Raw genomic sequence first — 56945 nt, forward strand, 5'->3', positions numbered from 1 at the left:
ACGCACCGGCCTGCTGGAGCAGATTGCCGCGACCTCGCGGGTGATTGAGGCTGCCCCGGCCAACCTGCGCCCGCAACTGGCCACAGCGGCGAGCAGCGCCATGCTGCAAGTGTCGTGGAAAGCACTGCGCGCCGACTTCGATCTGCCCAATGACGGCCTTCGCTTGCCAGCGAACAGAGTGCCGGTGATGCAGCAACTGCTGGGGAGTGATCGAAAAATCGAGGTGTTCAGCCCTGGCGACTGGCCCAACGGCAGTCCCCAGGCGCATTACGCCGCCGTCGTGCAATTGGTCGATGGCAGCTGGTTGTCATTTATCCCGCCGGAGCGCAGTTGGGGCCTGGAATTTGGCGTGCGTATCGTGATCGTCATCGCGTTGGGACTGATTGCGACATTGCTCGTCGCTTGGGTCGCCACCCGGCAACTGGCCAACCCCTTGCAGCGTTTCACCCGGGCCGCCAAACGTTTCGGCACCGATCTGCGCGCACCGCCGATCAAACTCGAAGGCCCCGACGAAATTCGCCAGGCGATCATCGCCTTCAACACCATGCAGGCGCAGATCCAGCACTTCATCGCCGAGCGCACGCACATGCTCGCGTCAATTTCCCACGACCTGCGTGCACCGCTGACCCGCATGCGCCTGCGCAGCGAATTCATGGAAGACCTCGATCATCAGGGCAAGTTGATTCGTGACGTCGAGGAGATGCAGTCGATGATCAACGCCGCACTGGCGTTCTTCCGTGAGGACACGCACCGTGAGGAGACCACTGCGTTCGATCTGTCGGAACTGCTGCAAACCATTGTCGACGATTACCGTGACCAGCAGATCAATGTCGATTTCGAAGGCCCGGCGCATCTGGTGTACGAGGGCCGGCCGCTGGGGATCAAACGGGTGATCGTCAATTTGCTGGAAAATGCACTGAAGTATGCGCAGCGTCCGGTCATTGCGTTGAAGCGTGACGATCATTCGATCTACATCGAAGTCAGCGACGAAGGCCCCGGTATTCCCGAAGCGGCGCTGGAACAGGTGTTCGATCCGTTCTTTCGCCTGGAGGCTTCGCGCAACCGCGACACCGGCGGCGTGGGTCTGGGGCTGTCGGCGGCGCGGGCGATTGCGCGCGAGCAGGGTGGCGAGTTGACGCTGAGCAACCGCCACGGTGGAGGGTTGACCGCTAGGGTGGAGTTGCCGTTGTCGTGAAGTACTCAATCGGAGGGCGTGGCATCTGCTGCGTCAACGTTGTCAGACGCGGCTTGCTCACGTCCATTTTGATTTTTCTGGTCTTTAGCGCCGAACGCGTAAACGCATTCAAAAAATTCGAAGTGATCAGGAATCAATGTCGGTGCAAGAAGGGAGTGTGTCAGCAGCGTTGTCGGATGTTGCTCTTTGATTTTGTGCGCGATCAGGATTTTCTCGCGCGAGTTGTCCAGGTAGAGCACGGCGTCTTTTGCGCTGTCTACGTTCACGCATGGGGATGCGTAATTGAAATCACCCATATGAGCGATGTGGTACAGAATCTGGTTTCGACGCCGTTCAGGTTCAATGACGTTGTAGATCAATGAAAGAATCAAGACAAACCCCAACGCATTGGCAATCAGAGAGATACCGGAGCGCGGAATCTCTTTCCTCAATCGCGCTGCCATGTAGGTGAAAAGTCCTAGAAAAAGCAACACTGCGATTACGGCAGCGCACAGAAACTGGAAACGCATCAGGACATGCATGAAAGTCGCGGCAGCCACTGTGACCGGTAGCAAAGAAGCATCGACCCCGAAGAGTTCATTGACATCTGATACCGCATCGATGTGCGCGAACCAAATCACCAGCCCCGCTACAGAAAGCCACAACAGCGCGTTTGATTTCAAATTGATAACGCTGGCGGCAAGCCTTAGCTCAACAATACCGATGAAAACATAAACACTGGTAATCATGCAGCCGGTCAACGCGACCACCATGTAATTGGCCAGCGGCAGGCCGGACAGGTCAATCCCCAGTGCCAGAACAAGTACCGCCAAGGCGATCCATGAAAGTGTCTGGAGCGCCTTTTCTTGGGGAGGCACTGCACTTTTTTTCAAGCTTGCGCTGTCATCTGGATTGGAGCAAATAGGTTGCGAGCTCATTGCTGTGAAGCCTGCCTGTCGATTGGAAGTGAGGTTATCGGCCGGTCAAAGCATCGCTATATACCGCCGGCCAGGTTGCTGATATGAAAATAACGCTGTAGATTTTCATGAAATTATAAGAAATAAATTTCATGAGGTCGCGAATGTTCCTGCAATCCAGCCAGCACGTCGACAGCTATTACGCCCACAGTTGCGCCGATATTCTGAGCCATCGACCGGCTCTGGAAGGCGAACATGACACTGACGTGGTGATCATTGGCGCCGGCTTCAGTGGCTTGCACACGGCATTGCGTCTGGCATTGGCTGGTAAACGCGTGATGCTGCTGGAAGCCAGTCGCGTGGCGTGGGCGGCGTCGGGGCGTAATGGCGGGCAGGCGATTCTCGGCTGGTCGTGCGACATGCCGCCGCTGGAAGCCGCGCTGGGTCATGAACGGGCGAAACGGCTGTGGGACGGCATGCGTTGGGCGGCTTATGAGTTGCGTGAATTGCCCGGGCGGCATGGTTTCGATTGCGACTATCGTCCCGGGCATTTGTGGACATCGGTGATGCCGCGCCGAGTCAGTCTGCTGACTGAATGGCAACACGAGGCCAGCCACAAGTGGGGCCATGATGCCTTGCAGTTCATTCCTCGTGAACAATTGTCCGACTGGGTCACCAGTGAACGCTATCAGGCCGGGCTGTACGACCCGCAAGGCGCGCACCTCAACCCATTGAAACTGGCACTGGGCCTTGCCGCCGCCATCGAGCGTGCCGGCGGACGTATCCATGAACAAAGCAAAGCGTTGAGTTATCGGGAGGAGGGCGACGGTTTCCGGGTCGACACCGAGCGCGGTTCGGTGCGCGCCGATGTGCTGGTGCTGGCCTGCAACGCCTACCTCGATGAACTCGATCCGCAACTGTCGCGCTGCATTTTGCCGGTGGGCACTTATCAGGTCGCCACCGCGCCGCTGACGCCCGAGCAGGCCACCGCGCTGTTGCCACGCAATGTCTGCGTGACCGACAACCAGTTCGTCCTCGATTACTTCCGTCGTACCCCGGATAACCGTTTGTTGTTCGGCGGCGGCTGCACCTATCTGGGCGGCATGCCCAAGGACATCGCGGCGGCGACCCGACCGTTTCTCGAGCGGGTGTTTCCGCAGCTCAAAGGCGTCGGCATCGAGTTTGCCTGGGGCGGCCATATCGATCTGACGATGAACCGCACGCCTGATGTCGGCGGCGCGGGCAATCGATATTGGCTGCAAGGCTATTCGGGCCACGGCGTGTTGCCGACACTGGCCGCCGCACGCGCGGTGTCTGACGCCATTCTCGGCGATACGGATGAACTGGCGCTGTATCAGGGCTTGAGCAATGGCAGCTTCCCCGGTGGCAAGCATTTCGCGGCGCCGCTGGAAGCCATCGGCAAGGCCTGGTATCGGCTGCGCGACAGCATTTGATGAGACATCTTTCGGAATTCCGGCCATGAACAAGCAAGAAGAAATAGCCGCGCTGGCGATCCTCATCCACGACCTGCGCAAGCACAAGAAGTGGACCCTGAAGGAACTGGCCGACAAGATCGGCCGGTCGGTGGGGTTTCTCTCGCAAGTCGAACGCGGCATGTCGCGGCCGACCGTGGCGGATCTGACCGCGATCAGCGAAACCTTCGGCGTGCCGACCACCTATTTCTACAGCTTGCCCAAGCCTAAAGAGCTGCCGTGGGTGACCCGGCCGGACGAGCGCCGCACGCTGTATTACGCCAATGGCATCACCGACATTCTGGTGTCGCCGCAGATGCGTGCTTCGTTCTCCATGCTCGAAAGTCATCTGGAAGCCGGCGCGAGCAGCGGCGACCGCCATCTGACCGACAGCTCGGAGCAGGGCGGTTACGTCCTCGAAGGCGAACTGACGTTGTGGCTGGGCGACGATGAAGAGCCGACTACGTTGAAGGCCGGCGACAGCTTTCAGTTCGACAGTCACACCCGCTGCCGCTACGGCAACCTTACCGAGCAGCTCACCCGCGTGCTCTGGGTCTACACCTGATAACCAAAAAGGATGAACACGATGGACGCTGTCTGCGCTGACCTGCTAGCCGAAGTACGGGCGTTTCGCCAACGCTACCCCGAGGTGCGTTATGTCGACCTGATTTCCCTGGACATTCCGGGGCACTTTTATGGCAAACGCTATCCGGTCGACATGCTCGAAAAAGTCGCCGCCGGCAGTGTGCTGAAACTGCCGCAGAACTGCGTATTGCTGGGCGTGCAGGGTGGCTTGTTCCCGATCGGCGATTACTGCTTCAACGACGGCGACCCGGATGCCGTGCGCCGTCTCGTGCCGGGCACGTTGAAACCGGTTACCTGGGAGGCGCAGCCGCTGGGGCAGATGCTGATCACTTCCGACGGCACCGAAAAACCGATCGAGTTCGAACCCCGCGAAGTGCTCGCGCAGGTACTCAAGCGTCTGGCCCGCAAAGGCATTCACCCGGTGGTGGCGTTCGAGCTGGAGTTCTATCTGTTCGATAAAAAGCTGCGCGATGGCCTGCCGCAATTCCCCCGCGACGACCTGACTGACGACGCCGATGACCAACCGAACCTGCACATCGAACGGCTTTCACGCTTTGCGCCGGTGCTGGATGACATGGTCGAAGCCACGCGGGCGCAAGGTATCGACGCCACGGTGATCACGGCTGAACTCGGCCCCGGTCAATTCGAAATCAACTTCGGCCACCTCGACGATGGCTTGCGTGCGGCCGACTGGGCAGCGTTGTTCTGCCGCAGCACGCGCGGCGTCGCGCTCAAGCATGGCTACCGCGCCAGTTTCATGGCCAAGCCGTACTTGCAGCATCCCGGCAGTGGCATGCATGTGCATGTCAGCCTCTACGATTCAGCGGGCAATAATTTGCTCGCGGCGAATGACCAGCAGCCGTTGCGCCATGCAGTCGCCGGTTGCCTGGAATTGCTGCCGCACAGCATGCCGATCTTCGCGCCGAACCAGAACTCGATGCGTCGTTTGGGCGGCACGGTGAATACCGCGACCAAGGCCAGTTGGGGTTTTGAGGATCGTGATGCCTGCCTGCGCATTCCGGAGTCGGACGCGAAAAACCTGCGGGTTGAATATCGCTTGGCGGGTGCGGATGCCAATCCGTATCTGGTGTTGGCGGCGATTCTGGTGGGGCTGGAGCATGGGCTGGAATCGGGCAAGGAACCCATTGCCCCGCTGAATGAAGATCGCAGCAGCGGGATCGATTTCCCCAAGGAGATGTTCGAGGCCGTGCGTGCGATGCAGCATCAGGCGCAGTTGCGCGACGGGCTGGGTGCGGAGTTTGTCGATGTGTATTGCGAGAATAAACGGCAGGATCATTTGGCGTTTATGCAGGAGATTGGGGCGCGGGAGTATCGGTGGTATATGTGAGGGCGAGGACAATTCACGAATGTAATGAATTCACGCATTGCTTGCGCCCGACATTGGCGTCTTTGGCCGACCTTAAGGCGGACACAACGGCCTCCACGGATGGCGACCTGCTGGACGACTCGGCAATCAGCGAGCAGATGAACAGGCTAATTGTTCTTTTGGACGAAGGTGATACGGCGGCTTTGGACGTGCTGGCGGCACTGCGCAACAGGCCACTCGATCGAGCGTTGGCAGACCGTCTGACACTCGTCGCGGCGCAGGTGGAACTGTTCGACTTTGACCGCGCCTTGCAGCTTGTGAAAGGCTGCGATGGGCAGTAGACCGCTATTCACGAACGTCGAATGCCGGCCAACAGCAGGCATTCGATTTCTACGCAAACAGGGGCGATATAAGGCGGCCGTCAGCTTATGGCGGTGTCACTACGCCGGTAACCTGATCGAGAGCTACGCTAATGCTTAGTGAGACCCGGACCATCCCAATCAGCAGTGGCGCACGAACATGGTTTTCTCTTTATTGATGGCGTTGGTATTAGCATTCCTGATTGGCTGGGTTTCGCAACGCATGGGTATGTGTCTTGTCAAAGCGAGCGAACAATTGCTGGCTGGTCGCCCGACGTTATTTGTGGCGCTGACATCGTGTGGGTTGTTCGGGTTGATGCTGGCCCCGGTCTATCGTTTCTCTGAGGTCAGCCTGCCACTGTATTCGCCTGGTATTTCCTATCCATTAATGGTTGCGGGAGGCTTGTTGTTCGGAGTGGCATCGGTGCTGAACAACGGTTGCAGCGTAGGCACGCTGACCAGGTTTGCCTGTGGCAATATCAATAAACTGTTCACGATTATCGGCTGGGTACTGGGGATCGTGCTCTGGTATTACATGCGCATGATGCCCGAACAGAAGACCATTCTGATGCCGGAAATTTCTAGCCGCCATTACTGGTTGTTGATCGGTGTGGTGGCGTTAGTGCTGATATTTTTGGTTGGCATACATGGTAATAAACACCTGGTGCTCTCCAGTATGCTGCTCGGTGCGTTGACGAGTGCGCTCTATACGTTTGAGCCGTTATGGACACCTAGTGTGTTCTTTTACAACGTTTCGCAGATGTTCTGGCAAGCCGATATGGCGATCAGCGCCCGGCGTATTGCGGTGTTTGTTATGTTGCTGGCTGGCATGCTGAGTTTTACCCTGTACAGGAAAACGTTCCGTTTCGAGGCCTTTACGCCATCAAAGGCTGCGGTTCATTTGTTGGCGGGTATTTTGATGGGGATTGGGGCTTCGATGATTCTCGGCGGCAACGATTCGCAAATACTGTTGGTGTTTCCAGCACTGGGCGTTGCCTCAAGCATTCCACTGGTGTCGATTGCCACGGGCATTCTGGTTTCATTGTGGTGGAAAAAGCGGGGTACGAGCTGAACTCGTCAAAACCAACCGCTTGATGCGATCCACTGGAATTTTGGCATTTCACAGGGTATTCAAGTCCGTCTCTTTGGAGAACCTGAAGGTTGACGCATTAAAAATCGACAAGATTTTTGTTGATACTGCATCGTCCCTGAATTCCTAGACACAACGAAGAGCTATATAGGGCCCCGTCCTCATTGCAAGCCTCTTTGAATTGGCACAGTGGAATTAACAACTTTGGCCCGAAGCGAACTTTCGCTCCTGCCCAGGACACTTACTCTGCACCTCTGATACGGCGATTTGTGACTTCTCTAATGAGCTCGAGAGTTATCACGAATAATTTAACTTTACGTGAGGATTTGGCGATCTATCGACGCCCACACTAGGCTCCAATGATCAACCGCAGGGAGCCGGACATGTCGCAGCTATCTGCCTCACCCGCTGACAGTAGCCATCCTCGCTGGTTACGACTGACCCATTGGCTGAACGCCCTGGCCGTACTCATCATGGTCACCAGCGGTTGGCGTATCTATAACGCCTCGCCGATTTATGACTTCAGCTTTCCCAAATCGATCACGCTGGGCGGCTGGCTCGGCGGCGCACTGCAATGGCATTTCGCGGCCATGTGGTTCCTGGCGATCAACGGTCTGATCTACCTAGCCATCAACCTGTTCAGCGGCCGTCTCAAGCGCCGTTTCTTTCCGGTGTCGCCCAAAGGGGTTTTGCATGACCTGTGGTCAGCCCTGCGGGGAAAACTGGGGCATGCCGACTTGAGCCATTACAACCAGGTGCAACGGGTGGCGTACCTGTTCGTGATGGTCGACATCACGCTGCTGGTGCTCTCAGGGCTGGTGCTGTGGAAGTCTGTGCAGTTTCCGCTGCTGCGGGAATTGTTGTTCGGCTACGAGGGCGCGCGGCGTGTGCACTTCTTCTCAATGGTACTGCTGATGGCGTTTGTGGCGGTGCACCTGGTGATGGTCGCGCTGGTGCCTAAAACGCTGCTGGCGATGATCGCCAGTCGCAAGGAGCGGGTATGAAAAAGCGCATCGTAAGCTCCAGGCTGGACGAGTCATCAATCCTGACTGACGCCCGGAAACTCCTCGCCCCACAGATCATCGACCGCTCGCGTCGCGCGTTCCTGTTGCACAGCCTGACCCTCGGCGGTGTGGCGATGCTGTCTGGCTGCAACCTGACCGACAACGAAAGCGTCGAGACTGCGTTGTCGTCCATGTCGCGCTTCAACGATAGAGTCCAAGGCTGGTTGTTCAATCCCAACGCCATGGCGCCGACCTATCCGGAATCCATGATCACCCGGCCATTTCCTTTCAATGCCTTCTACGGCATAGACGAAGCACCGACGGTGGATGAGGAGAGCTATCGTCTGGAAGTGACCGGCATGGTTGCGGATAAACGCAGTTGGCGGCTCGAAGAACTGCGCGCCATGGCGCAAACCGAACAGATCACCCGGCACATTTGCGTTGAAGGCTGGAGCGCCATCGGACGGTGGGGAGGCGTCCGGTTCAGCGATTTTCTCAAGCGCGTCGGCGCAGACACCGATGCAAGGTACGTCGGTTTCAAATGCGCGGACGATTACTACACCAGCATCGACATGGCTACCGCGCTGCATGCGCAAACTTTGCTGACGCTGAGCTATGACGGCGCAGTGCTGCCTCGCCAGTACGGGTTCCCGATGAAGCTGCGCATGCCTACAAAACTCGGCTACAAGAACCCCAAACATATTCAGGCGATTTTTGTCAGCAATACCTATAGCGGAGGTTACTGGGAAGACCAGGGATACAACTGGTTTGGCGGCAGTTGACCGGTTTCCTCGCTGCATCAACGCGCAGTCCAACTGCGTTCATTCGCAATCAAGCATCAGGAGTTACATCATGAAAAAGATGACCACTGCTGTACTGACAATGTGCCTGGCATTCGGGGCAGCGAGCGTATTTGCAGCCGATACCATGAGCAATGACGGCATGAGCAAGGACACGATGTCCAAGGACACTATGAAAAAGGACACGATGAAGAAAGATGCCATGTCCAAAGACTCGATGAAAACGGATAAAGGATCGAAAGACGCCATGAAGAAAGACAGCATGTCGAAAGACACCATGAAAAAGGATGCCATGTCCAAAGACACGATGAAGAAAGATGATATGAGTCAGTGAGTTTTTTCGGAGTGGTGGCTGCTGAGTTAAAGCGGTTGTAGTGAGTGTGTGAGCCGTCCCTGTGGCGGCTTTCATTTTTGGGCTACCGCTCTTTTTGTCGATTTCTGCATGTCATGATAGGTAGAGGTCGAAAAGGCTGCATTTAATCAGTACTCGTTATTCATGAAGAATGAATCGATGCCAGATCCGTAGTCACCTTGGAGTGACCGCTTCTGCGCCGACAGCGGCCTTTCGTGTGGGGCGGCGTTCGGCCAAAAGCAGACCTTCATCCTGGAACGAGTAGAAGCAAGAAGATTCGGAGTAGGAAAATGCAATGTACCTGCAACGCTAAGGGCGACCTGGTAGAGATTGGTCAGAAGTACACGGCGTTTGTCGCAGGAATGCGCTGTCTTGCAACGGCGGACTGGGTCAAACTATTGCAATGCCCCGGGTGTGGGCAGCTTTGGCGAACCGATGAGTGGGATAAATATCAAGCGCTGTACGCGCGCAAACTGGACTCGCCCGAGGGCTGGGAATCAGCTGATATGGAATCCTTGATCAAGCTACGCATTGTCGAGAATCATGGCGGTCTGGATACGTCTGCTTGTCTGGCGAAGGACTGCAAGCAACATGTACTCAAGGGACGAGCCTATTGCGTTGACCATTTTTATGAAACCGGAGCGAGAGGTTGAACCGTTGAAACTGGTCAGAAAAGCGGGATTAAAGGACAGATCACGTTTTTCTGAATGGGGTCTGTCCCTGACATCTCCCCCAGCCACTCACCCCTTCAACGACATCGGCCTGTCCCCACCCGGAGGCAAGCCAAACAACCTGCGCACGCCATTAAGAAACGCCCCATAAGGCCGCCCCAGCACCAACATCATCACCGCCGCACCCAGAGTGCCGCGCACCAGACCTTCTCCCGATGCACCACTGAAAGCAATGATCGCTGCATAGATCGGCACCTGAAAACTGACCAGGGCAATACTGTCCCATACCAACCTCGACACCCGACCCTGACCGGCGTGTGTCATCACCCAATCGCGCCAGACACCGTAAGGTCGCGCGACCGGAATCATCAGCACTGCGCCCAGCAGGCGCGCGTGCAGAACCTGATCCCAGGTCATGCCGGCAATCAAACGTTCATTGATGATGCCGGTGGTAGTGAAAAACAGGATCAGCGCCGTGGTGTCTGCGATAAATGCAGTCCGACGCGTTGGCTGTTGCGCGCGTAGCGACACCTCACTTCTCCTTTCATGGCTTCAGGACCGATCTTTCCTCAGCTGTACGCCGGCGCCTCATCGTGCTGTGACAGCGGTTGCACCGCGAGGTGCGGAGATTCGCCGAAGTACTCGATCAGCAGATCCGTGAGCACGCGGATCTTGCGCGCGGGATGCGGGCCGGGCGCGCGGAGGAGGTAGGCGCCGGCGGGGGGCGGTGGATGGTTGGTCATGATCGGCACGAGTGCACCCGAGGCGATGTGTTCGTGGGTGAGGCAATCGGGCAAGTAGGCGACGCCGAGGCCGGCAGCCGCGGCCGAGGCGAGCGCCGTGCCGTTGTCAGCCTTGAAGCGTCCTTGCGGGCGAACCGTGATGACCTTGTCAGCCTCCATGAATTGCCAGGCTTCGGTGCCTTGCATGAGCGCCTGATGGGCGTGCAGTTCGTCCGGGGTTTCCGGGGCGCCATGCGCTTTGATGTAGTCGGGGCTTGCGACGAGCTTGGTGTAGACCGGGCCGATACGCCTTGCGATCAAGTTGGAGTCCTGCAGATATCCCACGCGAATGGCGCAATCGTAACCCTCGGTAATCAGGTCAACGAAGCGATCGCTGTAGCAGGTTTGCATGTGCAATTGAGGGTGACGGCGCGCCATTTCCGCCAGCACCGGGGCGAAGTGCGTCGGCCCGAACGACAACGGCACTGCCACGCGCAAGCGACCGCGCAGGGCGCCGGCGGGCAGGATGGTTTCTTTGGCGATGTCGATTTCGCTGCAGACTCGGGCGGCGTAATCGCGAAACGTCGCGCCGGCCTCGGTGAGTGATGCCCCGCGCGTCGAGCGTGCCAGCAGTTGCACGCCCAGTTCCGCTTCAAGCCGGGCCAGCCGGCGGCTGACGATTGATTTCGAGACCCCGAGCCGCAGCGCTGCTTGTGAAATGCCCCCGGCATCCGCCACTTCGACGAAGGTTTGCAGTTCTTCAATATCCATTCTCGCGTTCCCCTTGGCGCGACACAGTTCGCCTCGGGATGCTACTACTGCAGCGAATAGGGGAACAGCACAATGGCTTTTCCAGGCGCGGCGTCACACGTCTGTGCCTGGAATCCATTAGCCGCACGGGCTCCGGCCTTTTCACCCACGTGCGTTACCCATACAAAAGGACCTGCAAATGGCAAGCGAAACAATCCGCAACCCCCACACTGATCAACTGCTGACGCCCGAGAATTCGGTGTTGATCGTGATCGACTATCAACCGGTTCAAGTGTCCTCGATCCGCTCGATGCCGCGTGATGAACTGGTGTTCAACATCACCAGCGTCGCGAAGGCGGCGGTCAACTACAACCTGCCGATCATCCATTCGACCGTCAATGTCGCGACGGGCCGCAACAAGCCGCCGATTCAAGAGTTGCAAGCGGTGCTCGGCCATCTGCCGACCTATGACCGCACGTCGATCAACAGTTGGGAGGACACCGAGTTCAAGCAGGCGGTCAAGGCGCTCGGGCGCAAAAAACTGATCATGACTGCGCTGTGGACCGAAGCCTGCCTGGCCTTCCCGGTGCTCGATGCTATTCAGGAAGGCTATGAGGTTTATGTGCCGGTCGATGCGGTGGGTGGCACATCGCTTGCCGCACACGAGGCGGCGTTGCGCAGAATGGAACAGGCGGGTGCGAAGCTCATCAGCCGCGTACAAATGTACTGCGAACTGCAACGCGACTGGGCGCGCGAGGTAACCGTGCCAGGTTTCATGGGTGTGTTTGAAAACTTCGACGGCTTCAACGCTGAAAAGGCGCTTCAGGAGGCTGGCAACAAGGCCTGAGTATCGGGCCGTTGTTAAAGGTGGCGCCGGCAATAGCCGGCGCTGCTTTTCATTTGGCTTTTTTGAACGCCTGAAAATAATCTGAACCGCTGTAGGACCTGCTCGCCTAATGATTAGCTTGTGGTCAATCGCACAGGCGCTGTGTCAATCACGGCACACTCCGAGAGGTGGTCAACGTGGCTAAAGACGAAAAGAAAAGCAAAGACAAAGGTGACGCTTCGAAAGCCAGCAAGGATTTGAAAGACAAAAAGTCATCACCTGAGAAAAAATCAGCGGCAGCTTCGGCGCTGTCCAAGTCCTCCGACAAGGACAAGAAAGACAAGAAAAAAGATGCCGAGCCGAAGAAGTCCGCCAAAAAAGCCGACAGCAAGCCTGAGAAGGCCAAGGATTCGAAGAAAGCTGACAAGCCGGCTAAAAAGAAAAAGTGATCTTGAAGACAATAAAAAACCCGGCATTCAAATCGGGTTTTTTATTGCCTGCTATTTGGAGATCAGAGCGCCGCTTTCACCTGCAAACCAAACACCAACGCATTGTCGATGTCCTGTCCGGAAAACGCGCCCGGCTCGATGATGTACTGCACATTCGGCCGCAGCGTCAGCCAAGGCGTGGCCTGATAGCCATAACCGAGTTCGATCAATTGCTCGGCGCTGTCCAGGTTCGGAAATGCCGTGCCGTTGTTCAATGCGGCGTCCTGCTGCACGTCACGGCTGCGCGGGTTCGGCACGGCGCGGCCGTAACCGAGAGCAACGGTGTCTCGCGGGCGACCTTCGAACGGTTTGTACAGCACCACGCCGGTGCCGTACCACTTGCTGAACGGCGAGGCTGCTTCGCTGGCCGCCGAGTACTGACCGAAAGCGTGCAGGCTGCGGCCTTCGGAGGTCGGCGAGCTCCAGACGGCTTGATCAATCAGCAAGTAATGGCCGCCGCGACCGGACACGTCTTTGTCGCTGCCGATGCGTTTCACATCAGAGCTGTCGTAGTAGTAACCGAGCTTGTACTCGCCGGGCAGGGCGCCCGCGTGTTTGTACACCAACTCGATGGGCACCACGGTGCCGGTGGTGTGTTTCGGATCAAGATGCCAGGCGCGGCTGGAGTTGCCGTTGCTTTCCGGGTCGACGTTGAACGCCGCCACACGCAATTGCCACGAGGACGACAGATCGTATTTGACCCGCACACCGAGGCGCGCGTTGGGGTAGTTGGTCCAGCCGCTGCCACCGGACATGTTCAGCGGATGGCCGCAGAAACCGGCGTTCATGAAGTTGCACAGGATGCCGCTGTCGAGACCGCCGAGGTCGTTGCCCATGGCCATGTAACCGAGTTTCACATTGAGCGCCGGAGTAAACAGGCTGCGCTCGTAACTCAGTTCGGTCAGGCGCGTGTACAGGCCGCCGTAGTTTTCCTGGATCGGCAGGCGGTTGCCGACCAGATCTTCCGAGGCGCTGTTGCCGCGACGGTCGTTGATGGTCAACTGAACCTTGCCGGCGTTATCCACGCCGTACAGTTTGCTCAGGTCGAACTGCACGCCGAGCTTGATGTTCTGCGAGTAACGCGCCGAGCGATGCAAGCCGCCGTCGGCGTTGTAAGCCATTTCGCCGCTGTAGTCGCCGGTGAACTTGATGCCTTGTTCATCCATCTGGTGACGCAGTCCGCCCCAGTCACCCGTAAGGGTGCTGCGGGTCAACAGATCGGCATCGTTGTCGGCCAGCGCGGGGAGGGTGGTGGTGCATGTGAGGCCCAGCACCAGGCCTTTGAACAGGTTGGAACGGGAAAAACCAACAGCCGATAGCATGTAAATCTTCCTGCAGAAAGCTTGAGCAATAGGGGGAAAGCAGCGCGGCACCCGAAGGTGCCGCGCTTTACGTGAACACCTTGGTTTACGGCAGGGCGTAAGCCATCACGTAGTCGCCGCGATCGGTCGACTGACGCGCACCACCAGCGGTGATGACGATGTATTGCTTGCCGGTTTTCGGCGACACATAAGTCATCGGGCCGCCCTGGCTGCCAACCGGCAGACGCGCTTTCCAGACTTCTTCACCGTTGCCGCTGTTGAAGGCGCGCAGGTAGAAATCCTGGGTGCCGGCGATGAAGATCAGGCCACCTTGCGTCGACAGGGTGCCGCCGAGGGTTGGCAGGCCGATCTTGATCGGCAGGTGCATGCGGATGCCCAGCGGACCGGTGTCTTCAACAGTACCGACCGGAACCTGCCAGGCGATTTTCTGAGTCTTCATGTCGATCGCGGTCAGCGTGCCGAACGGTGGTGCCTGGCACGGAATGCCGGCTACCGACAGGAAGCGGTTTTTGTTCACGGCGTACGGCGTACCTTTCAGCGGCACGGCGCCCATGCCGGTGTTCAGCGCTTCGCCACCGCCAGCGGCCTTGCCCTGGTTCTGCGACGGGATCATCTGGATCCACAGGCCCAGGCGCATGTCGTTGACGAAGATGAAACCGTGCACCGGGTCAGTGGAGATGCTGCCCCAGTTCATGCCACCCAGCGAACCCGGGAAGCTCAGCGACTTGTCAGTGCCCGGCGCGGTGTACAAGCCGTCGTAACGCATGCCTTTGAAGTCAATGCGGCAGAGCAACTGGTCGTACGGGGTTGCGCCCCACATGTCCGATTCAGTCAGGTGCTGCGCGCCGATCTGCGGCATGCCCAGCGATTTCGGTTGGGTAGGGGAGTACGGTTCGTTCGGGATGTTCGCCGCTTTGACCGGCACTTCTTTCACGTCGGTCAGCGGTTTGCCGGTGGCACGATCAAGCACGTAGATCTGCCCGGCCTTGGTGCCGATGACCAGCGCCGGAACGGTTTTGCCGTCCTTGGTGAAGTCGATCAAGCTCGGCTGCATCGGCAGGTCGAAGTCCCAGAGATCGTTGTGCACGGTCTGGAACACCCAGCGCTCGTCACCGCTGGTGGCGTCCAGCGCCAGAATCGAAGCACCGTAGGTGTGATCGAGTTTGCTGCGCTCGACACCGTAGATGTCGGTAGACGAGCTGCCCATCGGCAGGAACACGGTGTTGGTCGCCGGGTCGTAGGACATCGGTGCCCAGCTGTTCGGCGTGCTGCGCACGTAAGTGCTGCCGTCGGCCGGTGCGTTTTTATCCTGTGGGTTGCCCGGGTCGAAGGCCCAGCGCATGGCGCCGGTCATCACGTCGAAACCACGGATCACGCCGCCCGGCATGTCGGTCTGCACGTTGTCAGCCACGCGACCGCCAACCACGACTGTGGTGCCGGCCATCAGCGGCGCGGACGACAACTGATAGTAGCTGTCCGGCACGTTACCCAGACCGGCCTTCAGATCAACCTGGCCGTTGTTGCCGAAACCCTGGCAAAACTCGCCGGTGTCCGCATCGACCGCGATCAGGCGCGCATCAATGGTGTTGGTCAGCAGACGACGCTGGCAATTGGCGGCAGGCGCCGGTTTGGCTTCGATGATTTTCGAATTGGCCGGCTGCGCGATGGCGGCGGTGGCGTCGAAATAAGCCATGCCACGGCAGCGCTGCCAGACTTTCGACTGGGCGTTGATGGCGTTCTTCCACAGCTCTTTACCGGTGTCGGCATCGAGGGCGATCAGATTGTTGTGCGGGGTGCAGATGAACACCTTGTTGCCGACCTGCAGCGGGGTCAGCTGATCTTCGGCGCCGTTGCCATCGCTCTCGGCGACGTCACCGGTGTGGTAGGTCCACGCGACTTTCAGCTTGTCGACGTTGGCGCGGTTGATCTGGTCCAGCGCGGCGAAGCGGCTGCCACCTTCGGTATTGCCGTAGTGGGCCCAGTCCTTTTGCGCTTTGTCCGGCTCGACCGGAGTCAGGCCCGGGCCAGTGCCGGTTGCGGCAACGGTCGGGTGCGCGACGAACATGTTGCCTGCCGCCACAGCCACGCCGACCGCCAGCACCGCAGCCACGGCGTAAGCGCCGCGACCGGCAGCTTCACCGTTGGCCCGCTTGAGCAGCGGGTAGACCAGCGCCACGACCAGGCCGATCACACTGAACATGAACAGGCGCGAGAACACTGGCCAGAACACCAGCCCGGCGTCGCTGACTGCCCAGATCGCTGTCCCGACGAGAAACGCGGCGAACACCCACGCACCGGCCGGTTTGAAACGGGCGATCAGCAGACCGGAGATGGCCATGCCCAGACCACCCACCAGGAAGTACCACGACCCTCCCAGGCTGACCAACTTCACGCCGCCCGCAGCGAGCGCCAAGCCGAGCAGGGCGATGATCACGCCCAGCCCGACCAGAATGAATTTTGAGATGCCTGAGAGGCGTTGACTCTGCTTCACGTTGAGTGTCCCGTTGAAATGAGGAACGCATTATATAATTAGGTAACTATCTAGTTAAATCACAAATTCAGTAATAAAGCGTTGTTCGTTGCCGAATAAAGCTTCCAGGTCGCAGCGGCCGCGCTCACAGGGTTGCAAAGGCTTTTGCAATCTCTGCAAAAGTGGCTGTTGCGTCAGAAAAAATCCGGGTTATGACAGCCTCTGAACTTAGCCGTTGTTTGGCGACAGCTGAAGCATGCCGATAAAAGCAGCTTAGCCCACATAGCGCTCGAGCCCTGACCGCAGAGCCTCGAAGGTCACTTTGCAGCGCGGGCTGTTGCGCAGATCTTCGTGCATGGTCAGCCACACAGTCAGTCTGGGTTCGAAGAGAGGGGCGAGCACCCGAACCAGTTCAGCGTCACGCTGCGCCACTCGCACCTGACACACGCCGATGCCTACGCCGGCGCGAATCATCGCCAACTGGGCCAGATCGCTGTCGGTACGCAAGCTGAAATGTTCGCGGCGCCACTGCGGTAACCAGTGTCTGGCGTTGCGCAGGAACGGTGTTTCCTGGTCGAACCCGATCAACGCGTGATCGGTGAGTTGTTCCAGTGTTTGTGGTGCGCCGCGAGCATCGAGGTAACGGCGGTGGGCATGCAGGCCCAGTTCAATGTCGCCGATACGTCGGGCAATCAGCGAGCCTTGTTCGGGGGCGACCATGCGCACGGCGATATCGGCCTCACGGTGCAACAGGTCCTGAACGCGATTGGTCAGCACGAGTTCAACATTGAGTTCCGGGTATAGGCGCTGCAGCCCGGCAATCACGGGAGGCAGCACTTGCGCGCCGACCACCTCGCTGGCACTGATGCGCACGGTTCCTCGGACGCCGCACCCTTGAGCTTCGGCCGCGCGTATAAGGGCGGCGGCATTGGCGCGCATTGATTCGGCGAAAGGCTTGAGTGCCAGCGCGGCCTCTGTCGCCAGCAAACCTTGTTGCGAACGGGTGAACAGGCTCACGCCGAGTTGCCGTTCGAGCATGTCGATGTGGCGCCCGACCGTGGGTTGCGCGACACCCAGCGCTCGTGCGGCGGCCGATAGTGAACCTTCCTGCAGCACGCTCAAGTACGAGCGGTACAGTTCCCAACTAATGTCGTTATCCATGCATAAATGTATAGCGGCTAGCCGAAATTACGCAATTTCATTGAGCTGTAAGTGCCTTCAGACTTCCCTCATTCCATCGAGAGGACGATCAACATGATCGCAAGTCGGCGCGTTTTGGTTTTGGGTGCAACGGGTGGCATTGGCGGTGAAGTGGCGCGCACGCTGCGCGATTCAGGCTGGCAGGTGTGTGCGCTGCGTCGCGGTGGCCGTCCTCAGAGCGAGGTATCCGAAGGCATCACTTGGTTTACCGGTGATGCGATGGATCGGCAGCAGGTCATGGCCGCTGCACAGGGCTGCTCAGTCATCGTCCACGCGGTCAATCCACCGGGTTATCGCGGCTGGGACCAGCAGGTCTTGCCCATGCTCGACAACACCATCGCAGCCGCCATTGCACAGGGCGCGACAATTGTCCTGCCGGGCACCGTTTATAACTACGGGCCGGATGCCTTTCCGTTACTGCACGAAGATTCGCCACAGCGACCTTTGACCCGCAAAGGTGCTTTGCGGGTTGAGCTTGAACAACGGCTGCGCAACGCCAGTACTCAGGGCTGTCGAGTGATCATTGTTCGCGCGGGCAATTTTTTCGGCCCGGCACCGGGCAATAACTGGTTTTCCCAAGGTCTGGTCAAACCGGGCAGGGCGGTGACTCGGGTGCTGCTGCCAAATGCCGAAGGCATCGGCAACCAGTGGGCCTATTTGCCTGATGTCGCCAGCACAATAGCGCAATTGCTGGAACGTCGGGAAACGCTCGAACCTTTTGCGGCGTTTCATATGGCCGGCCACTGGGACGCAGATGGCCGGCAAATGGCTGAAGCCATACGCCGCGTCGTCGCACGACGCGGCGGCAAGATGCCGAAGATCAAGACCTTCCCTTGGTGGCTGATCAGGGGGCTGTCACCCTTTGTCGAAACATTCCGCGAAATGCTGGAAGTGCGCTATCTGTGGAATGAGCCGGTGCGCTTGAGCGGTTCGCTCTTGCAGTCGACGTTGGGGAGTGAGCCGCACACTTCGCTGGATGACGCGGTGGAGGCGACGCTGATGGGTTTGGGGTGTCTGCGCAACCGTTAAGCGTTCTCTTCAATCCTGCGCACATTGCCCAACGAATCACGCTGCATCGATTGCAGGTTCTTCTCGATGGTTTCGCACAGCGCTTCCATCTGAATCTGATGTTCGCTGTGGCGAAACGGACTTTGCAGATCGGTGCCAATGCGCTCGATGGCCAGCAGCATGAAGCCGACCACGGTCGAAGCCAGCGGCGTGAACCAGCCCAAGGATTCCACCAGCCCGATCGGCACGATCAGGCAGAACAGTGAAATAAACAGCCGTGGGAAATACACATAAGGGTAGGGCAGCGGTGTATTCGCGATCCGCTCCATACCGCCCTGACTGTTGGACAAATCCACCAAGGTCGATTCCAATCGCGCCAAACGGATGCTGTCCAGGCGCCCGGCCTTGTATTCCCTTGCAAGCAAGGTCGCGGAGCCGGTGAGGATGTCGTTGGCAAAGTTGTTGGTGGTGCCATTGCGCGCGAACTCATCGGCGGGAATAAATGCCCGGACTTCCTCAGGACAAGGCTGACCTTGCAGGTGCGCCGCGAGGCAATTCACGTAGGCGACGTGACGGCGCAACAGAGTCGACTTGACCGGATTCACCTCGCTGCCGGGATCATCCAGCAACGTCAGCACCTGGCGGGCGAAGCTGCGTGAATTGTTGATCATCGAACCCCATAACGTCCGTGCTTCCCACCAGCGGTTGTAAGCGCTGCTGTTGCGGAAACTGATCAGCACGATCAAGGCCGAACCCAATAACGTCAGGGGCATCAATGGCAGATTCAACTTGGCATTGAGGAACAGCATGAAGTCGACGGTGACGGCGATGTCCCAGAGCAGCAGCCAGAACAACGCCCAGCCGACATAGCCCAGAGTCTTGATGATCAAACGGTATTTTTTGACGATGGCAGCTTTCAAACGGAAACCTCGTGGCGAGCGGTAGGCGTTAACGCCTTAGCTCGGACGCTGTTTTCACGGGAAGGTTCGGTTGTTGCCGTCACCGCCCGGCCGATGACATCGACTCGGTGTAGACGTGCCACTCACTCCGCGAGCGCTTTGCCCTTGGCAACTGAAAACGCTTGCGGCAGGCGCGCACCATTCTTCGCCGCCAGAATCTCCGCCATCACGCTGACGGCGATTTCCGCAGGCGTCTTGCTGCCAATGTACAGGCCGATCGGCCCATGCAAGCGCTCAAGCGACGCCTCGGTTTCACCAAAATGTTCGATCAGGCGTTCGCGGCGCAGCTGGCTGTTGCGCCGCGAGCCGATCGCTCCGATGTAGAACGCCGGCCCGTGCAGCGCTTCGAGCAGCGCCAGATCGTCGAGTTTGGGGTCATGACTCAAGGCGACGATGCAGGTGCGCAGGTCGACCGCAAAGTCCCGCACCACGTCATCCGGCATGCCGACGATGCGCTCGACACCGTCTATCGCCCACGTCTCGATGTACTCGGGGCGCGGATCGCACACCGCCACTTTGAACCCGTTGAACAACGCCATGGTCGCCAGATACTCGGCCAGCGCACCCGCCCCGATCATCAGCATCCGATAGCCCGGTCCCAAAGTGTTGAGCATCTGTGCGCCATCGAAGCTGAATTGTTCCGGCGTCGTGGTGGGTTCGAGCGTGACCTGACCGGACTCCAACACCAAGCGACGACGAACCAGTTGCCCGGCATCCAGTTGCGTCAGCAACTCATCAAGCGACTGCCACGCCGGGTTGAACTCGAGGATCAATTCAAGCGTGCCACCGCACGGCAAGCCGAAACGATGCGCCTCATCGGCACTGACGCCATAGCGCACCACTTGCGGTGCGCTGTCACTAAACGCGTTGCCGCCATGGGCGGTGGTATAGCGATGGATCAGATCGTCTTCGATGCAGCCGCCGGACACGCTGCCCACCACGCGACCATCCTCACGCAAGGCCAGCATCGACCCGGTCGGCCGTGGTGAAGAACCCCAGGTGCGCGCCACCGTGGCGAGCAATACACGCTCGCCGGCGGCGAGCCAGTCCCGCGCCGTGCGCAGGACCAGCAAGTCGATGCTTTCCATCAATCTCTCCTCTTAGCGCATCTGCAGGATGATCGGACTGCTGCTGGCTGGATCGGTGTGTTCACGCAGTTTGCCCACCGACTGCGCATCGACCGCCGTGCTCTGATTGCCCCAAGTGCTGCGCATGAACGTCAGCACTTCGGCGATCTGCTGGTCCGACAACTGCTCACGGAAGGCCGGCATGCGATAGGCATCCGGCACGCCGGCAGTCACGACACGCTGCGAACCATTCAGGGTGATGTTGATCGCCGAAGCGCTCTCCTTGGCCAGTGCCGAGGTGGCGCCGGCCAAAGGTGGCATCCATTCAGGTTGACCCTTGCCGTCCAGACCATGGCAGGAAGCACAACGCGTCACGTAGGTATGAGCACCGGGCGAATCCAGACGTTGCGCTGCCGGTACGGCTTGATACTGCCACGGCGCGCCATCCCGTTCGCGATCCCCGGGAAGTGACTTCAGGTAGTGGGCAATCGCGGTCAGATCGTCATCGCTCATGAACTGCGTTGAGTTGTTGAACGCTTCGGTCATCGAGCCGTAGACCACCGCGTGTTGATTGCGACCGGTCTTGAGAAACTGCACGATGTCCGCCTCGCTCCAGCGGCCCAGCCCGGTGTTGTGATCATCGCGCAGGCTCGGTGCGTACCAGCCATCGAGCAACGCACCGGCGAGGTACGGTTTACCGGTGTCATCCAGTGCCTTCTCGTTGAACGCCAGGCCACGCGGCGTATGGCAACTGCCGCAGTGCCCGGCACCCTGAACGAGGTAAGCGCCACGGTTCCACTGTTCATCCTGCGACGGTTTCGCCGCATACGGTTCGGCATCGACGAACACACCGTTCCACAGTGCGATCGGCCAGCGCAGGTTCAGCGGAAACGGAATGGCACTGGGGATGTTCGCCTGTTTAACCGGCGCCACGCCTTTCATGAAGAACGCATACAGCGCGCGCACATCGTCGTCACTGAGTTTGGCGTAGGACGGGTAGGGCATCGCCGGATACAGACGGCGACTGTCGGGTGCCACGCCGTGACGCACCGCTCGGTCGAAGTCCGCCAGGCTGTAGTGGCCGATGCCGGTGTCCGTGTCCGGGGTGATATTGGTCGCGTGGATCGAGCCCAGCGGTGTGGCCATTTCCAGGCCGCCGGCGAATGGCGCGCCGCCCGGCACGCTGTGACAGGCCACGCAATCGCTGAGCCTGGCGACGTATTCGCCACGCGCGACCAGTGCCGGGTCGATATCGGCCACGGCGATCTGATGGTTTTCCAGGCGCGAGACAGGCTCGCGGGTGATATACCAGGCCAGCAGGCCTGCCGCGACCAGGCACGGCACGGCCAGCCAGCCAGCGGTTCTTGCGAATCGGCTGTTATTCATGGACGCTCCGGCGCTGATCAAGTGAAGGTGTGTCGGCTCATGGGCAGGCTGCGCACCCGCTGACCGGTTAGCCTTGCCACCGCGTTAGCGACGGCGGGCGCGACCGCAGGTAACGGCGGTTCACCGATGCCACCCATTTTTTCCCCGCTCTCGACCACCCGCACGTGAACCCGGGCCATCCGCGCAGGCGGCAGGATCGGATACAGGTCGTAGTTGCGCGCCCGGGGTTTGCCATCCACCCACACGGCTTCTTCCACCAAGGTTTGCGACAGCCCCAGCGCCACGGCGCCATTGACCTGCGCCTCGACAATCGCCGGGTTGACGATGCTGCCCGGGTCAATCGCCTGCCAGATGTCGTGCACCTTGACCTGACCGTTCTCGATGGACACCTCGGCGATCACCGCTGTCTCCGTTCCGAACGGCGAAGCCATGGCCACACCGCGCGCACGTCGGCTGCCATCCTCGGCGGTAAACGGCCCGCGCTTCCAGCCGCCGGACAGTTCACCCACCGCTTGCAGCAGCGTGGTCAGGCGTTTGTTGTCGCGCAGCAAATGCAGGCGCAGGTCGAACGGATCTTTGCCGCCCTTGTCGGCCAGTTCGTCGAGGAACGATTCATAGAAGAAATCGTTGAGCGAATTGCCCACCGAACGCCAGTAACCGAGCATCGCCGGGCCTTTGACGTAGATCTGCGCGATGCGTTTGTTGGCGATCGCATAGGACTTGCCCGACAACCCTTCAAGCGCCGTAGGGTCGAGTTTCTCACCCTGCTTGCCGGCGAGCGCTTCGGTCGGGCCTTCGGTGGCACTGATCGCTTCGATTGCCAGCGGCCAGCCGTCGCTGTCCAGCGCAGCGCGGAAATTCACTGCAGCAACGGGACGGAGCACGTCACGCAGAAACTCTTCCTCGCGACTCCAGATCAGTTTGACCGGGCGGCCAACTGCCTTGGACAGCGCAATCGCCTGAGGGTAGGGACTGGCCGAATCGTAGAGGAAATGCCGGCCAAAGAATCCGCCCAGCAGCGGCGAATGCAAGGTGATGCGCGAAAGATCGAGGCCCGTGCGTTTGGCGATGTCGGCGCGGAACATGTCCGGCGCCTGATTCGGCAACCAGACTTCCAGCGAACCGTCCGGGTTGAAGCGGGCCAGTGCCGAAGGCGGTTCCAGTTGACTGTGATTCAGGTATTGGTTGTGGTAAGTGGCGTCGATCCGGGTCTTGGAATCCTTGAGGATCGAAGCCACGTCGCCTTGGTTTTCATCATCTTTGGCCGGGCCTTTGTCTTCCGCAAGGCGCTTGAACCAGGCATCGCTGGAAAAGTCGGCGGGCATCGGCCGCACTTTGCTCTCGGCGGTTGGCTCCTGCCAGTCGACCTGAATCGCTTCGACCGCACGTTTGGCGTGCCACCAGCGCTCGGCAACCACCGCCACGGCACCCGGCAGACAATGCACGGAATGTACGCCTTTCATTGCCTTGACCTGCTCTTCGTTGCGCAGGTTGCCCACGGTCATGCCCAGGCGCGGAGCATGTTGAACGGCGGCATGGAGCATGTCGTCGACTTTCAGATCGATGCTGTACAGCGCCTTGCCCGTGGACTTGTCGTAGGCATCGAGGCGCTTCACCGGTTTGCCGATCCAGCGGAACTGGCTCGGATCACGCAGCTTCACGGAAGCCGGATCAGGAACCGGCAGATCCATCGCACGCTCGGCCAGTTCACCGTAGGCCAGCGAGCGGCCAGACTTGGCGTGCACGACTTTGCCGGGTTCGGTGCTCAACTCGCTTATCGGCACGCCAAGTTGCTGCGCGCCCGCCTGCAATAACATGGCGCGGGCAAGGGCGCCGAGGCGGCGCATGACCGGGTAACTCATGCGCACCGACATGCTGCCGCCGGTGATACGCATGCCGTTTTCCAATACCACATAGGCTTCGCCGGGTGGTGCCGCTTCGACCAGAAAGGTCGACGGATCGGCATCCAGTTCTTCACCGACGATCTGCGCCATCGCGGTGAATGTGCCTTGTCCGCCTTCCATGAACGGGCAGAGCAAACGCACGCGATTGTCCGGGCGGATCTCGAGAAACGCCGGCACCTGCGTGCCACGCTCGGCCGAAGCCGCTGCTGCTTGCACGCGTGTTGTACCGAGCGGCAGACCGAAACCGAGGACCAGTGCGCCGACGGCGGTGCCGGTGAGAAAACGTCTGCGCGATACATTGATCGGTTCGTGCAGATCCAGTACCGAGGCATGCTGTGAAGGATCGATTCGAACGTTCATCACGCGTCTCCCTTGCCGGCAAGCTCATGCACAGCGGCATGAATGGCGTTGTAAGTACCGCAACGGCACAGATTGACCATTGCCGCTTCGATCTGCGCATCACTCGGTTTGGGGTTTTGCTTGAGCAGCGCGGTGGCGGCCATCACCTGGCCGGACTGGCAGTAGCCGCACTGAGCGACCTGCAGATCGACCCAAGTCGAGACCACGCGTTTGCCCACGTCATCGCTTTCGATAGCCTCAATGGTGGTGACCTCGCGGCCGACCACACCGGCCACTGGCGTGACGCACGAGCGCACGACGTTGCCATCCACCAGCACCGAGCAGGCACCGCATTGCGCCAGTCCGCAGCCGTACTTGGTGCCGGTCATGCCCAGATCATCGCGGATCACCCAGAGCAAGGGCGTATCGGCGTCGGCATCGACCTGATAGGTCTTCTGGTTGATTCGTAGTTCCATGATTCACCCGCTGATCATCGGTTGACGTGCATTGTTATGAGCGGTGACACGCGGCGAGGCGCATCAGCGTTTTTCGTTCAATTGGCGACTGTGCCCAGCGCTTCCGCCTCGAATGGCTGCCCGCGCAGGAGGGCAATGTCACGACTCGGCGCGGTGCCGAACAGGCGGCCATATTCACGGCTGAACTGCGAAGGGCTTTCGTAGCCGACCGCAAACGCCGCGCGCGAAACGTCGAGGCGCTCGACCAGCATCAGCCGCCGCGCTTCGTTGAGCCGCAGCCATTTCTGATACTGCAGCGGACTCATGCCGGTGAGCTGGCGGAAATGATGGTGAAAGGTCGGCGCGCTCATCTGCACCCGCGCGGCCAGATCGTCGATGCGCAGGGCTTCGGCGTAGTTGACCTTGAGCCAGTCAATCGCCTTGGCGATGCGGTAACCCTGACCATCGACGGCCGTGATCTGCCGCAGCCGTGCGCCTTGATCGGTGTGCAGCAGCCGATAGTGGATTTCGCGCAAAATCAGCGGCGCCAGCACCGGAATCGCCTCGGGTTCATCAAGCAATGCCAGCAGGCGATCGAGTGCGCCCTCCAGCGCAGACGACAGGCTGCCAATCGCGGCGCCGGAGCCCGTTGATGGCTGCCGCTTGGCCGGCAAGCCACTCTTGGTGATGACTTCGGCGAGCATGCTCACATCCAGTTTCAGCACCAGACCGACACAGGGCTGTTCGGGACTGGCAAGCGTCACTTCGGAGTTGGCGGGCAGGTCCAGCGACGTCACCAGAAACCGCGAAGGGTCATAGCTGTAACCCTCACCACCGACCCACAAACGTTTTTCGCCGCGACCGACGAGAATCAGGCTCGGTTCGATCATGCACACCACGGGGGGCGCCGGCTGGTCGCGACGAAACAGCGACAGTCCGGGTATGGCCGTGGCGAAGTCACCCGGCGCGCTCACGCGCGGGTCGATGTTCAATGCCAAAGGCGATTCTTCGGGCAGAGGGGTAGGGATCATGTCGGGTCACTCCTGTTGAGCGAACTCTAATCCGCGCACGAGACGTTTCCTATCCATCACCCTGCATCGCCAGAGGATCAGGCAAGCATTCAAGAGGAATGCACTAGGGAAGGGCCGGATTGACCGGGAGAATGTGTCTATCTGTTTCGGGGGCAGTGCCCGGATGGACGTCGAACTGCTTGCCCCTGCGCATCACATCCACCCGTTTTTTCGCATCACAGGTCGTTTAAATGACATTTCCTTCTACAGATCCTTCCAAAAGAACAGGCGGCTGGAGCGCCGTGCTGGCCATGTCGCTGGCCGCATTCGCTTTGGTCGCTTCAGAATTCATGCCGGTCAGTCTGCTGACGCCGATTGCGGCAGACCTGCACATCAGCGAAGGCCAGGCCGGGCAGGGGATTTCCGTGTCCGGCGCCTTTGCCTTGATCACCAGTCTGTTGATTGCCTCGGTCGCCGCGCGGATCGAACGCAAGAAATTGCTGCTGGGTCTGACCTTGTTGATGATCGTCTCCGGTACGGTCGTCGCGGTCGCGCCGGGTTATCCGTCATTCATGTTCGGACGTGCGTTGATCGGGATCGCGATTGGTGGTTTCTGGTCGCTGTCGGCGGCGACTGCAATGCGTCTGGTGAAGCCTGAACAGGTTTCGCGAGCGCTGGCCATCGTCAATGGCGGTAACGCGCTGGCGACGGTCATCGCCGCTCCGGCAGGGAGTTTTCTCGGTTCGCTGATCGGCTGGCGCGGCGCATTCTTTTGTGTGGTTCCGGTCGCGGTGCTTGCCGCCGTGTGGCTGCTGATCAGCCTTCCATCCTTCAAGGCCGAACGCCAGCCCGGAAGCGGCAACGTCCTGCGGCTGATGAAGCAATTGCCAGTGGCCTTGGGCATGATCGCTGTCAGCGTATTTTTCATGGGCCAGTTCATGCTGTTCACCTACCTGCGGCCCTTTCTTGAAGGCGTGACGGGCGTCAGCGTTTCTACGTTGTCCTTGATGCTGCTGGGGCTGGGACTGGCCGGTTTTATCGGTACCTTTCTGATCGAACGGTTTATGGGCCGCGGCCTCTACCGCACGTTAACCGTCATCCCACTGATCATGGCGGCCATCGCGCTGGCATTAGTCAGCTTCGGCAAATCACCGCTGCTGACCGCCATGTTGCTCGGCCTCTGGGGACTGGTGGCTACCGCCGCGCCGGTCGGCTGGTGGACATGGCTGGCGCAAACGCTGCCGGATGATGCGGAGGCTGGAGGCGGCTTGCTCGTGGCGATTGTCCAACTGGCGATCGCCGGTGGCGCAATCATTGGAGGTTTGGCCTTTGATCTGAGCGGTTACAAAGCTACATTCGAGCTTAGCGCCGCTGTCTTGGTTGTCGCCTCAGTGCTGGCATGGCTGGCGGGGCGCAATGCCACGGAGGTTCATCTTGTTGAGTCGGCAGTTCATTCGGACACGGTTCCCGGCGATCCTGAGACCCGATTTGTCTGATCAAGCACGAAGCTGCTCAGTGCGCCAATGACGGTTGCGTCGCGACCGAGACAGTGAAGACCACGACAAACAGCACGACGATGCCCCAGAACAACACCATGACGGTCAGCATGACGACCTTAAGGCCTTGATAAAGCCTGCGCAGCCAATGGCCTTCGGGTTTCGCTTCAACGCGGGTTCTGAGTACGCCTTTCAAATAGAAGCCGAGCAGCGCCAACAGCGCGCTATCGATCGCCAGCGCAGGCAGGCCGGCTACGGGGAAAATGCTTTCCCACCGATAGAAAGAAGACCGGCTCAGGAAGACCACATAACAAGTCAGACTGCCGTAGGGCAGTGCTCTCCACCATTTGCCGGCGAGCGCTCCGACCATCAGGCACATGATCACCATGAACGGGCTGAGGAGAATATGGAGCATCCACTCCAGTACGTTGGGCAAGTAGTCCGGGGAATGGATACTGCGCCAGAGGTATTCCAACATTGATCGGGTTCCTGCCGTCCATGAAGTAAGTACTGCTGCGGTGCTTCCGTGCTGCTGGAGGATATCGGCGTGTTTTTGGGTTACATGAGGGGGTTATGGGAATTGGGCAGGAATGCACATTCGCGAAGGAGCAGCTCTGCCCCGTGACCACCGTTTACACAGCTCAATCGCTACAGTTCAAGCCAGTCGGAATGAAGCAGCGGAAGCGCTCTTGCAGCCACTCGATAAAAGCTTGAACCTGGGGCGCCAGATGAGTCCGGCTCGGGTATAGCAATGACACGGGACGAGGGGCTGGCCGATAGGGTTTTAGAATCTCCACCAAACCGCGACTTTCCAAATGCTCGGCCACGGCGATCCCGGGCGCCTGAATTATTCCGAAACCCGACACGCCACACTGAACGTACGCATTCGACTCGGTGACGGTGATGCCGGCGTTACTCACAAAGGATCGATCCTGACCTTTCACCGAAAAATGCCAGGGCAATGTTCTGTTGCTCTGACCGGACAAGAAGTTGACGCCTCGATGGGAGGCCAGATCGTCGAGTGTCTTGGGCTCGCCATGCTCGTTCAAGTACCCGGGCGCGGCACACGTCACCATCGTCGCCATCGCGACAGGGCGAGCAATCAAGCTCGAATCCGGTAGATCGCCGATACGCAACGCACAGTCGATGCCTTCGCCGATCAAGTCGACGGCCCGATCAGTCACGCCCAGGACCATGTTGATACCTGGGTAGGAGGCGGTGAATTCTTTAAGGCTATTGATGAATTTCATTTGCGCAAAGGCGCTTGGGATATCGACGCGAAGTCGGCCTGTGAGTGTTACTCCGGATCGATCGAACATTGAGGTCGCAGCAGCAATACCCGCCAGAATTTCCTGCACCCGCTCATAGAACCTCTCGCCCTCGGCGGTGAGTGCGACCTTTCTCGTGGTGCGCTGGAACAAGCGCACGCCCAATGACGTTTCCAGCTCCTGGATGTACCGAGTGACCTGAGGTCGCCCGATGTCCAGCGATTCGGCGGCTTTGGTAAAGCTGCCAAGTTCGGCAAGCCTGGCGAACAGCCGCATCGATTGAAGCAATTCCATGACGCTTTCCTATGAACCCCGAATGAATAAGAGGTTGAACATGATTGTTATCCAAGAATAGAACAATCATGTCTTTTTCCACGCATTTATTGCGCGTCCTCAACAGCGAAAAATGCACCCAAGGCGGAACCGGCTCTGGTTCGAGGCCATTGATGTGTATTTGGAGATTGGCAATGAAAGCTTGGTTATTGAACGATTTCGGACTCGACAACCTGCAATTGGGAGAGGTTGCGACCCCGCAACCCAAGGCTGGCGAGTTACTGGTGAAGGTCGGCGCTGTCTCGCTCAACTTTCGCGACAAGGCTATCGTCGACGGCATTTATGAACCGCACAGGGTGCCCAAACCGCTGATTCCGGTGAGCGATGCAGCCGGCACGGTGGTGGCGATTGGTGACAACGTCACGCGTTTTAAAATCGGTGATCGCGTCAACTCCCACCTTTACTCACGTTGGCTGGATGGCGAGCCAGGGCCGAACGAACCCGATTACTGCTTCGGTTCGCCGTTGCCCGGCGGTCTGGCCGAATACATGATCATCCATGAAGACAGCGCCGTCGGTGCACCCGACAACATGAGCGACGAGGAGGCGGCAACACTGCCCATTGCTGCGCTCACAGCCTGGTATTCGCTGGTGGACTTTGGACAAATCCAGCCGGGCCAAACCGTATTGGTTCAAGGTACTGGAGGTGTATCGATATTTGCCGTGCAGATTGCTACTGCACTTGGCGCGAAGGTCATCGCAACATCGAGCAGCGACCAGAATCTGCAAACCGTGAAGGGGCTGGGAGCTGTGGCGGGCATCAACTACAGAACGACTGCGGAATGGGCGGACGAAGTGCTGAAGCTGACCGAAGGCAAGGGCGTGGATCTGTTACTCGATGTGGCCGGTGGCAGTGGCATCAACCAATCGGTCGCAGCAACCAAGGCATCGGGGCGTATTGCGCAGATCGGCTTTCTGACAGGGCAAACCGTCGAACTCAATCTGATGCCACTCATTTTCCGCCAGACGACCATTCGCGGTATCGCCGTGGCGCCGCGTTCATCATTCGACCGGATGAATACTTTCCTCAACGAGCACAAAATCCGTCCCGTGATTGATCAGGTCTATCCGTTCGAGAAAGCACGAGAAGCTTACGAACATCTCGCGAGGGGAGCATTTGGAAAAGTAGTGATCAACGTCGTTAGATAACGTTAAGGCGCCAATCTGGCGCCTTTTTTCTCGCCCATCGCAGCAGATTCTGATGTCAACGCATAAACAGAGGCCGTCGGACGACCCATTCCGAAGGCGCTACGTGAGTTTGAAAAAACTTGCTAATCACAATCCACTTGCCATCAACTTTCTGGCTGCCACCTTATTTCATCTCACGCCATCGGCTTCGGGCGTGGAGATACGCCGTCAAATCGCTGTAACCTAGTTGAGCAGCAATATCCGTTAATGACTCTCCTTGCAATTCAAGATGCATTTCCAATTCTGCGCGAATCTGGTCGAGCAATTGTCTGAAGGTTGTACCTTGCTCTTCCAGCCGTCTGCGCAAGGTCCTTGGTGTCTGGTGCAGCGACTTCGCCAGATTGTCCAGATTGGGAATTTCACGTCTCGCTAGAGATCGTCGCGCTCCTTCAGCAACCTTGGCTGACCAACCGCTGAAATTCCGATGCGCGGCAATCCGTCGATCCAGCTCCTGCGTTAATAATTCCAACATCCCGTGATGACGGGTTTGCATTGGCAGGCTTAAGCTTCGAGGATGAAAATAGAAGCAGTTGATCGAGCAATCAAACTCAACTCGATCACCAAACCATTGGGTGTACTGCTTGTAATACGACGGACGCGAATGAGTGAACTTTGCCAAAATCGGCTGCACATTGTGTCCTGTACCTCGTCGTAACTGCGCAATGGACATCACCCCGTAGTGTTCAACGACATACCGCGCCAACTCTCCTGGCGCATCAACGTTCAATTCGACTCCGACGCCGTTTTCGTCTTTCACCAACCTTACATTGTCTGTGTCCGAGGCAAGAGGTGCATATCGGGCCCAAAGGTGCATGGCTGACAAAATATCTGGACTGTACAGGCAAAGATAAGCCAGGACATGCCAGTCCTGGGGTGTGAATAACGCGAACAATTTTAATCCGATCGCCGGATCGATACGGGCCGCTTCGCGCCACAGTTGATCCAGTTCGATCAGGTTGTAATCCGTACTTTTCCGGGCAACCTGGCTATCAAGGAAGCGCTCCAATACCTGGCCCAGCCTGCCGCGATGAAAGCGTTGGGGTGGGCGGTTGGCCGGTTCTAGCTCAATTTTGTCCATTTCGCGCATTGGGGGGACTTGCTCGCAGGTTTCTAATGAAAGGGCATTGCCCGGAAGGGCCTAAATCGAGAGCGCCATGAATACAACAATGCTCGTCAATCAACCCATCGTGATAGTAGCCGGGATTTTCCTCTCCTTCATTTTGCTTGAACTTGCCTGTTCGTCGCTTCGTCAGTCGTCAGGTAGTAAACGTGACGTACTCATTGAAGTGGTCGGCTCCGGTATATTAGTGACGGTCACATTCCCTTTAGTCATGTGGCTAAGTGGCACGATACTAAATCAGGCCATCCCGGAAATGAAGGGCGCGCTGTCCTCTATTCCATGGATCGCAGGATTTGCGTTGTTTCTACTTCTGGATGACATGACCCAATATTGGTGGCATCGTCTGACTCATCGGATTCCCGCTCTTTATGCATTGCATCGCGCACATCATTCCGCGCCCTATATGAGCATTCGCATCGTTTATCGCAACAATAGTTTCTACTATCTCTTGATGCCGGGAATCTGGCTGTCTGGCGTGTTGATTTATCTCGGGCTCGCACCCGTTTATTACGTTTATCTGATTATAAAAATGACTGTGATCTTCGCCGCACACAGCAGTGTTGCATGGGACGACAAACTTTATCGCATTCGCGTTTTACGACCGCTCATCTGGGTTCTGGAGCGAACCATCTCCACTCCATCCACTCATTCTGCGCATCACGGTTTGACTGCAGAGGATGGCGTGACTCACTACAAAGGCAATTTCGGTAACCTGTTATTTTTATGGGATGTTTTGTTCGGAACAGCCAAAATTACCCGTAAGCGTCCGCCAGCGTACGGTATTGAACATTTGTCACCGGTAACCTGGAAAGAAGAATTGTTCTGGCCAATCGTTCGCTCCCATCGCACCGCCCCCAAAGTAAGTAACGCTGAACAGAAGGTCGCACAATGAGTCGTCATATCGTTCTGCTGTCTGGTTCGAATAGATTCAACAGTCAATCAATCAAAGTTGCCCATTATCTGCGCGAGCGGTTGGAAGCACTTGAGCTTTGTGACTCAAGCGAACTAATAGATCTGGCGTCGAGCCCGCTACCGCTGTGGCCAGAAGAAGACACTCAGAAAGCCTGGAGTGTCCAGCAATCCATCCTCAAAAAAGCAACAGCATTGATCGTGATTAGCCCAGAGTGGAATGGCATGGCTTGCCCGGCCCTGAAGAACTTCTTTTTGTACGCAGGGCTCAGCGAACTAGGACATAAGCCCGCGCTTCTGGTTGGCGTTTCGGCTGGACTTGGGGGAGCCTATCCCATTACAGAGTTACGTGCTTCAAGCTATAAAAATAGCCGGATCCTGTATTTGCCTGAGCAACTGATTATAAGAAGCGTTGAATCAGTGCTTAACAGTAAATGTCCTTCAGATGAAAATGATGTTCGTATCCGCGCACGTGCCGATTGGGCTTTGGATGTTCTTTGCCAATACGATGACGCCTTGCGTACGATACGAACTGCAATCAAACATCCACCTGAGTTCTCTACGGGGATGTGAGACTGTCGAGCCTCAACAAGCTTAATAAATAAGGCTGCGTGTATATACGTTGGTTTCAACCAGGTCGATGCAGAAGTATTCAGTGTCGAATCAACAGAGTGTTGCATCGACTGGTTGATCCAGGTCAAAACGGACACGCGGCTCCGGTCGTTCACGAACGTCTGCTAATGGCCTAAAGCTTCCGGTCAAGGTCAACTATTTCCAACTCGGCGCAGACGTTGCACAGGATGGCGCTGGATTATATCCAGACGTCGTTCAAAGCCGTTCTTTCCCCATCTTCATGCCCGGTGTTCAAAATGCCTCGTGGCTCGATCATCATCAGTTTTGCTTCACCTTCTGCAGCTGTCCGATGTTCCACGCCACGGGGTACTACATACAGTTCACCTGGATTCACATAGACGCAGCCTTCCGGCAGGTCGATGCGCAAGGTGCCTTCCAGCACAAGAAATGCCTCGTCTGTCTCGGGGTGTGAGTGCCAGATGAATTCGCCTTCGATTCGCACAACCTTGAACTGGTAGTCATTCATCTCCGCAATAACCCTAGGACTCCATTGTTGTTCGATGAGCGAAGCTTTACGTGCCAGGTTTACAGGAACTGATGATTGTTGATGACGGAGCTTTGACATGACGAATCCTCTGTGGTCGAAGTCGTCATCCTATAGAGCATGGAGCAGGGCGCTCTTGTACGTTCCTGCAAGTCAGCGTGCGGCCCGCAATCGTTCCAGCCAGCGCATGGGTGGAACTCCGTAGCAGCGGCTGAAGTGTCGGGTCATATGACTTTGATCGTGGAAACCCGCGACGAGGGCCGCATCCACCAGGGTGAAACCTTCAAGCACCAATGCGCGGAACCGATCCAGACGGCGCAGGGTGACAAATCGGTAAGGGCTCGTACCGTAAAGTGTTCTGAAGTCGCGTGACAGGCTCCAGCGCTCGCGCCCACTGGCGTGCTCCAGCATTTCCAGGGTAATGCAGGTGTGCACATTTTCGAGGATGAATGCTCTGGCGCGCTCGGCTGCGCGGTAATCCAGACGCTTGCGCCCGCGCGGCTTGCCCCCGACGGCACGCAACGCCATCGCCAAGTCATACAGCGCGTCCTGTTCCTCGAGTGTTTCCAGTGGATGATCCACCGCTTGCACGAATGCTTCACTGGCATGAAACAGACGCGGATCGCTCGAAAGTCCCCCTGCGATAAAGGGCAAGGGTTCCCCGCCCAGGACGTTCTGGATTAATGCCGGATCAACGTAGGCCATTCGATAACGAAAGCCTGCGTCGGTGCCGGCCATACCATCGTGGAGTTCGTCGGGGTGAAGCACGAGCGTGTTGCCGGGAACACCGTGGCGCATCGAGCCTGCGTAATGAAAGCTCTGTACGCCCGCCAACGTTCGACCTATCGAGTAGGTGTCGTGTCGATGAGGATCGTAGCCGTGGCTGCCGAACCACGCTTCGATACGCTCGATGCCTCCGGCTTGAACACTGCGGATGACCCAGTCGGCGGTGCCGGCCTGGCCTTTTTTCTGATCCATGAATGTGTACCTTCCCGACTCTGCGCGGTAGTGGTGAATATTTATCTGACGGAACTCATGTTCGCCACAGCAAACCTTCAACCTCATCAAATTTGCCGGCGACCTTCAGATAAGTCTCAGCCCAGATCAAACCACAGTGGGCCGCAACGCCTGCGCCAGTTCAATCAGTGCGCGCAATCGCGCCGGCACGAAGCGATGGCCCGAGTAGTAGAGCCTCAACCCGCCAAACGACGGGCACCACGGCATCAACACCGGCACCAGGGCGCCGCTCGCCAGTTCTTCCTGGATGAACCACTCGGAAATGAACCCAATGCCGAGGCCCGACACCACGGCTTGTTTGATGGCCAGCAACTCGTTGGAGGCGAAGGACACCGGCAAATCCATCTGCAGCTTTTGGCCATCGCACTCCAATTCCCACTGGTAGAGGCCACCATGGGCCATGCGCATGCCGATGCTCCGGTGGGTGAGCAGATCTCGCGGATGCTCGGGCACGCCGTGGCGTTCGAAGTACTCGGGCGTGGCCACCACGAGCATGCGGATGTCACCTGAGAGTGCCACGGCAATCATGTCTTGCGGCACAGACTCTGCCAGGCGAATCCCGGCGTCGAAGCCACCGGCGATGATGTCGACCATGCTTGATTCGCTGACGATGTCGATGCGCACTTCGGGATAGCGCTGAGCGTACTGCTTCAATAGCGGATCCAACAGCAGGCAGGCCGCGCCATGCGGTGCATTGATGCGCAATGTGCCGCTGGGTTCATCGGGGCCGACGCTGGCTTCTTCGCCGGCACTTTTGATCTGTGCCAACGCAGGGGCGATGCGGGCCACATAGCGTTGGCCGATGTCGGTGAGGGCAACGCTGCGCGTGGAGCGATTGAACAGGCGCACTTTCAGGCGTGCTTCCAGGCCGGCCACCGCGCTGCTCACGGCGGTAGTGGACATGCCCAACTCCTGTGCTGCGCCGCGAAAACTGCTGCGGCGCGCCACGGCCAGTAACACTTCCAGCTCGGTCATTGCTGTTCTGTGCATGGATTGTCCTGAATATAAGGATGCTTCATCAGCCAAAGGATGGCTTATCGGAATAATGAACCCTTCTTAGACTCCATCACAGAGGCTCGATTCAGGCGAGTCGTTTTTGAGCGAGGAGTCGCCATGCAACGTATTGAACATATCTACATCAACGGCGAGTTCGTCCTTCCACACGGTCAGGAATGGTTTGATCTTCATAACCCGAGCACCGAGGAAGTCATCGGCCAGGTTCGGCTGGGCGATGCACTGGACGCACAGCGCGCGATCGCAGCCGCCAAGGTTGCGTTCCCAGCGTGGGCCCGTACCAGCCGGGAGGAGCGCATTGCGGCACTGCACCGCATGCACCGGGCCATGGCGGCAAGGGAGGAGGAGCTGCTGGAAGCCATCCTCGTGGAGTACGGCGCGCCTGCGGTTCGCGGGCGCTGGATGGCGACTTATCCGGCCGAGGTGATTGCGCAGGCAATCGATGCACTGGAGGCATTCGATTTCGAGGAACAGGTCGGTATGGCCAGGGTCATTCTGACGCCCGTGGGCGTGACCGGTTTGATCACGCCCTGGAACAGCAATGCGGGCTTCATCTGCAACAAGCTGGCCACCGCGCTGGCAGCAGGCTGCACCGCCGTCATCAAGCCTAGCGAGATGAGCGCGTTGCAGACGCAGGTCGTGGTCAGGGCGTTGCACGAGGCGGGGCTGCCACCGGGTGTATTCAATGTCATCAACGGACGGGGCGATGTGGTTGGCGAGGAGATCGCCCGCCATCCCGACGTTGCCAAGATCTCGTTCACGGGTTCGTCCGCTATCGGCCAGCATCTGGTCAAAACTGGTGCGGACACTATGAAGCGTGTGACGCTTGAACTCGGCGGCAAATCGCCCACAGTGGTGCTTGACGATGCGGATTTCCAGGCCGTCATGCCGCTGGTGCTGCAAGCCGGATTTCTCAACAGCGGCCAGGCTTGCATCGCAGGCACTCGCATCCTCGTGCCGCGCCGCCGGCTGGCAGAGTTCGAGCGGATTGCGAAGGAGGGCGTCTCACAGATCCGATCGGGCGATCCACGTGACACCGACACCGACATCGGTCCGATGGTGAGCCAGAAACAATGGGAACGAGTGCAGCGCTATATCCGTACCGGCCAGGAAGAAGGCGCGAGGTTGCTGGCGGGTGGCGAAGGTCGCCCGCAAGGCTTGCATGCCGGATGGTTCGTGAAGCCCACGATCTTCACTGATGCCAACAACCGGATGCGCATCGCGCGTGAGGAAATCTTTGGCCCCGTGCTGACGATCATCCCCTACGAGGATGATGCCGATGCGATCAGCATTGCCAACGATACGGACTATGGGCTGAGCGCCCTGGTGCTGGGAAAAAGCGCTGAACGTTGTATTAACGTCGCCCGTCAGATCGATGCGGGGCGCGTGCTCATCAACACCCTGGCCCACGAACCACGTGCCCCCTTCGGTGGATTCAAACATTCAGGCCTTGGGCGCGAAATGGGCAGGTGGGGGATGAACGCGTATCTGGAGCCGAAGACGTTGATCAGCTATGACCCGGTGAAATGACTGGGTCAGGTTCCTGTCTGGGGGCACTGCCATCCGTCGTCCGGGCTATCGGGCACATACTCAGGAGACATTTCATGGACTCATGATCGCCGCCAGTTTCGGATGGTTTTTCACGTAATACAGCTCTGACTCAGCGTCATCTTCCAGAAAGTGCCATATCTTTTTTGATCGCATGGAATACATGACGACAATCAGAAATACCCCGAGATAAAGCCACATCAAACTGGTCGCGCCGGATCTGGACATGATGGCGCCCGTCATCATGAATGAAATCGAACTTCCTAGCTGACTGATCACTAACGTGGATGCCATCAGTCGCACGCGTACGCCGGAGGGGATCGACAAGACTCTCTTGTCCATTCCAACCATCGTAATGCAAGTACTTGCCGCCCCGGCGAAAAACAGGCAAGTACTCAACTGCCATATTTCGTCTGCTTGCGCCGCTGCGCAGAGTGCAGAAGTTAATAAAGCCCAACATCCGAGATACTTGTTGCGCTGATGTTGCCTTTTGCTAATCAGCGGGCTTAAAAAGAACAAACCTGCAACGGCTCCACCGGCGAATACCGCATTGAACAAGCCAACGCTACCTTCAGCTAGACCGTGAGTGTGTATGAGCGTTGGCACCAGCATCGGTACGGTCGCTGTGACGGCAAAACCAAGTAGTAATCCGGAAAAGGTCAAAAATTGTTCTGGCGGTAGAACGCATTTGAGTTTAAGCCCTAAAAGCATGTCATTAACAAGATCGGTTGATGATTTTCTGGGTTGCAGGGCAGGGGCTGCGCTAATCGGTAACGCCATGGCTAAAACCACAATAGCCAGCCCCACTATCGACACAAATAGCAGCGAGACTTCCAGCGAGGAAACCGTAATGACAATACCCGCCAACAAAGGCCCCGCAACCCGGCCGACAGTAACAACGATGCGCCGGACGCGAAATGCAGCGTCCGCACGATGTTTATCAACGGTTTCCGCAGGATAGATGCCCAAAAGAGGCTGGATCATTCCAAATGCTGATGCAGCCATCACATCGATCAGTATCAGGGCATCAAGCGAATACCAGTTTGCGGCAAAAAAGTATCGCAATACGCTCGCAATCAATAACGCAAAACAGCCGACCTTAAGCGCTGTACTGCGACGCATTGACTCAACACGCGGCGCCAGACACAACATTGAAATGATCGCCGCGAGTGCCAGGGCTGTTTCGTAGGCTGCCAGCTCCAGGAAGCTTCCTCGCTGCACGATAATCAGAGGTAGCGTCGTATTCCAACAGCCGAGGTAGATCCAAAGTAACAAGTCCAGGCAAAGATACTTTCGAAATGTACTCAATGGGTGACTTCCTTGCTCCGCACCTTGTGTAGGGGATGTCATTCGCACGCGCCGAATTATCCGCAATGCAGCTGCGCAAATATCAGCTTACGCCTCGGCTGACATCCGGTGATGTTCCACCAGGAAGTCCACAAACAATCGTACCCGCGCCGGCATCGTCGCGCCGCCGACGAACACCGCATGAATCGGTTCCTGGTCCCCCGGGTTCCACGCTTCCAGCAGTGAAACCAGTTCGCCGCGCTGAAGATCCTCGCTCACGCTGAACGCCCCGATACGGGCAATGCCGGCGCCCATTCGCGCGAATTGCGCCAGCGCTTCACCACTGCTGCATTCGATGTTGCCACTGACCTTCAGGGAAAACACTTTGCCATCGCGGATAAACGGCCAGTTGGGTTCGGCACGCTTGAAATTGAAGCGCAGGCAGTTGTGCTGGAGCAGGTCTTCTGGTTCCTGCGGGATGCCGTGGCGCTGCAGATACTCGGGCGATGCCACCACGACCTGGCCGGTCGTACCGATCCTGCGTGCCGTCAGCGGGCTGTCGGGCAGATGACCGAAGCGCACTGCGACGTCAGCCTGCCCGCCGAGAATATCGACCACCTCGTCGCCGAGGTTGAGGTCGACGACGATATTCGGGTAACGGGCGCTAAAGGCTGCGACCAAGGGAACAATGGCCAGGCGTCCATGGCCAAGGGCGGCACTCACGCGCAATCTCCCCCGGGGCACGCCTTGATCGGCGATGGCTTCTTCGACCTCGTCCATGTCGGCGAGGATGCGCCGGGCGCCGCGCAGGAACGCTTCGCCCTCGGCCGTGAAAGTGATCGCTCGGGTGGTGCGCAACAGCAGGCGGGTGCCAAGCCGTTGCTCGGTGCGCGCGATGATCCGACTGACGGCCGAGGGTGTCAGGCCCAGCGCACGCGCGGCGGCCGACAGGCTACCTTCCTGCGCGACGGTGGTGAACACGCTCATTTCACCTGACCTGCCGTTGAAATCCACTTGTGCCTCCTACGCAAAGGTGATTGCCAAAAATGCCATCTACCGCCTGAAAAGACAGGATCGTAGCATTGGCGGCATAGATAAGGAGCTTTCCATGCGTATCAATCCACCACTTGTTGCACTCGCCATCGGTGCCTTCGGCATCGGCGTTACAGAATTCGCCCCCATGGGCATGTTGCCGGGTATCGCTGCGGATCTGGGCGTTTCCATTCCCGCTGCCGGTTTGCTGGTCAGTGCTTACGCGATGGGCGTATTGCTCGGCGCACCGCTGATGACCCTGACCACCGGCAAGATTCCCCGGCGCTATCTGCTGATCGGGCTCATGGCGATTTTCACCCTGGGTAATCTGATGTCAGCCCTGGCCACCGACTACTACAGTCTTATGGTCGCAAGGGTAGTGACCTCACTGAACCACGGTGCCTTCTTTGGCGTCGGCTCCGTCGTCGCCGCTACCCTGGTCGCTCCGGAAAAACGTGCCGGGGCGGTGGCGGCGATGTTCATGGGCCTGACCCTGGCGACCATCGGCGGTGTGCCGCTGGCCGCCTGGTTTGGCGAAATGTTCGGTTGGCGCACCGCTTTCTGGGGGATTACCGGCCTGGGCGTGGTGACCATGGCCGCTTTGTGGTTCGCCTTGCCGAACGTGCGGGCGCCGAAAAGCGTCGGTGTCATGGCGGAAATTCGAGTTTTGGGGCGCGGCCCGGTGCTGGCCGCGCTGGCCCTGACCGTCGTCGGCTCAAGTGCGATGTTCACCGTCTTCACCTACATCGCGCCGATCCTCAGCAGCGAGACTCATGCGTCCACCGCCTTCATCACCGCCATGCTGATGCTTTACGGTGTCGGTTTGACGCTGGGCAACATGTGGGGCGGCAAGGCCGCTGACCGCTCGATCGATCGCACCTTGATCGTCTCGCTGAGCGTACTGATTGTCGTCTTGTTGGCGTTCACCGTACTGATGCGCTGGCCGCTGCCGGCCGCCGTGGCCATCCTGATCTGGGGTATTGCCAGCTTCGCCCTGGTGCCACCGCTGCAGATGCGCGTCATGGAAGCGGCCAAGGACGCGCCCAATCTGGCCTCGGCGGTGAACATCGGCGCCTTCAACTTCGGCAATGCGATTGGCGCAGCGCTGGGCGGCGCGGTGATCAGCAGCGGGCTGGGTTATCCGGCGATCTCCCTGGCCGGCGCGGCGATGGCGGGCCTGGGGCTGCTGATGGTGTTGGGATTTGCGTGGCGTTCCAGAACGATTGAAGCCGCTGTGGTGTGACGAAGGTGGGGGGGGTGATTCGTTACCCTTGATGAGTGGCGGCAGATGGTAGATTCCTGCCGTTGCTGACCGTGAGATACAACCGAAAGCACCTACCGCCCAATCTCCAGTGCATCCTGCACATTTTGCTTGGGTGGTAGGAGGTGACGAAGCGGTGTCAGTGATCGCCTGCCTGACGCCGCAACAAGTCATCGACGGCGCGGATGGCGAGGGGATATCCGTCGGCGCCCATGCCGCAAATTACCGCATTGGCCACCCCAGAGTCGCCGCAAGAGCTGGAACTGTGCACGCTGTACACCAGCGCCGAACCTTGCTGCATGTGCGCCGGCGCGGTGTATTGGACCGGGATCGGGCGGGTGGTTTATGCCTTGTCGGAGCATGCTTTGCTGGGATTGACCGGTGACCATCCGGAGAACCCGACGTTCTCGCTGCCATGCCGCGAGGTGTTTGCCAAGGGGCAGCGCAAGGTCAGTGTGTTGGGGCCGATGCTGGAGGGGGAGGCGGCTGAGCCGCACAAAGGCTTCTGGTCTTAAAGCGTCGTTCGTGTTGACGCCTGCATTTCGAGGGATGCTGGCATTTATTTTTCACCCGAAAAAAAGGTGCTCATCTGAGGCACCTTTTCAGTTTTATCTAAAGATGAGCGGCACTAAACCAAGTCATCAGGCTGCACCCTGAAGACTCCTTAAATTCTTAGTAAAATGCATACCTGCAATCAATCAGGCCGCGTGAGTAAGGGTAGCAATGGGTCAAAACGATTGAGGCGGGGTCCTGCCATCCAACATTCATAAAAACTTAACGAGATTGCTGCAGAGTTAAGGAGCCCCTATAAGGAGTTTCCTTGATGAAACGATTGATCAAGTCTGCTGCGTTCGTTGTGACTGCATCTCTGTTGGCTACCTCAATGTCCTTCGCGGCGGAAAACGTCCGGCTGACAGGCTCCGGAGCCAGTTTTCCGGCACCGATCTATCTCACCTGGTTCAAGGATTTCAGCAAGAAATCGGCTGGTGTCACTGTGGATTACCAATCCAAGGGCAGCGGCGCGGGTGTACAGGACTTTTTGAATAAGACCGTTGATTTCGCCGCCAGTGACTCGGCTATGAAAGACGAAGACATTGCCAAGGTAAGCGAGGGTGTGCAGTTGCTGCCGATGACGGCGGGTGAAATCGTGCTGGCTTATAACCTGCCGGGCAATCCTAAAGGGCTCAAATTGCCGCGCGACGTCTACTCCAACATCTTCCTGGGCAAGATCACGCGCTGGAACGACCCGCAGATCGCCGCAGCCAACCCCGATTTGAAACTGGCCGATACGCCGATCACGGTTGTTGTGCGAGCAGACTCCAGCGGTACCACTGCGGTGTTCACCAAGCACCTGGCGGCCATCAATCCGGAGTTCAAGCAGGCGCTGGGTGAGGGCAACACCGTCAACTGGCCGGCCAGCGACAAATTCATCAAATCGCCGAAGAATGACGGTGTGACAGCCACCGTACGCCAGACCCCGGGTGCCATCGGTTACATCGAATACGGCTTTGCCAAACTTGCCAAGGTTGACTTCGCGCAGTTGCAGAACAAGGCCGGTCAGTACGTGGTACCGAACGCGGAAAGCGGCGCCGAGGCACTCGCTGCGGTAAAAATGCCCGAGAGCCTGGTGGCCTGGCTGCCAGATCCGGACGGCGCCAAGTCTTATCCGATCACTTCCTACACCTGGATGATCTTTCGCAAGGACAACGGTAACCCGGCCAAGGCCAAAGCCATGCGCGAGATGGTCGAGTACAGCTTGACCGAAGGGCAGAAAATCGCCGACTCGATGGGTTATATACCTTTGCCACAGTCGGTCGTCGATCAGGTTCGCAAGGCGTCTGCCAACATCCAGTAAGCGCTCGCGAGGCCTCTCTCGGCGCCTGCTTTCAGCGCCGGCAGAGTTTCCCTTCATTCCGGAATTAGCCAATGAACACACCTTTTGTCGTACCGGTTAATCCGGCTTCTGCGTGCCAACCACCGTCCGCAAAGGACTTTCTGGTCGACCGCGTCTTCCGTGCGCTAGCGCAAATAGGCGTGGTGCTGATTCTGGCACTGGTCTTTGCGCTGATATTCGAAGTAGGGCGCAAGGCCATTCCCGGCATTGAGAAGCACGGCCTGGATGTGCTTTTGGGGTCGGTCTGGGATGTCAATCAGGGCAAATACGGCATTCTGCCTGCCATTTGGGGGACGCTCTACAGTGCTTTCATTGCGCTGCTGATCGCCGGTTTTTTCGGTGTCAGCATGGCGATTTTTCTGACCCAGGATTTCCTGCCCGCCAAGCTGGCTGCCGTCTTCCGTACCATCGTCGAGTTACTGGCAGCCATCCCCAGCGTCGTTTACGGTCTCTGGGGGATTTACGTGGTGATTCCGGCAATTCGGCCGCTGGCGGAGTGGCTGAACAGCGAACTCAGCTGGATACCTTTTTTTGGCACATCGTTGAGCGGGCCTGGGCTGCTGCCGGCGGCACTGGTACTGGCAATCATGATTCTGCCGACCATTGCTGCGGTGTCGCAGGACGCGCTCACCGGCGTACCGATGAAAACCAAGCAGGCTGCCTACGGCATGGGAACCACCCATTGGGAGGCCATTCTCAAAGTGATGGTGCCCTCTGCCGCCACCGGCATCTTTGGTTCCCTCGTCTTGGGGCTGGGCCGCGCGTTAGGTGAAACCATGGCGCTGGCCATGCTGGTAGGCAACGCCAACAACATCTCCCTTTCTCTCTTTGCCCCGGCCAATACGCTGGCGGCCTTGCTGGCGTTGAATTTCCCCGAGGCAGGGCCGAATGAGATTGAAGTATTGATGTACGCGGCACTGGTCCTGATGTTCATCACGCTACTGGTGAACATCATCGGTTCCATGATCATGGTCTATGCCCAACGTGGTACTAAATAATGACTGACATCACGTCCTCTGACGCTGCATTTCCTAGCCTGCAGCGCAAGTTTGAAGGTCGCGCGCTGCGCAGCCTGGTGTTGACCATGCTGGTCTGGGGCGGTGCTCTATTGGCCAGCGTGCCATTGATCTCCGTGCTCTACATGCTGATCACTCGCGGCGGGGCACGTCTGAATCTGGAGGTCTTCACCGAACTTCCGCCCACCGGTTTCGAGACGGGCGGTGGTTTTGGCAACGCGATGGCAGGCACCTTCGTCATGGTCGGTATCGCAGCGGCGATCGCGGTGCCGGTCGGCATCATGGCGGCCATCTTTCTGGCTGAACTGGGCCCTGACAGCAAGCTGGCAAACGCCGCGCGCTTTGCCGCCAAGATGCTCACGGGGCTGCCCTCCATTCTGGCCGGGGTATTCGCCTACGCGCTGGTCGTGATGACCACTGGTACTTACTCGGCGCCGGCCGGTGGCGTGGCACTGGCCGTGCTGATGTTGCCGATCGTTGTGCTGACGGCTGAAGAGTCGATGCGGATGGTGCCCAAGATCATGAAAGATGCCGCCTACGGCATGGGCTGCACCCGCTCACAGGTCATCTGGAAAATCGTCTTGCCTACCGGCATGCCGGCGATCCTCACCGGAGTCATGCTGGCCGTGGCCCGCGCTGCGGGCGAAACCGCACCATTGTTGTTCACGGCGCTGTTCAGCAACTACTGGATTTACCACGATGGCAGCCTGGCGGTGATGAATCCGACGGCCTCGCTCGCCGTGCTGATTTACAACTTTTCCGGCATGCCCTTCGACAACCAACTCGAACTGGCATGGGCGGCCTCGCTGGTGCTGGTGATGATCGTACTGGTCGTCAATATTGTCAGCCGTATTTTCGGCAAGCCCAAGTACTGAGAACGGAGCATCTGAACCTTGAACGCATCAAATCTGCAAGTCGCGGCTCCGTTTGTCACTCAGGCGCCAGTGGTCATGGACTGCAAGCTGGACAAGATTTTCTACGGTAACTTCCTGGCAGTGCGTGACAGCCATGTTCCGATCGAAAAAAACAAGATCACCGGTTTCATCGGTCCATCGGGTTGCGGCAAGAGCACCGTACTGCGCAGCCTCAACCGGATGAACGATCTGGTGAAGGGATTTCGCTTCGAAGGGCACGTGCATTTCCTCGGGCAAGACGTTTATGGAAAGGGCGTTGATCCAGTGGTCGTGCGTCGTTATATCGGCATGGTGTTTCAGCAGCCGAACCCGTTCTCGATGAGCATCTTCGATAACGTCGCGTTTGGCCTGCGCCTCAATCGCTACAAGGGCGATCTGGGTGACCGCGTGAAGCACGCTTTGCAGGGCGCAGCGCTGTGGGACGAAGTCAAGGACAAGCTCAAGGTCAGCGGCCTGTCCCTGTCCGGTGGCCAGCAGCAACGGCTTTGCATCGCCCGTGCCATTGCGACCGAACCGGAAGTGCTGTTGCTGGATGAGCCGTGCTCGGCACTTGACCCGATCGCGACCCGGCGGGTTGAGGAGTTGATGATCGAGTTGAAGAAGGACTACACCATCGCCCTGGTGACTCACAATATGCAGCAGGCTATCCGCGTCGCTGACACCACCGCTTTTTTCTCGGTTGATATTTCCCAGGGGACGCGCACCGGCTATCTGGTCGAGATGGGGCCGACAACCCAGATATTCGATAAACCGCGTGAACAAATGACCGAAGACTACATCAGCGGCAAGTTCAGCTAAGCAGCAATCATCCAGTCAAGACGGCAAGCGGCCATGGACAAGGGTGCTGTACTGGCATCCGGCCGTTTGACCCTTTTATCTACCGTTCTCAGGATTGCCAATGTCTGCAACGCGTCGTCTTGATTTGCCCGCGATTGAACGGGTATTGCGAGAGGTTCAGGGCCGTTTCTCCGAACTCAGCAGGCACTTTACCGAGCCTCGCGATCCCTTCACTGACGAAGTGCTGCACAATGTGCTTGAAGGCTATGCGCTGATTGACGACTATGTGGCTCGCGGTGTCGACCTGTTCGACCTTCAGCAACTGAACCTGATGCTGGAGATCAACGCTACCGTCCTCTGTGGCCGGGACCCGGTTCGCCGACTGGAGTACGCTCAACACCTGGCAGCTACCGAAGAGCACTTCTTCAACAACGTTGAGGGGGGGATAAAGGACCTCTTCAACTGGTATTGCGCGTATCGCAGTGAGTCAGTCTGGAAGCGAGCAGCTGGTGTTTATGTGCGAATCCTCAGCAAGCCGCAGTTGTTTATCGAGGGTAATAACCGCAGTGGCTCACTCATCGTCAGCTATTTGCTCATGCGCGCGGGATTACCTCCATTCGTGCTGACGCTGGAAAATGCCGGGGGGTACTTCAATCCGTCCTCGGTTATCCGCAACTCTGCCAAGCATGGGGTAAAGGCGTTGTATGAATTGCCCAAAATCAAGAAAAAGTATGCGGCCTTCCTCGAAGGTCAGGCGCCTGTGTCGATGAATTTTTTACTCAAAGACAAGACCTCGCCCGTCTTGCAAGGGGGAGATTGATGAGCGGGCAACCCATTTCCGCCAGGTACCAGGCTTCCGTCAGTCGCGTTTGGCAAGCCATGCTCGGTGCTATCCCCATGAGCGTATTCGCTCGCCAGCGCATACGGGTTTCGTTCGATATCGATGACACGCTGGCCTGCCAGTTGCATCACTGTGCCGTCGAGCAGAACTGGTTGCCGGCCTGCTTGCATCGTTGGTTCGGCGAGCCACTGCGATGCGGTACGCGCTCATTGACCCGCGAGTTGCGCCGTCAGGGCTGCAGTATCTGGGTTTACACGTCGTCCGGTCGGACCCCGGCCTATATCAGGCGTTGGCTGTTGTTGTATGGCATCCGCGTCGACGGGGTGGTCAACATTGTGGTGCATAACCAGGCTTTGGTGACAAACGGGTTGGCAAACGGTCCGTCGAAATTCCCCCCGGCTTTCGATATCGACTTGCATGTCGATGACTCCGAAGGTGTGCGCTCGGAAGGCCATGATCACGGGTTTCGCGTTGTTGTCGTGCACCCGGAGGATGAGCATTGGGCGCAGCGGGTTCTGGGTGCCGTCGCTGACGTACAGGCACTGCTCGCCCGGCAACAACAGGGCAGGAGCAGGAATCCGGCGCAACAATGTCCAGAAGCCGTGTCCTGATTTTCAGTGCAGACAAAAACGCCGCTCAATGAGCGGCGTTTTTTGTAGCAGGCAGTGACGCGTCGCGGGTTATTGCGAGCCTCAGGCTACGCCGTTCCAGGGACGGTCTCCGTTTTCATCCTTGATGCGGGTCGGCAGTCCCATGACGTCCAGCGCTTTGAGGAACGGCTCAGCCGGCAGTTCCTCGACGTTGGCCATGCGCTGCACATCCCACTCGCCACGGGCGACCAGCAGGGCAGCGGCAACAGGCGGTACGCCGGCGGTGTAGGAAATGCCCTGGCTGTCGGTTTCGGCAAAGGCTTCCTCGTGGTCGGCCACGTTGTAGATGAACACTTCGCGCGACTGGCCATCCTTGGTGCCCTTGACCAGGTCACCGATGCAGGTCTTGCCGGTGTAGCCGGGCGCCAGCGAGCTCGGGTCAGGCAGCACGGCCTTGACCACTTTCAGCGGCACAACTTCCAGGCCTTCGGCGGTCTTGACCGGTTGTTCGGACAGCAGGCCGAGGTTCCTGAGGACCGTGAACACGTTGATGTAGTGCTCGCCAAAACTCATCCAGAAACGCACGTTGGGTACGTCCAGATTCTTCGATAGCGAGTGCACTTCATCGTGACCGGTCAGGTACAGGTTCTGCGAGCCTACGACCGGCAGGTCGTCGGTGCGTTTGACTTCGAACATGGTGTTGCTGGTCCACTGGCTGTTCTGCCAGCTCCACACCTGCCCGGTGAATTCACGGAAATTGATTTCCGGATCGAAATTGGTGGCGAAATATTTGCCGTGGGAACCGGCATTGACGTCAAGAATGTCGATCGAATCAATGCGGTCGAAATACTGTTGTTGTGCCAGTGCTGCATAGGCGTTGACCACACCCGGGTCGAAGCCCACGCCGAGAATGGCGGTGATGTTCTTCTCTTGGCACTCGGCGAGGTGCTTCCACTCATAGTTGCCATACCAGGGCGGGGTTTCGCAGATCTTGCCCGGCTCTTCGTGAATGGCGGTGTCGAGATAAGCGACGCCGGTATCGATGCAGGCACGCAGCACCGACATGTTGAGGAACGCGGAGCCGACGTTGATGACGATCTGGGATCCGGTTTCACGGATCAGTGCTTTGGTCGCCTCGACATCCAGCGCATTGAGCGAGAAGGCTTTGATATCGGCGGGTTGTTTGAGGCTACCCTTGGCCTTGACGCTATCGATGATGGCCTGGCATTTGGAGATGTTGCGCGACGCGATAGCGATACGACCGAGTTCATCGTTATGCTGCGCGCACTTGTGGGCCACCACCTTAGCGACACCTCCTGCACCAATGATAAGAACGTTCTTTTTCAATTGCTTTTTCTCTCCTTTATCTGTCCGTTTCAAGAAAGGCTGGACAGGTAGTCTTCGTAACCGAATTGGCGAACCACTTCGACGGTACCATCGAGTTGTTTCACCACGATGGATGGCATTTTCAAACCGTTGAACCAGTTCTTCTTGACCATGGTGTAGCCGGCGGTATCGATGAATGACAGTCGATCACCGATGGCCAGCGGACGGTCAAACTGGTACTCGCCGAAGATGTCTCCGGCCAGGCACGATTTGCCGCACACCATGTAGGTGTGCTCGCCCTCGCTCGGCGCCAGCTTGGCGTTCAGGCGATAGATCAACAGGTCGAGCAAGTGGGCTTCAATGGAGCTGTCCACGACGGCCAGGTGCTTGCCGTTGTAGAGGGTGTCGAGCACGGTGACCTCCAGCGAAGCGCTGTTAGTGATCGCCGCTTCGCCAGGTTCCAGATAGACCTGCACGCCGTACTTTTGCGAGAACGCCTTGAGACGAGCGCAGAACGCATCCAGTGCGTAGCCTTCACCGGTGAAGTGAATGCCGCCGCCCAGGCTGACCCAGCTGACCTTGTGCAGCAGCTCACCGAAGCGCTCTTCGATGGTGCAGAGCATTTGGTCGAACAGGCCAAAATCACCGTTCTCACAGTTATTGTGGAACATGAAGCCGGAGATCTGGCTGATAACGCCCTCGATTTTCACCGGGTCCCATTCGCCTAGACGGCTGAACGGACGCGCCGGGTCGGCCAGCAGATAATCGGAGCTGCTGACTTGCGGGTTAACACGCAGGCCACGGACTTTGCCCTCAGAGCGCTCGGCAAAGCGTTGCAGCTGGCTGATGGAGTTGAAGATGATCTTGTCGCAATTGTCGAGCATCTCCTCGATCTCATCGTCGGCCCAGGCCACGCTGTAGGCATGGGTTTCGCCTTCAAACTTCTGGCGGCCGAGCTTGAGTTCGTACAGCGACGACGATGTGGTGCCGTCCATGTATTGCTGCATCAAGTCGAACACCGACCAGGTCGCGAAGCACTTGAGTGCCAGCAAGGCCTTGGCCCCCGACTGTTCGCGCACATAGGCGATCTTCTGCATGTTAGTCAGCAGTTTCTGTTTATCGATGAGGTAGTACGGTGTCTTGATCATTTCGAGGCCTCCGGCAAGGCCAGCCAAAAAAGGATGCGCATTGTGCCCCGACTGGCTACATATCGAAAGAGCAGAGCGTGAGGCTCACTGAGCGGATCCCTCAACAGGATTGAACGCTCGGGACGTTGGGCCGGTATACAACTTCTGTTTCAAACAATCAGCCATCCCGAGAACCCCGGTAACTGCTCAGTCATAAATCAACGTCACTATGGCAGTACCATCCAGTACCCGAGGTCTTCACCATGCCCTCAGCTCAAGATCATTTGATACACCGCATTCAGCGCGAGCTGCTCGACCACAGTGACGAGGAGCTGGAATTGGAGTTGTCCGAAGACGGGCATGATCTGAAGGCGCTGTTCGATGACCACGTTCCGAATGGTATCGAGAAGGACGAAAGACGGCTTTATTTCAGCGAACTGTTTCGCCTGCAAGGTGAACTGGTGAAGCTGCAAAGCTGGGTGGTCAAGACTGGACACAAGGTAGTGATCCTGTTCGAAGGACGTGATGCAGCCGGCAAGGGAGGGGTAATCAAGCGCATCACCCAGCGGCTCAACCCCCGGGTTTGCCGTGTCGCTGCCTTGCCCGCGCCCAACGACCGCGAACGTACCCAATGGTACTTCCAGCGATATGTCTCGCACCTGCCGGCAGCAGGTGAGATCGTGCTATTTGACCGCAGTTGGTACAACCGCGCCGGCGTTGAAAAGGTTATGGGATTTTGCAACGACTATCAGTACGAAGAATTTTTCCGGACCGTGCCAGAGTTTGAACGGATGCTCGCCCGTTCCGGCATTCAGTTGATCAAGTACTGGTTTTCCATTTCCGACCAGGAACAACACCTGCGCTTCCTTAGTCGCATTCACGACCCGCTCAAGCAGTGGAAACTCAGCCCGATGGATCTGGAGTCACGTCGGCGTTGGGAGGCCTATACCAAGGCCAAGGAAATCATGCTCGAACGCACCCACATTGCCGAAGCACCCTGGTGGGTGGTGCAAGCCGACGACAAGAAAAAAGCCCGACTTAACTGCATCAAACATCTACTCGGTCAAATGCCTTACGAAGAAGTCGAGTTACCGCTGATTGAACTGCCGCAGCGCGTGCGCGAGGAGGACTACTCTCGCAGTCCTACGCCACCGGAACTCATGGTGCCTCAAGTCTATTAAACGGCCGAACCAGGCGGCCCGACGACTTGTATCGTTTCAGACTCGATCCGGCATGGCTGCGCAACACTCAATTCATTCAACAATCCGGACAGCCTGGGAATCCAACTGACGGTTATGTCATGAAGCAAGTGCCCGACTGCCGGGTATCTAAATAACCTCATCCAGTGCCTGCTCAAGAAGGCTGATTGTGCGCTCGATATTTTGAAGTTTTTCGAGTCCGAACAGACCGAGACGAAAGGTCTGAAAGTCAGCGGGTTCGTCGCATTGCAACGGCACGCCGGCAGCGATCTGCAGGCCGCGCTCGGAAAATTTCTTGCCGTTCTTGATATCGACATCATCGGTGTAACTCACAACCACGCCGGGAGCCTGAAATCCCGCAGCGGCCACGCTTTTGATGCCTTTGCCGGTTAACAGCGCACGCACCCGATCACCCAGCGCCTGTTGGTCGTCGCGAACCTTGTCGAAGCCGTACGCTTGCGTCTCTTTCATCACGTCGTTGAACCGCGCGAGGGAATCGCTGGGCATCGTCGCGTGATAGGCATGTCCGCCCTGTTCGTAGGCCTGCATGATCTGCAACCACTTTTTCAGGTCGCAGGCGAAGCTGCTGCTTTGCGTTTGTTCGATGCGCTCGAGCGCCGCAGCACTGAACATCACCAGCGCGCAGCAAGGGGAGGCGCTCCAGCCTTTCTGCGGTGCGCTGATCAACAGGTCGACGGCGCATATGTGCATATCCACCCAGATCGTGCCGGAGGCGATGCAGTCCAGCACGAACAGACCACCCACTGCATGCACGGCGTCGCCGACGGCCCGCAGGTACTCGTCAGGCAGGAGAATCCCGGATGAAGTTTCAACGTGGGGCGCGAAAACCACCTGCGGTTTCTGCGCCGCGATGGCGGCCAGCACTTCGTCCAAAGGTGGCGGGGCGTAGGCTGCCTGGCGCCCTGTCTCGACCGGCCGGGCTTTGAGAACTTTAGTGTCCGCCGGGATGTTGCCCATCTCCAGAATCTGGCTCCAGCGATAACTGAACCAACCGTTGCGTATCACCAGGCACTGCTGGCCGGTGGCGAACTGTCGCGCCACCGCTTCCATGCCGAATGTGCCGCTGCCCGGAACCACCGCCACCGCTTCGGCGTTGTAGACCTCTTTCAGGGTCGTGGAAATGTTCTTCATCACGCCTTGAAAGGACTGCGACATGTGGTTCAGCGAGCGGTCGGTGTAGACCACGGAATACTCGACCAATCCCTCGGGATCGATGCTCGGATAGAGCTTGGACATGGTGACTCCTTCGGCAGAGAGGTGAACATCATTGGCAAGCAAGTGTAGGCAAAGGGCAGGGATCAGCTCATTGATTTGCGCAAATGAGGTTAGAGTGCTCGGCAATGTCTCAATCCTTGCGTGAACCATGAAGCTGCCGCTGTTTATTTCTCTGGATGGGCCCAAGGGTACTGGCAAAACCACACTGCTGGAGGCCGTCACCGCAGCACTGCGGGCAGACAAGCAGAAAGTCATTCGGTTGTGCGAGAGAAAAAGCGATCCCTACAGAGGCGAAACCATGGCCCTGGTCAACCAACTCGCCAGACATCCCTCGCGGGAGCTGGAGTGGGCGGTGTGTCAGCGTCTTGCGGATAGTCGTCGCTGGATTTCTGAGCGGGTGCTACCCAAACAGCCGCTGGACAGCATCATCCTGATCGACCGCTGGTATCCGTCGGATGCCGCATTTCGCCATAGCGTGCCGTTTGCCGAGATTCTGCAGTTGAACATGCAGCGAGGCGTGCGCGTGCCGGATCTGCATGTCGGCGTCGTCACCGCACCGGATATTTCATGGGCGCGGGCAACGGCCAGGTCACGAGGGCTCGGCGGCACGGTGATCCAGAAACACGCCGAGCATGTCGTGTGTAGCGAGATGTTCGAGCAGGCGGTTGCCGATCACGGCTGGGTGTTGTGCCGTAACGAAGGAACCATCGAAGCCGCAACGACTCAGGTGGTTACAGAGATCTATAAAGTGCTTGGCTGATTATCGCTGCGCAGGCGCTGGCCTAATTTGAATTTCAGGTTTCTCTGGTCTGAGCTAACCGTACTGACGGATCACACGCCACCCATGCTCACAAACCTCTGGTATGTCGTTGTCCCATCGTCACAGCTGACTGACGGATTGATGCCGGTTCAATTGCTCGGACAACCTTTCGTTGCGTTCCGCGATGACGCGGGCGTCGCTCATGTGCTCTCGGATATTTGCGTGCATCGCGGCGGCTCGCTGTCCGCCGGCAGCAAGGTGGGCAATAGCGTGCAGTGTCCCTATCACGGCTGGCGGTTTGGCGCTGATGGTGTGTGCACGCTGATACCGGCGCAGCCCGATCTGCGGATTCCGGCAAAGGCCCGAGTGGATGCGTACCCGACGATGGAACGCTACGGTTGGATCTGGGCGTTTTTAGGTGATCTGCCTGAGTCTGAGCGTCCACCGTTGCCCACGCTCGACTGGGTCAACGATCCTGCCATCCGTGTGGTCTCGGGCCACTTTGACTGGCAGGCCAGCTGGGACCGGATTATCGAAAACGGTCTGGACTTCGCCCACGCACCGTTTGTCCATGGTTCAACCTTCGGTGATCCGGACCATCCCGAGATTGAATCATTCGAGGTCGACAGCGATGCGTGGGGCGGCAGCGCGCAAATGCTCATGCGCAGACCGGCACGCAAAGGAATGCTCAGGCGCAAATCCTCCACCGAGTTTGTCAGCGTGGTTACTGTTCCGGGGTTTCACCTGTCCGGCCCGTGTACAACGCTTGAGCTTGAGTTGCCCAATGGCTGGCGGATCTACATCGTCTCGGCGCATGTGCCGATTGACGCCAATCGCACGCGCACCTGGTGGATGATGGGCAGAACGTTCCTGCGTACCCGACTGCTGGATCGCAGGTTTATTGCGAGCAATATTCGTATCTTCGAACAAGATCATGCGGTGCTGAAAAACGTCCGGCCCGAACGTGTGCCGGACTCTTTTCAGCAGGAGGTTTCGTTGAAATCCGATGCGCTGCAGATTGCTTTTCGCAAAGACGTACAGGCCCTGGAGCAGCGCGGCTGGCGCATCGATGAGGAGCGTCTTGCGCGTACTTTCACCGGACGCAAGGCCTGTGCAGTACCCAGCCCCGAACGTCGTCAAATTCGCGCTTGGGCAATCGAGCCGATTCCGCTCGTGGATATCACCCACGAATCTGAATAGTGGTGCGAGCCAGTCTGCGCTTGGCGCAGACTGGCGCCACCCTTAGCGCGTCTCGCAATGAGGTGAAAGCTCGCCGCTCAGTGCATCCACCATCGGTGGATGCTCCTGCACCGCTTGACGCAGATCTTCGGTCACCCGCAGTTCCGCACCCGTCGGCGAAAACGTTGCCGCCGCTGCGAACGGCGCGGGATTGGCCGGTACCGGGCGTTTGCCACGGCGCCACAGGAAGAAGGTGACCATGCACAGATTGACCAGCGCAAATACCCAGAACAGCCCATTGGCACCGAACGAGTTCATCACCGGCGAGATCATCATCGGGCTGATCGCCGAGCCCAGTGAGTTGATCAGCAGCAAGCCCTGAATCATCGGCACCAAGGCTTCGGCAGGGGCGCGGTCGGCGGCGTGGCTGACGGCCACCGGGTACAGCGCAAACACGCCGCCACCGAGCAGAAACAACATCACCGCGAGCATTGTCGAGGACAGCGGCAACAGCACGATCACCAGCGATAGCACGGTGCACGCCACCGTCAGAATGGTCAGCACTTGCAAGCGATCCTTGCGATCAGACCAACGTCCGACCGGGTATTGCAAAAGCATCGCACCAAGAATCGTCCAGGCCATCATGCTCCCGACTTCACTGACATTCAGACCGGCGCGTTGCAGATACAGCGGCAGCAAGGTGTAAATCGCCGCAATGGTGACACCCGAGCCGAAACAGCCGACCAGCCCGGTCGGCGTCACGCCCAACAGTTGTCGAGGCTTGAGCGGCTCGACCTGATCGAGCAGCGGCGACACGCGCGGCAGGATCACGATCGGCAGCACCGAAAACGAAGCGAGCATGCCGGCAACCATAAACGGTGCGCTCTCGCTCAACCCGGTGATTTTTCCCAGCGCTGCCTGGCCCAGTACACCGGCGCCGTACAGGACGATCATGTACAACGCGAGCAAGCGCCCGCGAATCTTCGCGTCACCCGCCAGCAGCAGCCAGCTTTCGATCACCAGAAACACACCGACCGTGGCCCAGCCATTGATCAGGCGCAGGGCAAACCAGCCCCAAGTGTCATAGAACAAGCCCTGCAGCAGGATGGTCACGGCGATCAGCGAGGCAAAGCTGCCGTAGGCGCGGATATGGCCGATGCGCAAAATCAAGCGATCATTGAATACGGCGCCCAGGGTCAGGCCGATGAAGTAGGCCGATGAAACGACACCGATCATCGTCGCCGAAGCGCCGGCGGCGTCCAGTCGAAGGGTGGTCAGCGAAGACAGGAAACCGTTGCCCAGCGCAACAATGAACAGCCCGAGCAGGGGCGCCAGCGCCATGGCCAGCAAACGCGGAGACATAAAAACCTCTAGAGAACGAACAGCGCAACGTGCGCCTCTGCGCATGCGATTGCCAAGCCGGGGTGTGTGGTGCAGGCAGACACCGAGGGGGCTGCAAGAGAGCGCGGGATTCTAAGGCTTGTGCAGGATTTGCCAAGAGCTGTTTGCTGCGACGTTGGGACGCAGGTGTTGCCGTTTATGTTTGTCCTGAGCGGACGGAGGAAAAACAGCTTTTTGCGATCACCCAAGTGCTAAATTGCCTCGCGTACGCTAAGTGTTCCGCAATCACGCACGTTTCTGGAGATCAACAGCATGGAAGCCACCCCGATAGGCCGAACAGCCGCAACACGTTACCTCGCAGCATTTGGCCTATCGCTGCTGTTCAACCCTTCCACCCCAGCCTTCGCCTTCAACCCCGACCTGCATTCGGCCTATGCCCTGAAAGCAGCTCAGGCGTATCAACGCTGCCCGGGAGTCAAGTTGCCAGAACAGTTGGCCGAGGCATTGGCGACAGGCACTGACGCTGAGGATTCAAATCTGCTGACGCTCCCGCAGCGCGCTACCAATTGGCACTTCTATAACCGCAACAAAAAACTTGAGCCATTCTGGTTCGCCAACCGTAGCCTGGACGTGATTTTTTCCAAGCGTATTGAAAAGCTGAACGCGCTGCTGGTGGAACCTGATGCCGATCCCGTTGCGGTATACGAGCAAGCGGGAAGGGTCTTGCATTACATACAGGACATGAGCGTCCCCGGCCATGTCGTGCCGGCTTATCACGCCAAATTGCCGGGCAATCATGCCGATCCGTTTGATGAGTTCGAGAGCGTTGAAGCGCTGCCCGTGTTCGGTTTGTCTGACGCGCAGTGTCAGGCGCTTCGCGCTGAGGCGGATAACGCCGATGCGTCCCCTCAGCGTTTTCTGGACGACGCCGCAACAGCCACCTTGCAGGCGATAGAACAGATAGACGCAGCCGGTAAACCTGTCGTCGACGGTGCATGGCAAGCGTATTGGGTGTATCCCGCTCGAGATACCGATGAGGCCCGAAAAGGCTGGGGCCAATACGCTAGCTGCGAATTTGCAAGGGGCGATATCAACGCTGAGTGCAAGCGTGAAGAAGAGCTTGTGGCGTTGTTTGAGCAGCAATCTCGACAGGCTCAGACAAATTCGGTGTTGATGCTTTTTTATGTACAAAAGAAGCTGGCCGAAGCAGGCCAAACTCGACCGTGAAGAACCGCTGGCAAGAAACCTTCACGCACCGACTTTAACCTCAGCCTTGACGACTGATTTACGATAAGTCAGCAACACGATGCCCATGACCACAATCACCCCGCCGAAAATCTGTCCCTTACTGAGCATCTGGTCCAGCACAATCCAGCCCATCAGCAGCGTTGCCAATGGCTCGATGTTCATGACCGGCGCATTGCGCGGCATGTCGAGTCGAGGCACCGAAATGAACAGGACGATAAAACCGGTGCCGTACAGCACTACCAGAGTGGCGAGGGCCAGCCATCCGGTCGAGGTGGCGGGCAGGTTCAATCCGCCGGGAAGGGCGCCCGTCAGCCCTGCCAGGTTGACGCTGCTGAACACGATGAAAATGGTCAGCAGACTGCGCACCGAGCCACGTACCTGAGACAGTTTGTGGTCGGTGATCCACAGCGCGCAGGCGAACACGCTGGCGGCGCAGAACGCGAGCGCGACGCCCGTCAGCCATTGCGCACTGACGTCTGTCGTGGTCGAGAGACGCCCGGGGACATCCAGCACAAACACCAGACCCAATAGAATCAAGCCCATCAACGTCGCGGTGCGGGCGCTCGGTCGCTGGCCACCCAGCGCCCAGGTGAGCAATGCCAGCAAAATGGGGAATACGTTTGCCACCAGCAGGGCCAGCGCCACCGGCACCCGTGCGACAGCAGAGTAAAGGCACAGACTCTGCGCAGTGATCAGCAACCCCAGCAACAGTTGCCAGCGCCACGCACCCGCCGGCAAGCGCAGGCTTTGTCTTTGCCACAGCACCAGGATGGCGAGCACCAGCAGGGTCCCGCCGGACCGCATCAAAATCGCCAGCAGCACCCCCGCACCATCATCAAATGCGACTCGCGCCGCCACATGATTGCCGGCAAACGCACAGCCCATGCACAACAGAATGATCACAGCCAGATAGCGGGGGAAGGGCGGCGGTACGGTTTGCGCAGCGGTAGGGCGAGGCATGGCAGGTCTCAGGATTGTTAGCCGTTCGAACGACTTGGTTTTTATTAGGTTGTCGTACAACTAGACCGTTTTATCGCATTCGGCGACGTCGGGCAATAGACCTGAAAACGCACAGCTACGCATATGTTCGGCGTTAAGGTGGATTTTTAGGTAGTTGATTAAGCGTAGAGATCGTATGACTTGATAGGGCAGGGGCGCATCGGCCCCTGCTTCCAGCGATTACCCATTCATGAAATGCGGGTCGTCTGCTTCTACTCAGGCATGAACCGGATAATCGATATAGCCACGCTG

55 protein-coding genes and 1 pseudogene (2 of these 56 cut by a window edge) are annotated in these 56945 nt (G+C 58.3%); 30 read left to right on the forward strand and 26 right to left on the reverse strand.

Translation table 11 applies throughout. The annotated features are described in order from the left end of the window. Positions 1 to 1195: the 3' portion of an ATP-binding protein gene (locus L8H52_RS19440; RefSeq protein ID WP_242208349.1), read on the forward strand. It extends 137 nt beyond the left edge of the window; 1195 of the gene's 1332 nt are visible here — the last part of the coding sequence; the start codon falls outside the window, past its left edge; its stop codon occupies positions 1193 to 1195. 5 nt (positions 1196 to 1200) lie between these two features. On the opposite strand, the gene L8H52_RS19445 is transcribed toward L8H52_RS19440, so the two are convergent. Continuing rightward, the gene (locus L8H52_RS19445) at positions 1201 to 2112 is read right to left on the reverse strand and encodes a hypothetical protein (protein ID WP_242208348.1); all 912 of its coding nucleotides are present in this window, start codon (positions 2110 to 2112) and stop codon (positions 1201 to 1203) included. 143 nt (positions 2113 to 2255) lie between these two features. Between L8H52_RS19445 and L8H52_RS19450 the strand changes: the two genes are divergently transcribed. From L8H52_RS19450 to L8H52_RS19490, 9 genes are all read left to right on the forward strand, one after another. Then, on the forward strand, positions 2256 to 3545 hold the full coding sequence (locus L8H52_RS19450; protein ID WP_242208347.1) for an FAD-binding oxidoreductase: 1290 nt from the start codon (positions 2256 to 2258) through the stop codon (positions 3543 to 3545). 25 nt (positions 3546 to 3570) lie between these two features. Next, positions 3571 to 4128 (forward strand): XRE family transcriptional regulator, encoded by a 558-nt coding sequence (locus tag L8H52_RS19455; RefSeq protein WP_242208346.1) that lies wholly within the window; start codon positions 3571 to 3573, stop codon positions 4126 to 4128. A 21-nt stretch (positions 4129 to 4149) separates the two neighbouring features. Continuing rightward, positions 4150 to 5496 carry a glutamine synthetase family protein gene (locus L8H52_RS19460; RefSeq protein ID WP_242208345.1) on the forward strand — a complete coding sequence of 449 codons (1347 nt, stop codon included), beginning with the start codon at positions 4150 to 4152 and terminating at the stop codon, positions 5494 to 5496. Positions 5497 to 5558: 62 nt separating this feature from the next. Beyond that, a complete protein-coding gene (locus L8H52_RS19465) occupies positions 5559 to 5816 on the forward strand; it encodes a hypothetical protein (protein ID WP_242208344.1) in 258 nt (85 codons plus the stop codon). A gap of 178 nt (positions 5817 to 5994) precedes the next feature. After that, positions 5995 to 6906, forward strand: a complete 912-nt coding sequence (locus L8H52_RS19470) for a YeeE/YedE thiosulfate transporter family protein (protein WP_242208343.1) — start codon at positions 5995 to 5997, stop codon at positions 6904 to 6906. 401 nt (positions 6907 to 7307) lie between these two features. Continuing rightward, complete coding sequence (locus tag L8H52_RS19475) at positions 7308 to 7928, forward strand: cytochrome b/b6 domain-containing protein (RefSeq protein ID WP_242208342.1); 621 nt, start codon at positions 7308 to 7310, stop codon at positions 7926 to 7928. After that, positions 7925 to 8710 carry a molybdopterin-dependent oxidoreductase gene (locus L8H52_RS19480; RefSeq protein ID WP_242208341.1) on the forward strand — a complete coding sequence of 262 codons (786 nt, stop codon included), beginning with the start codon at positions 7925 to 7927 and terminating at the stop codon, positions 8708 to 8710. The genes L8H52_RS19475 and L8H52_RS19480 overlap by 4 nt, the downstream gene beginning before the upstream one ends. 70 nt (positions 8711 to 8780) lie before the next feature. Next, complete coding sequence (locus L8H52_RS19485) at positions 8781 to 9062, forward strand: pentapeptide MXKDX repeat protein (RefSeq protein ID WP_242208340.1); 282 nt, start codon at positions 8781 to 8783, stop codon at positions 9060 to 9062. Positions 9063 to 9370: 308 nt separating this feature from the next. Next, on the forward strand, positions 9371 to 9733 hold the full coding sequence (locus tag L8H52_RS19490; RefSeq protein ID WP_242208339.1) for a hypothetical protein: 363 nt from the start codon (positions 9371 to 9373) through the stop codon (positions 9731 to 9733). An 87-nt stretch (positions 9734 to 9820) separates the two neighbouring features. Here L8H52_RS19490 and alaE read toward each other — a convergent pair whose 3' ends face one another. After that, positions 9821 to 10282, reverse strand: a complete 462-nt coding sequence (alaE, locus tag L8H52_RS19495; protein WP_242208338.1) for an L-alanine exporter AlaE — start codon at positions 10280 to 10282, stop codon at positions 9821 to 9823. Between the two features lie 38 nt (positions 10283 to 10320). Further along, positions 10321 to 11244 carry a LysR family transcriptional regulator gene (locus L8H52_RS19500; protein WP_242208337.1) on the reverse strand — a complete coding sequence of 308 codons (924 nt, stop codon included), beginning with the start codon at positions 11242 to 11244 and terminating at the stop codon, positions 10321 to 10323. A gap of 178 nt (positions 11245 to 11422) precedes the next feature. On the opposite strand from L8H52_RS19500, the gene L8H52_RS19505 reads away from it, so the two are divergent. Both L8H52_RS19505 and L8H52_RS19510 read left to right on the forward strand, forming a co-directional pair. After that, positions 11423 to 12070: a hydrolase gene (locus L8H52_RS19505; protein ID WP_242208336.1), complete on the forward strand. Its 648-nt coding sequence runs from the start codon at positions 11423 to 11425 to the stop codon at positions 12068 to 12070. Positions 12071 to 12237: 167 nt separating this feature from the next. Beyond that, entirely contained in the window at positions 12238 to 12498 is a 261-nt protein-coding gene (locus tag L8H52_RS19510) for a hypothetical protein (RefSeq protein ID WP_163013585.1), read from the forward strand. Between the two features lie 62 nt (positions 12499 to 12560). On the opposite strand, the gene L8H52_RS19515 is transcribed toward L8H52_RS19510, so the two are convergent. The 3 genes from L8H52_RS19515 to L8H52_RS19525 form a co-directional block, all read right to left on the reverse strand. Then, on the reverse strand, positions 12561 to 13859 hold the full coding sequence (locus tag L8H52_RS19515) for a carbohydrate porin (protein WP_242208335.1): 1299 nt from the start codon (positions 13857 to 13859) through the stop codon (positions 12561 to 12563). Positions 13860 to 13944: 85 nt separating this feature from the next. Further along, positions 13945 to 16350, reverse strand: a complete 2406-nt coding sequence (locus L8H52_RS19520) for a glucose/quinate/shikimate family membrane-bound PQQ-dependent dehydrogenase (protein ID WP_242208334.1) — start codon at positions 16348 to 16350, stop codon at positions 13945 to 13947. A gap of 252 nt (positions 16351 to 16602) precedes the next feature. Next, complete coding sequence (locus L8H52_RS19525; RefSeq protein ID WP_242208333.1) at positions 16603 to 17490, reverse strand: LysR family transcriptional regulator; 888 nt, start codon at positions 17488 to 17490, stop codon at positions 16603 to 16605. 93 nt (positions 17491 to 17583) lie between these two features. Here L8H52_RS19525 and L8H52_RS19530 point away from each other — a divergent pair, with 93 nt between their 5' ends. Beyond that, the gene (locus L8H52_RS19530) at positions 17584 to 18558 is read left to right on the forward strand and encodes an NAD-dependent epimerase/dehydratase family protein (protein ID WP_242208332.1); all 975 of its coding nucleotides are present in this window, start codon (positions 17584 to 17586) and stop codon (positions 18556 to 18558) included. Here the strand turns inward: L8H52_RS19530 and L8H52_RS19535 are convergent. From L8H52_RS19535 to L8H52_RS19560, 6 genes are all read right to left on the reverse strand, one after another. After that, the gene (locus tag L8H52_RS19535) at positions 18555 to 19457 is read right to left on the reverse strand and encodes a bestrophin family ion channel (protein ID WP_242208331.1); all 903 of its coding nucleotides are present in this window, start codon (positions 19455 to 19457) and stop codon (positions 18555 to 18557) included. The genes L8H52_RS19530 and L8H52_RS19535 overlap by 4 nt on opposite strands. A gap of 122 nt (positions 19458 to 19579) precedes the next feature. Beyond that, the gene (locus tag L8H52_RS19540; RefSeq protein ID WP_242208330.1) at positions 19580 to 20584 is read right to left on the reverse strand and encodes an XdhC family protein; all 1005 of its coding nucleotides are present in this window, start codon (positions 20582 to 20584) and stop codon (positions 19580 to 19582) included. 12 nt (positions 20585 to 20596) lie between these two features. Continuing rightward, a complete protein-coding gene (locus L8H52_RS19545; protein WP_242208329.1) occupies positions 20597 to 21949 on the reverse strand; it encodes a cytochrome c in 1353 nt (450 codons plus the stop codon). Between the two features lie 17 nt (positions 21950 to 21966). Continuing rightward, positions 21967 to 24213 carry a molybdopterin cofactor-binding domain-containing protein gene (locus tag L8H52_RS19550; RefSeq protein WP_242208328.1) on the reverse strand — a complete coding sequence of 749 codons (2247 nt, stop codon included), beginning with the start codon at positions 24211 to 24213 and terminating at the stop codon, positions 21967 to 21969. Next, complete coding sequence (locus L8H52_RS19555) at positions 24213 to 24668, reverse strand: (2Fe-2S)-binding protein (RefSeq protein ID WP_039772180.1); 456 nt, start codon at positions 24666 to 24668, stop codon at positions 24213 to 24215. The genes L8H52_RS19550 and L8H52_RS19555 overlap by 1 nt, the downstream gene beginning before the upstream one ends. Positions 24669 to 24745: 77 nt before the next feature. Then, the gene (locus L8H52_RS19560; RefSeq protein WP_242208327.1) at positions 24746 to 25678 is read right to left on the reverse strand and encodes an AraC family transcriptional regulator; all 933 of its coding nucleotides are present in this window, start codon (positions 25676 to 25678) and stop codon (positions 24746 to 24748) included. A gap of 230 nt (positions 25679 to 25908) precedes the next feature. Here L8H52_RS19560 and L8H52_RS19565 point away from each other — a divergent pair, with 230 nt between their 5' ends. Continuing rightward, the gene (locus L8H52_RS19565) at positions 25909 to 27153 is read left to right on the forward strand and encodes an MFS transporter (protein WP_242208326.1); all 1245 of its coding nucleotides are present in this window, start codon (positions 25909 to 25911) and stop codon (positions 27151 to 27153) included. 16 nt (positions 27154 to 27169) lie between these two features. Here L8H52_RS19565 and L8H52_RS19570 read toward each other — a convergent pair whose 3' ends face one another. Then, positions 27170 to 27631, reverse strand: a complete 462-nt coding sequence (locus L8H52_RS19570; RefSeq protein WP_242208325.1) for a hypothetical protein — start codon at positions 27629 to 27631, stop codon at positions 27170 to 27172. 163 nt (positions 27632 to 27794) lie between these two features. After that, complete coding sequence (locus L8H52_RS19575; protein WP_242208324.1) at positions 27795 to 28715, reverse strand: LysR family transcriptional regulator; 921 nt, start codon at positions 28713 to 28715, stop codon at positions 27795 to 27797. A 173-nt stretch (positions 28716 to 28888) separates the two neighbouring features. On the opposite strand from L8H52_RS19575, the gene L8H52_RS19580 reads away from it, so the two are divergent. Next, on the forward strand, positions 28889 to 29902 hold the full coding sequence (locus L8H52_RS19580) for an NAD(P)-dependent alcohol dehydrogenase (protein WP_242208388.1): 1014 nt from the start codon (positions 28889 to 28891) through the stop codon (positions 29900 to 29902). Between the two features lie 163 nt (positions 29903 to 30065). Here the strand turns inward: L8H52_RS19580 and L8H52_RS19585 are convergent, their stop codons facing one another. Then, positions 30066 to 31028, reverse strand: coding sequence for an AraC family transcriptional regulator ligand-binding domain-containing protein (locus tag L8H52_RS19585; protein ID WP_242208323.1), 963 nt, complete (start codon positions 31026 to 31028; stop codon positions 30066 to 30068). 67 nt (positions 31029 to 31095) lie between these two features. Here L8H52_RS19585 and L8H52_RS19590 point away from each other — a divergent pair, with 67 nt between their 5' ends. Both L8H52_RS19590 and L8H52_RS19595 read left to right on the forward strand, forming a co-directional pair. Next, positions 31096 to 31953, forward strand: coding sequence for a sterol desaturase family protein (locus L8H52_RS19590; RefSeq protein ID WP_242208322.1), 858 nt, complete (start codon positions 31096 to 31098; stop codon positions 31951 to 31953). Further along, entirely contained in the window at positions 31950 to 32543 is a 594-nt protein-coding gene (locus tag L8H52_RS19595) for an NAD(P)H-dependent oxidoreductase (RefSeq protein ID WP_242208321.1), read from the forward strand. Before L8H52_RS19590 ends, L8H52_RS19595 begins: the two co-directional genes overlap by 4 nt. A gap of 238 nt (positions 32544 to 32781) precedes the next feature. Here the strand turns inward: L8H52_RS19595 and L8H52_RS19600 are convergent, their stop codons facing one another. The 3 genes from L8H52_RS19600 to L8H52_RS19610 form a co-directional block, all read right to left on the reverse strand. After that, on the reverse strand, positions 32782 to 33168 hold the full coding sequence (locus tag L8H52_RS19600; RefSeq protein WP_242208320.1) for a cupin domain-containing protein: 387 nt from the start codon (positions 33166 to 33168) through the stop codon (positions 32782 to 32784). 72 nt (positions 33169 to 33240) lie between these two features. After that, positions 33241 to 34065, reverse strand: a complete 825-nt coding sequence (locus L8H52_RS19605; RefSeq protein WP_242208319.1) for an AraC family transcriptional regulator — start codon at positions 34063 to 34065, stop codon at positions 33241 to 33243. Between the two features lie 126 nt (positions 34066 to 34191). Then, the gene (locus tag L8H52_RS19610) at positions 34192 to 35094 is read right to left on the reverse strand and encodes a LysR family transcriptional regulator (protein WP_242208318.1); all 903 of its coding nucleotides are present in this window, start codon (positions 35092 to 35094) and stop codon (positions 34192 to 34194) included. 123 nt (positions 35095 to 35217) lie between these two features. Between L8H52_RS19610 and L8H52_RS19615 the strand changes: the two genes are divergently transcribed. Then, positions 35218 to 36648, forward strand: a complete 1431-nt coding sequence (locus L8H52_RS19615; protein WP_242208317.1) for an aldehyde dehydrogenase family protein — start codon at positions 35218 to 35220, stop codon at positions 36646 to 36648. 72 nt (positions 36649 to 36720) lie between these two features. On the opposite strand, the gene L8H52_RS19620 is transcribed toward L8H52_RS19615, so the two are convergent. Further along, the gene (locus L8H52_RS19620; protein ID WP_242208316.1) at positions 36721 to 37974 is read right to left on the reverse strand and encodes an MFS transporter; all 1254 of its coding nucleotides are present in this window, start codon (positions 37972 to 37974) and stop codon (positions 36721 to 36723) included. 87 nt (positions 37975 to 38061) lie between these two features. Next, positions 38062 to 38967 carry a LysR family transcriptional regulator gene (locus L8H52_RS19625; RefSeq protein WP_242208315.1) on the reverse strand — a complete coding sequence of 302 codons (906 nt, stop codon included), beginning with the start codon at positions 38965 to 38967 and terminating at the stop codon, positions 38062 to 38064. Between the two features lie 94 nt (positions 38968 to 39061). Here L8H52_RS19625 and L8H52_RS19630 point away from each other — a divergent pair, with 94 nt between their 5' ends. The 8 genes and pseudogenes from L8H52_RS19630 to L8H52_RS19665 all read left to right on the forward strand — a co-directional run bounded on the left by L8H52_RS19630 (position 39062) and on the right by L8H52_RS19665 (position 46299). Continuing rightward, positions 39062 to 40228: an MFS transporter gene (locus tag L8H52_RS19630; protein WP_242208314.1), complete on the forward strand. Its 1167-nt coding sequence runs from the start codon at positions 39062 to 39064 to the stop codon at positions 40226 to 40228. A gap of 263 nt (positions 40229 to 40491) precedes the next feature. After that, a pseudogene (locus tag L8H52_RS19635) lies at positions 40492 to 40761 on the forward strand (deaminase); the annotation flags it as partial. Positions 40762 to 41069: 308 nt separating this feature from the next. Beyond that, on the forward strand, positions 41070 to 42101 hold the full coding sequence (gene pstS, locus L8H52_RS19640) for a phosphate ABC transporter substrate-binding protein PstS (RefSeq protein WP_242208313.1): 1032 nt from the start codon (positions 41070 to 41072) through the stop codon (positions 42099 to 42101). A 71-nt stretch (positions 42102 to 42172) separates the two neighbouring features. After that, positions 42173 to 43138 carry a phosphate ABC transporter permease subunit PstC gene (pstC, locus tag L8H52_RS19645; protein WP_093431594.1) on the forward strand — a complete coding sequence of 322 codons (966 nt, stop codon included), beginning with the start codon at positions 42173 to 42175 and terminating at the stop codon, positions 43136 to 43138. Beyond that, a complete protein-coding gene (gene pstA / locus L8H52_RS19650; protein WP_242208312.1) occupies positions 43138 to 44031 on the forward strand; it encodes a phosphate ABC transporter permease PstA in 894 nt (297 codons plus the stop codon). Before pstC ends, pstA begins: the two co-directional genes overlap by 1 nt. Before the next feature lie 75 nt (positions 44032 to 44106). Then, entirely contained in the window at positions 44107 to 44868 is a 762-nt protein-coding gene (pstB, locus tag L8H52_RS19655; RefSeq protein ID WP_217827632.1) for a phosphate ABC transporter ATP-binding protein PstB, read from the forward strand. 100 nt (positions 44869 to 44968) lie between these two features. After that, positions 44969 to 45667, forward strand: coding sequence for a hypothetical protein (locus tag L8H52_RS19660; protein ID WP_242208311.1), 699 nt, complete (start codon positions 44969 to 44971; stop codon positions 45665 to 45667). A 59-nt stretch (positions 45668 to 45726) separates the two neighbouring features. Then, positions 45727 to 46299: a hypothetical protein gene (locus L8H52_RS19665; protein ID WP_242208387.1), complete on the forward strand. Its 573-nt coding sequence runs from the start codon at positions 45727 to 45729 to the stop codon at positions 46297 to 46299. 81 nt (positions 46300 to 46380) lie between these two features. On the opposite strand, the gene L8H52_RS19670 is transcribed toward L8H52_RS19665, so the two are convergent. Together L8H52_RS19670 and L8H52_RS19675 are read right to left on the reverse strand one after the other, a co-directional pair. Then, on the reverse strand, positions 46381 to 47625 hold the full coding sequence (locus L8H52_RS19670; RefSeq protein ID WP_242208310.1) for a saccharopine dehydrogenase family protein: 1245 nt from the start codon (positions 47623 to 47625) through the stop codon (positions 46381 to 46383). 29 nt (positions 47626 to 47654) lie between these two features. After that, entirely contained in the window at positions 47655 to 48752 is a 1098-nt protein-coding gene (locus L8H52_RS19675) for a carboxynorspermidine decarboxylase (protein WP_095048979.1), read from the reverse strand. 242 nt (positions 48753 to 48994) lie between these two features. Here L8H52_RS19675 and ppk2 point away from each other — a divergent pair, with 242 nt between their 5' ends. Further along, entirely contained in the window at positions 48995 to 49912 is a 918-nt protein-coding gene (ppk2, locus tag L8H52_RS19680) for a polyphosphate kinase 2 (protein WP_242208309.1), read from the forward strand. A 147-nt stretch (positions 49913 to 50059) separates the two neighbouring features. On the opposite strand, the gene L8H52_RS19685 is transcribed toward ppk2, so the two are convergent. After that, positions 50060 to 51187, reverse strand: a complete 1128-nt coding sequence (locus tag L8H52_RS19685; protein WP_242208308.1) for an aminotransferase class V-fold PLP-dependent enzyme — start codon at positions 51185 to 51187, stop codon at positions 50060 to 50062. A 127-nt stretch (positions 51188 to 51314) separates the two neighbouring features. Between L8H52_RS19685 and L8H52_RS19690 the strand changes: the two genes are divergently transcribed. Both L8H52_RS19690 and L8H52_RS19695 read left to right on the forward strand, forming a co-directional pair. Next, complete coding sequence (locus L8H52_RS19690; protein ID WP_242208307.1) at positions 51315 to 51926, forward strand: dTMP kinase; 612 nt, start codon at positions 51315 to 51317, stop codon at positions 51924 to 51926. A gap of 84 nt (positions 51927 to 52010) precedes the next feature. Further along, complete coding sequence (locus L8H52_RS19695) at positions 52011 to 53126, forward strand: aromatic ring-hydroxylating dioxygenase subunit alpha (RefSeq protein ID WP_277930455.1); 1116 nt, start codon at positions 52011 to 52013, stop codon at positions 53124 to 53126. A 42-nt stretch (positions 53127 to 53168) separates the two neighbouring features. On the opposite strand, the gene L8H52_RS19700 is transcribed toward L8H52_RS19695, so the two are convergent. Next, positions 53169 to 54467 (reverse strand): MFS transporter, encoded by a 1299-nt coding sequence (locus tag L8H52_RS19700; protein WP_242208305.1) that lies wholly within the window; start codon positions 54465 to 54467, stop codon positions 53169 to 53171. A 291-nt stretch (positions 54468 to 54758) separates the two neighbouring features. Here L8H52_RS19700 and L8H52_RS19705 point away from each other — a divergent pair, with 291 nt between their 5' ends. Further along, entirely contained in the window at positions 54759 to 55673 is a 915-nt protein-coding gene (locus L8H52_RS19705) for a hypothetical protein (protein WP_242208304.1), read from the forward strand. Positions 55674 to 55694: 21 nt separating this feature from the next. Here L8H52_RS19705 and L8H52_RS19710 read toward each other — a convergent pair whose 3' ends face one another. Together L8H52_RS19710 and L8H52_RS19715 are read right to left on the reverse strand one after the other, a co-directional pair. Beyond that, the gene (locus L8H52_RS19710) at positions 55695 to 56654 is read right to left on the reverse strand and encodes a DMT family transporter (RefSeq protein WP_242208303.1); all 960 of its coding nucleotides are present in this window, start codon (positions 56652 to 56654) and stop codon (positions 55695 to 55697) included. Positions 56655 to 56909: 255 nt separating this feature from the next. After that, positions 56910 to 56945 carry the final stretch of an alkene reductase gene (locus tag L8H52_RS19715; RefSeq protein ID WP_242208302.1) on the reverse strand. 1077 nt of this gene lie beyond the right edge of the window, so only the last 36 of its 1113 coding nucleotides appear in the window; its start codon lies beyond the right edge, outside the window; the stop codon is at positions 56910 to 56912.

The organism is Pseudomonas sp. CROZ-RG-20F-R04-15, from assembly GCF_022662375.1.
Classification (GTDB): domain Bacteria; phylum Pseudomonadota; class Gammaproteobacteria; order Pseudomonadales; family Pseudomonadaceae; genus Aquipseudomonas.

Bases quoted from the DNA above. Each gene is read 5' to 3' on its own strand.
- L8H52_RS19445 (WP_242208348.1), bottom strand. From the start codon at position 2,112: ATGAGCTCGCAACCTATTTGCTCCAATCCAGATGACAGCGCAAGCTTG.
- L8H52_RS19450 (WP_242208347.1), top strand. From the start codon at position 2,256: ATGTTCCTGCAATCCAGCCAGCACGTCGACAGCTATTACGCCCACAGT.
- L8H52_RS19455 (WP_242208346.1), top strand. From the start codon at position 3,571: ATGAACAAGCAAGAAGAAATAGCCGCGCTGGCGATCCTCATCCACGAC.
- L8H52_RS19460 (WP_242208345.1), top strand. From the start codon at position 4,150: ATGGACGCTGTCTGCGCTGACCTGCTAGCCGAAGTACGGGCGTTTCGC.
- L8H52_RS19470 (WP_242208343.1), top strand. From the start codon at position 5,995: ATGGTTTTCTCTTTATTGATGGCGTTGGTATTAGCATTCCTGATTGGC.
- L8H52_RS19475 (WP_242208342.1), top strand. From the start codon at position 7,308: ATGTCGCAGCTATCTGCCTCACCCGCTGACAGTAGCCATCCTCGCTGG.
- L8H52_RS19480 (WP_242208341.1), top strand. From the start codon at position 7,925: ATGAAAAAGCGCATCGTAAGCTCCAGGCTGGACGAGTCATCAATCCTG.
- L8H52_RS19485 (WP_242208340.1), top strand. From the start codon at position 8,781: ATGAAAAAGATGACCACTGCTGTACTGACAATGTGCCTGGCATTCGGG.
- L8H52_RS19490 (WP_242208339.1), top strand. From the start codon at position 9,371: ATGCAATGTACCTGCAACGCTAAGGGCGACCTGGTAGAGATTGGTCAG.
- L8H52_RS19500 (WP_242208337.1), bottom strand. From the start codon at position 11,244: ATGGATATTGAAGAACTGCAAACCTTCGTCGAAGTGGCGGATGCCGGG.
- L8H52_RS19505 (WP_242208336.1), top strand. From the start codon at position 11,423: ATGGCAAGCGAAACAATCCGCAACCCCCACACTGATCAACTGCTGACG.
- L8H52_RS19515 (WP_242208335.1), bottom strand. From the start codon at position 13,859: ATGCTATCGGCTGTTGGTTTTTCCCGTTCCAACCTGTTCAAAGGCCTG.
- L8H52_RS19525 (WP_242208333.1), bottom strand. From the start codon at position 17,490: ATGGATAACGACATTAGTTGGGAACTGTACCGCTCGTACTTGAGCGTG.
- L8H52_RS19530 (WP_242208332.1), top strand. From the start codon at position 17,584: ATGATCGCAAGTCGGCGCGTTTTGGTTTTGGGTGCAACGGGTGGCATT.
- L8H52_RS19540 (WP_242208330.1), bottom strand. From the start codon at position 20,584: ATGGAAAGCATCGACTTGCTGGTCCTGCGCACGGCGCGGGACTGGCTC.
- L8H52_RS19545 (WP_242208329.1), bottom strand. From the start codon at position 21,949: ATGAATAACAGCCGATTCGCAAGAACCGCTGGCTGGCTGGCCGTGCCG.
- L8H52_RS19550 (WP_242208328.1), bottom strand. From the start codon at position 24,213: ATGAACGTTCGAATCGATCCTTCACAGCATGCCTCGGTACTGGATCTG.
- L8H52_RS19555 (WP_039772180.1), bottom strand. From the start codon at position 24,668: ATGGAACTACGAATCAACCAGAAGACCTATCAGGTCGATGCCGACGCC.
- L8H52_RS19560 (WP_242208327.1), bottom strand. From the start codon at position 25,678: ATGATCCCTACCCCTCTGCCCGAAGAATCGCCTTTGGCATTGAACATC.
- L8H52_RS19565 (WP_242208326.1), top strand. From the start codon at position 25,909: ATGACATTTCCTTCTACAGATCCTTCCAAAAGAACAGGCGGCTGGAGC.
- L8H52_RS19570 (WP_242208325.1), bottom strand. From the start codon at position 27,631: ATGTTGGAATACCTCTGGCGCAGTATCCATTCCCCGGACTACTTGCCC.
- L8H52_RS19575 (WP_242208324.1), bottom strand. From the start codon at position 28,715: ATGGAATTGCTTCAATCGATGCGGCTGTTCGCCAGGCTTGCCGAACTT.
- L8H52_RS19580 (WP_242208388.1), top strand. From the start codon at position 28,889: ATGAAAGCTTGGTTATTGAACGATTTCGGACTCGACAACCTGCAATTG.
- L8H52_RS19585 (WP_242208323.1), bottom strand. From the start codon at position 31,028: ATGCGCGAAATGGACAAAATTGAGCTAGAACCGGCCAACCGCCCACCC.
- L8H52_RS19590 (WP_242208322.1), top strand. From the start codon at position 31,096: ATGAATACAACAATGCTCGTCAATCAACCCATCGTGATAGTAGCCGGG.
- L8H52_RS19595 (WP_242208321.1), top strand. From the start codon at position 31,950: ATGAGTCGTCATATCGTTCTGCTGTCTGGTTCGAATAGATTCAACAGT.
- L8H52_RS19600 (WP_242208320.1), bottom strand. From the start codon at position 33,168: ATGTCAAAGCTCCGTCATCAACAATCATCAGTTCCTGTAAACCTGGCA.
- L8H52_RS19605 (WP_242208319.1), bottom strand. From the start codon at position 34,065: ATGGATCAGAAAAAAGGCCAGGCCGGCACCGCCGACTGGGTCATCCGC.
- L8H52_RS19610 (WP_242208318.1), bottom strand. From the start codon at position 35,094: ATGCACAGAACAGCAATGACCGAGCTGGAAGTGTTACTGGCCGTGGCG.
- L8H52_RS19615 (WP_242208317.1), top strand. From the start codon at position 35,218: ATGCAACGTATTGAACATATCTACATCAACGGCGAGTTCGTCCTTCCA.
- L8H52_RS19630 (WP_242208314.1), top strand. From the start codon at position 39,062: ATGCGTATCAATCCACCACTTGTTGCACTCGCCATCGGTGCCTTCGGC.
- pstS (WP_242208313.1), top strand. From the start codon at position 41,070: ATGAAACGATTGATCAAGTCTGCTGCGTTCGTTGTGACTGCATCTCTG.
- pstC (WP_093431594.1), top strand. From the start codon at position 42,173: ATGAACACACCTTTTGTCGTACCGGTTAATCCGGCTTCTGCGTGCCAA.
- pstA (WP_242208312.1), top strand. From the start codon at position 43,138: ATGACTGACATCACGTCCTCTGACGCTGCATTTCCTAGCCTGCAGCGC.
- pstB (WP_217827632.1), top strand. From the start codon at position 44,107: ATGGACTGCAAGCTGGACAAGATTTTCTACGGTAACTTCCTGGCAGTG.
- L8H52_RS19660 (WP_242208311.1), top strand. From the start codon at position 44,969: ATGTCTGCAACGCGTCGTCTTGATTTGCCCGCGATTGAACGGGTATTG.
- L8H52_RS19665 (WP_242208387.1), top strand. From the start codon at position 45,727: ATGCTCGGTGCTATCCCCATGAGCGTATTCGCTCGCCAGCGCATACGG.
- L8H52_RS19675 (WP_095048979.1), bottom strand. From the start codon at position 48,752: ATGATCAAGACACCGTACTACCTCATCGATAAACAGAAACTGCTGACT.
- ppk2 (WP_242208309.1), top strand. From the start codon at position 48,995: ATGCCCTCAGCTCAAGATCATTTGATACACCGCATTCAGCGCGAGCTG.
- L8H52_RS19685 (WP_242208308.1), bottom strand. From the start codon at position 51,187: ATGTCCAAGCTCTATCCGAGCATCGATCCCGAGGGATTGGTCGAGTAT.
- L8H52_RS19690 (WP_242208307.1), top strand. From the start codon at position 51,315: ATGAAGCTGCCGCTGTTTATTTCTCTGGATGGGCCCAAGGGTACTGGC.
- L8H52_RS19695 (WP_277930455.1), top strand. From the start codon at position 52,011: ATGCTCACAAACCTCTGGTATGTCGTTGTCCCATCGTCACAGCTGACT.
- L8H52_RS19700 (WP_242208305.1), bottom strand. From the start codon at position 54,467: ATGTCTCCGCGTTTGCTGGCCATGGCGCTGGCGCCCCTGCTCGGGCTG.
- L8H52_RS19705 (WP_242208304.1), top strand. From the start codon at position 54,759: ATGGAAGCCACCCCGATAGGCCGAACAGCCGCAACACGTTACCTCGCA.
- L8H52_RS19710 (WP_242208303.1), bottom strand. From the start codon at position 56,654: ATGCCTCGCCCTACCGCTGCGCAAACCGTACCGCCGCCCTTCCCCCGC.